The organism is Martinezella calliandrae, from assembly GCF_030272695.1.
In the GTDB taxonomy this organism is placed as follows: Bacteria; Pseudomonadota; Alphaproteobacteria; order Rhizobiales; family Rhizobiaceae; genus Rhizobium; species Rhizobium calliandrae.
The window spans coordinates 1-42,315 of sequence record NZ_JARFYN010000068.1 but is presented as its reverse complement, the minus strand read 5'-3'; the positions used below and the strand labels follow the sequence as shown (position 1 = coordinate 42,315).

38 protein-coding genes and 3 pseudogenes are annotated in these 42,315 nt (G+C 58.6%); 22 read left to right on the top strand and 19 right to left on the bottom strand.

What is annotated here, in order from left to right; translation table 11 throughout:
• Positions 1-293: 293 nt before the first annotated feature.
• Positions 294-881 carry a recombinase family protein gene (locus PY650_RS31715; RefSeq protein WP_285883849.1) on the top strand — a complete coding sequence of 196 codons (588 nt, stop codon included), beginning with the start codon at positions 294-296 and terminating at the stop codon, positions 879-881.
• 64 nt (positions 882-945) lie between these two features.
• A complete protein-coding gene (locus PY650_RS31710; protein WP_285883848.1) occupies positions 946-1,263 on the top strand; it encodes a hypothetical protein in 318 nt (105 codons plus the stop codon).
• Here the strand turns inward: PY650_RS31710 and cydB are convergent.
• Positions 1,260-2,267 carry a cytochrome d ubiquinol oxidase subunit II gene (cydB, locus tag PY650_RS31705; RefSeq protein WP_285883847.1) on the bottom strand — a complete coding sequence of 336 codons (1,008 nt, stop codon included), beginning with the start codon at positions 2,265-2,267 and terminating at the stop codon, positions 1,260-1,262. The two genes, PY650_RS31710 and cydB, sit on opposite strands and share 4 nt — an antisense overlap.
• Positions 2,264-3,622, bottom strand: coding sequence for a cytochrome ubiquinol oxidase subunit I (locus tag PY650_RS31700; protein WP_285883846.1), 1,359 nt, complete (start codon positions 3,620-3,622; stop codon positions 2,264-2,266). Before PY650_RS31700 ends, cydB begins: the two co-directional genes overlap by 4 nt.
• A gap of 368 nt (positions 3,623-3,990) precedes the next feature.
• Between PY650_RS31700 and PY650_RS31695 the strand changes: the two are divergent.
• Positions 3,991-4,979, top strand: a pseudogene (locus PY650_RS31695) (IS5 family transposase).
• A gap of 86 nt (positions 4,980-5,065) precedes the next feature.
• Here the strand turns inward: PY650_RS31695 and PY650_RS31690 are convergent.
• The 5 genes from PY650_RS31690 to PY650_RS31675 form a co-directional block, all read right to left on the bottom strand.
• A complete protein-coding gene (locus tag PY650_RS31690; RefSeq protein WP_285883845.1) occupies positions 5,066-6,247 on the bottom strand; it encodes an efflux RND transporter periplasmic adaptor subunit in 1,182 nt (393 codons plus the stop codon).
• 11 nt (positions 6,248-6,258) lie between these two features.
• A complete protein-coding gene (locus PY650_RS31685; RefSeq protein ID WP_285883844.1) occupies positions 6,259-6,462 on the bottom strand; it encodes a DUF1656 domain-containing protein in 204 nt (67 codons plus the stop codon).
• Positions 6,462-8,399 (bottom strand): FUSC family protein, encoded by a 1,938-nt coding sequence (locus PY650_RS31680; RefSeq protein ID WP_285883843.1) that lies wholly within the window; start codon positions 8,397-8,399, stop codon positions 6,462-6,464. Before PY650_RS31680 ends, PY650_RS31685 begins: the two co-directional genes overlap by 1 nt.
• Positions 8,400-8,442: 43 nt before the next feature.
• Positions 8,443-8,709 (bottom strand): winged helix-turn-helix domain-containing protein, encoded by a 267-nt coding sequence (locus PY650_RS37545; protein WP_432761608.1) that lies wholly within the window; start codon positions 8,707-8,709, stop codon positions 8,443-8,445.
• Between the two features lie 425 nt (positions 8,710-9,134).
• Positions 9,135-10,040 carry a LysR family transcriptional regulator gene (locus PY650_RS31675; protein ID WP_285883842.1) on the bottom strand — a complete coding sequence of 302 codons (906 nt, stop codon included), beginning with the start codon at positions 10,038-10,040 and terminating at the stop codon, positions 9,135-9,137.
• Positions 10,041-10,153: 113 nt separating this feature from the next.
• Between PY650_RS31675 and PY650_RS31670 the strand changes: the two genes are divergently transcribed.
• From PY650_RS31670 to PY650_RS31655, 4 genes are all read left to right on the top strand, one after another.
• Complete coding sequence (locus PY650_RS31670; protein ID WP_285883841.1) at positions 10,154-11,152, top strand: quinone oxidoreductase family protein; 999 nt, start codon at positions 10,154-10,156, stop codon at positions 11,150-11,152.
• A gap of 160 nt (positions 11,153-11,312) precedes the next feature.
• Entirely contained in the window at positions 11,313-11,765 is a 453-nt protein-coding gene (locus tag PY650_RS31665) for a nuclear transport factor 2 family protein (RefSeq protein WP_285883840.1), read from the top strand.
• A 123-nt stretch (positions 11,766-11,888) separates the two neighbouring features.
• The gene (locus tag PY650_RS31660; protein ID WP_285883839.1) at positions 11,889-12,275 is read left to right on the top strand and encodes a nuclear transport factor 2 family protein; all 387 of its coding nucleotides are present in this window, start codon (positions 11,889-11,891) and stop codon (positions 12,273-12,275) included.
• A gap of 14 nt (positions 12,276-12,289) precedes the next feature.
• Complete coding sequence (locus tag PY650_RS31655; RefSeq protein WP_285883837.1) at positions 12,290-13,099, top strand: alpha/beta fold hydrolase; 810 nt, start codon at positions 12,290-12,292, stop codon at positions 13,097-13,099.
• Positions 13,100-13,115: 16 nt separating this feature from the next.
• Here the strand turns inward: PY650_RS31655 and PY650_RS31650 are convergent, their stop codons facing one another.
• Positions 13,116-13,355, bottom strand: coding sequence for a DUF2274 domain-containing protein (locus PY650_RS31650; RefSeq protein WP_285883836.1), 240 nt, complete (start codon positions 13,353-13,355; stop codon positions 13,116-13,118).
• Between the two features lie 120 nt (positions 13,356-13,475).
• Between PY650_RS31650 and PY650_RS31645 the strand changes: the two genes are divergently transcribed.
• Positions 13,476-14,132 (top strand): helix-turn-helix domain-containing protein, encoded by a 657-nt coding sequence (locus PY650_RS31645; protein ID WP_285883835.1) that lies wholly within the window; start codon positions 13,476-13,478, stop codon positions 14,130-14,132.
• A gap of 68 nt (positions 14,133-14,200) precedes the next feature.
• Here the strand turns inward: PY650_RS31645 and PY650_RS31640 are convergent, their stop codons facing one another.
• Entirely contained in the window at positions 14,201-15,577 is a 1,377-nt protein-coding gene (locus PY650_RS31640; protein WP_285883834.1) for an NAD(P)/FAD-dependent oxidoreductase, read from the bottom strand.
• A 285-nt stretch (positions 15,578-15,862) separates the two neighbouring features.
• On the opposite strand from PY650_RS31640, the gene PY650_RS31635 reads away from it, so the two are divergent.
• From PY650_RS31635 to PY650_RS31605, 7 genes are all read left to right on the top strand, one after another.
• Positions 15,863-16,927, top strand: a complete 1,065-nt coding sequence (locus PY650_RS31635) for an NAD(P)-dependent alcohol dehydrogenase (protein WP_285883833.1) — start codon at positions 15,863-15,865, stop codon at positions 16,925-16,927.
• A 42-nt stretch (positions 16,928-16,969) separates the two neighbouring features.
• The gene (locus PY650_RS31630) at positions 16,970-17,419 is read left to right on the top strand and encodes a DUF6841 family protein (protein WP_285883832.1); all 450 of its coding nucleotides are present in this window, start codon (positions 16,970-16,972) and stop codon (positions 17,417-17,419) included.
• Positions 17,420-17,484: 65 nt separating this feature from the next.
• Positions 17,485-18,849 (top strand): Dyp-type peroxidase, encoded by a 1,365-nt coding sequence (locus PY650_RS31625; RefSeq protein WP_285883831.1) that lies wholly within the window; start codon positions 17,485-17,487, stop codon positions 18,847-18,849.
• A 91-nt stretch (positions 18,850-18,940) separates the two neighbouring features.
• Positions 18,941-19,417, top strand: a complete 477-nt coding sequence (locus PY650_RS31620) for a hypothetical protein (protein WP_285883830.1) — start codon at positions 18,941-18,943, stop codon at positions 19,415-19,417.
• 9 nt (positions 19,418-19,426) lie between these two features.
• Positions 19,427-20,467 carry a catalase family peroxidase gene (locus tag PY650_RS31615; protein ID WP_349644533.1) on the top strand — a complete coding sequence of 347 codons (1,041 nt, stop codon included), beginning with the start codon at positions 19,427-19,429 and terminating at the stop codon, positions 20,465-20,467.
• Positions 20,468-20,592: 125 nt separating this feature from the next.
• The gene (gene hemA / locus PY650_RS31610; protein WP_285883827.1) at positions 20,593-21,822 is read left to right on the top strand and encodes a 5-aminolevulinate synthase; all 1,230 of its coding nucleotides are present in this window, start codon (positions 20,593-20,595) and stop codon (positions 21,820-21,822) included.
• A 403-nt stretch (positions 21,823-22,225) separates the two neighbouring features.
• Positions 22,226-22,984, top strand: coding sequence for a DUF6538 domain-containing protein (locus tag PY650_RS31605; RefSeq protein ID WP_285883826.1), 759 nt, complete (start codon positions 22,226-22,228; stop codon positions 22,982-22,984).
• A gap of 105 nt (positions 22,985-23,089) precedes the next feature.
• Here PY650_RS31605 and PY650_RS31600 read toward each other — a convergent pair whose 3' ends face one another.
• The 6 genes from PY650_RS31600 to PY650_RS31575 form a co-directional block, all read right to left on the bottom strand.
• Complete coding sequence (locus PY650_RS31600; protein WP_285883825.1) at positions 23,090-23,665, bottom strand: 2'-5' RNA ligase family protein; 576 nt, start codon at positions 23,663-23,665, stop codon at positions 23,090-23,092.
• A 312-nt stretch (positions 23,666-23,977) separates the two neighbouring features.
• Positions 23,978-24,739 carry a hypothetical protein gene (locus PY650_RS31595; RefSeq protein ID WP_285883824.1) on the bottom strand — a complete coding sequence of 254 codons (762 nt, stop codon included), beginning with the start codon at positions 24,737-24,739 and terminating at the stop codon, positions 23,978-23,980.
• A gap of 100 nt (positions 24,740-24,839) precedes the next feature.
• Entirely contained in the window at positions 24,840-25,730 is an 891-nt protein-coding gene (locus tag PY650_RS31590) for a hypothetical protein (RefSeq protein ID WP_285883823.1), read from the bottom strand.
• 81 nt (positions 25,731-25,811) lie between these two features.
• On the bottom strand, positions 25,812-26,876 hold the full coding sequence (locus tag PY650_RS31585; protein ID WP_285883821.1) for an HAD family hydrolase: 1,065 nt from the start codon (positions 26,874-26,876) through the stop codon (positions 25,812-25,814).
• A 234-nt stretch (positions 26,877-27,110) separates the two neighbouring features.
• Positions 27,111-28,751 carry an arylsulfatase gene (locus tag PY650_RS31580; RefSeq protein ID WP_432761606.1) on the bottom strand — a complete coding sequence of 547 codons (1,641 nt, stop codon included), beginning with the start codon at positions 28,749-28,751 and terminating at the stop codon, positions 27,111-27,113.
• 84 nt (positions 28,752-28,835) lie between these two features.
• Positions 28,836-29,078 carry a hypothetical protein gene (locus tag PY650_RS31575; protein ID WP_285883820.1) on the bottom strand — a complete coding sequence of 81 codons (243 nt, stop codon included), beginning with the start codon at positions 29,076-29,078 and terminating at the stop codon, positions 28,836-28,838.
• Positions 29,079-29,418: 340 nt separating this feature from the next.
• On the opposite strand from PY650_RS31575, the gene PY650_RS31570 reads away from it, so the two are divergent.
• Positions 29,419-31,299, top strand: a complete 1,881-nt coding sequence (locus PY650_RS31570; RefSeq protein ID WP_285883819.1) for a hypothetical protein — start codon at positions 29,419-29,421, stop codon at positions 31,297-31,299.
• A gap of 77 nt (positions 31,300-31,376) precedes the next feature.
• Here the strand turns inward: PY650_RS31570 and PY650_RS37540 are convergent.
• The 3 genes and pseudogenes from PY650_RS37540 to PY650_RS31560 all read right to left on the bottom strand — a co-directional run.
• Positions 31,377-31,466: pseudogene (locus tag PY650_RS37540) on the bottom strand (LssY C-terminal domain-containing protein); the annotation flags it as partial.
• 72 nt (positions 31,467-31,538) lie between these two features.
• Complete coding sequence (locus tag PY650_RS31565; protein ID WP_285883818.1) at positions 31,539-32,342, bottom strand: hypothetical protein; 804 nt, start codon at positions 32,340-32,342, stop codon at positions 31,539-31,541.
• 59 nt (positions 32,343-32,401) lie between these two features.
• Complete coding sequence (locus PY650_RS31560; RefSeq protein WP_285883817.1) at positions 32,402-33,205, bottom strand: transporter family protein; 804 nt, start codon at positions 33,203-33,205, stop codon at positions 32,402-32,404.
• Between the two features lie 1,420 nt (positions 33,206-34,625).
• On the opposite strand from PY650_RS31560, the gene PY650_RS31555 reads away from it, so the two are divergent.
• Genes PY650_RS31555 through PY650_RS31540 form a run of 4 tightly spaced genes read left to right on the top strand, consistent with a single transcriptional unit; the run spans position 34,626 to position 40,184 of the window.
• Entirely contained in the window at positions 34,626-37,001 is a 2,376-nt protein-coding gene (locus PY650_RS31555; protein WP_432761607.1) for a DUF3604 domain-containing protein, read from the top strand.
• A 10-nt stretch (positions 37,002-37,011) separates the two neighbouring features.
• Positions 37,012-38,148 carry a hypothetical protein gene (locus tag PY650_RS31550; RefSeq protein WP_285883815.1) on the top strand — a complete coding sequence of 379 codons (1,137 nt, stop codon included), beginning with the start codon at positions 37,012-37,014 and terminating at the stop codon, positions 38,146-38,148.
• A gap of 27 nt (positions 38,149-38,175) precedes the next feature.
• Positions 38,176-39,156, top strand: coding sequence for a peptidyl-prolyl cis-trans isomerase (locus tag PY650_RS31545; protein WP_285883814.1), 981 nt, complete (start codon positions 38,176-38,178; stop codon positions 39,154-39,156).
• Complete coding sequence (locus PY650_RS31540) at positions 39,153-40,184, top strand: HupE/UreJ family protein (protein WP_285883813.1); 1,032 nt, start codon at positions 39,153-39,155, stop codon at positions 40,182-40,184. Before PY650_RS31545 ends, PY650_RS31540 begins: the two co-directional genes overlap by 4 nt.
• Before the next feature lie 238 nt (positions 40,185-40,422).
• Here the strand turns inward: PY650_RS31540 and PY650_RS31535 are convergent.
• Positions 40,423-40,557, bottom strand: a pseudogene (locus tag PY650_RS31535) (transposase); the annotation flags it as partial.
• Positions 40,558-41,493: 936 nt separating this feature from the next.
• Here PY650_RS31535 and PY650_RS31530 point away from each other — a divergent pair.
• Entirely contained in the window at positions 41,494-42,120 is a 627-nt protein-coding gene (locus PY650_RS31530; RefSeq protein WP_285883812.1) for an IS607 family transposase, read from the top strand.
• Positions 42,114-42,315, top strand: a 202-nt coding sequence (locus PY650_RS31525; RefSeq protein ID WP_285883811.1) for a helix-turn-helix domain-containing protein, incomplete at its 3' end; no start/stop codon positions are given. The genes PY650_RS31530 and PY650_RS31525, both read left to right, overlap by 7 nt.

The following is a 42,315-nucleotide window of genomic DNA, read 5'->3' as shown; positions in this document are numbered from 1 at the left end:
TGTCTCCTCCTTTGTTCAATAGCTTCAAGCATGTGCATTCGTCGTCAAAGTCGAAAAGGAAAAATCATGGCCAAAGGGCTTGAATACGAACATAAGAGACTGTAGCCGGTCGCAAAATTCCGGAATATTGTCACCACGATCCGGAATTCTCACTTTTTTAGAATGCCTAAGGCAAAGATTCCCAACACGTGACTCAATTGGCGACAGGTGCACTGTTGCCGGACACACACTCCCAGTGGCCCACACAATCTTGATATCTTGAGAAGCTCTGTCGGTGCGAAGCAATCCTGCGCTTGCGTCGCTTCCTCCACTTTCTATGCAGCCTTGTCATTGGCGTCGGCCAGGACTACGAGGGCCAGGTCGAACGATTGAAGAGGGCCGGGGCGACGAAAATCTTTCAGGAGAAGCGCTCTGGCGTGGATCTTGCTCGCGAAGAACTGAAAAAGTGTCTCGAGTATGTGCGGGAGGACGACACGCTTCTGGTGACCAAGCTGGACCGGCTAGCGCGCTCAACCGCGGACCTTTATGCCATCGTGACGAAGCTGGAAGGGAAGGGGGTGGCGTTCAAGGTGCTGGACGACGCGGCGGTGGATACGACAAGCCGCACCGGGAAGTTGGTGATGGAGATTTTGGCGCTGATTGCCGAGTTCGAGACAGCGATCCGCCGTGAACGTCAGATGGAAGGCATAGCGCGGGCCAAGGCCGAGGGCAGGACGGGTGGGCGGCCAAAATCAGTTACCGACGAAATCGCCAGGGACATTGAGGCGCGGCGGGCGGCGGGTGAAAGCTTCCGCTCGATCGCAAAGAGCGTCGGCTTCAGCGTGGCGACAGTGCAGAATGTCCTAAGGAACACGGTCAAGGCTGAGATTGCGAACAGGTGATGGTGGGTCGTTGGTATTTCGCAACGATCCGCAAGGAGGCGGCGACGGTTGAGCAGCTTTTGATATGGCGCAATTGGTGACGGATGCGATTTGTCAGGCGGATGCCATCGCATCTTTGTTTCCTGGACGATTTGCGGAGCGGTCGCGACGCGCCTACCGTCACGCTGATCAGGCAGGTGCTCGGCGGGTTTCCGAGTTCGAGGATGCCATGCTGGTCGAAAAGTTTCGCGGCGGCCGCGAACGCAAACGAAGGGAGACCGGCCGAAAGCACTACGCCGAGGTGGACGCGCTGGCGAAGAAGCCTCACCGCTATCCGGTGAATGGCAACAAATTTCGTCGTCATCACTTGACCCCACAAAGCGTTGGCAGGAGCGATCACTAATACCCGACGTCGGCCCGGACCTTTCCGCGGAACACCCAATAGGACCAGCTTGAATAGGTTAGAATGACCGGGAGCAGGAACAGCGTTCCGACCAGAAGGAAAGCCTGGGTGCGCGGCGAGGAGGCGGCCTCCCACAGCGTCAGTTGATAGGGCACAATCATCGGATACAGACTGATAATCATGCCGGCATATGCCAGCACGAAGAGGCCGATGGCGCCAAAAAAGGGTGTCGCTTCGGCCTTGCTGCCAAGAGACCGCCATGTCCCGAATGCGACCAAACCGGACAGCAGGGGCATCGGCGCGAAGAACCCGATGTTCGGCCATGCAAACCAGCGCGCCGCTACCGCGGAGCTCATGATGGGCGTCCAGATGCTCACGATCGCGATCGCCGTCACCACGCCAATAAGGCAGATGCGGCCTTGGCGGCGAGCTGCGGCCTGGAGATTGCCCTCGGTTTTCAGGATAAGCCAGCTCGCGCCGAGAAGGCCGTAGCCAAACATCAAGGCAACGCCGGTCAGAATGGAAAAGGGCGTGAGAAACCCAAAGGACGTTCCGGCGAATTGGCCGTCGCGAACCGGGAAGCCCTGAACAAATGCGCCAAGGACGACACCTTGGGCAAAGGTGGCGATTGCGGATCCACACGAGAATGCGTGGTCCCAGAATCCCTTATCTTCTAGCTCGTGCGAGCGGAACTCGAAAGCAACACCGCGGAACATCAGCGAAAGCAACATCACCAGGATGGGAAAATACACCGCCGGAATGATCACCGCGAAAGCGGTGGGGAACGCCGCGAGAAGGCCAAGGCCACCCAGCACGAGCCAGGTCTCATTGCCATCCCAGACGGGTGCGATCGAGTTCATGATGGTATTGCGGGAGCGCTTATCAGGCGCAAGGCCGTAAAGTATGCCTACGCCGAGATCGAAGCCGTCGAGCAGGACGTAGAAGAATACCGCCAGTCCCAGGATCATCGTCCAGATCGGGACTAAATCGAGCACCTGGGTCATTGCACTTCTCCTTTCATGATGTGGATTGCGGGTGCGAGAACCGGCGCGACAGATCTGCCGGCCACGATTGACGGCGTCGCTTCGCTGATCCCCTGCGGACCTTTGCGAACGAGCCGGAACAAGAGGATGAGTCCTGAGGGATGGATCAGCAGATAGACCGCTGTGTAAGCCAAGAGCGACAGCGTGACCGCCGAGCCTGTCAGAGACGGCGACACCGAGGCTGCCGTGCGCAAGAGCCCATAGATTGTCCACGGCTGCCGACCGACCTCGGTCACGAACCATCCCGCGACGACCGCGATAAAGCCTAGCGGAAGCGCACACTGACATGCCACCAGATAGAGTTGCGTGTCATAAAGACGCCCGCGCCACCGCAACCAGCCACCCAGAACCACGAGCGCAAGCATCGCAACAGCGCATCCGACCATTGCGCGGAAGGCGAAGAAGGGGATCGCGACCGGTGGACGCTGATCGGCGGGAAAGTCCTTCAGACCTTTCACCTCGCCATTGAGGTCGTGGGTCAGGATCAGGCTTCCGAGCACAGGAATTTCGACCGCGAACTTGTTTTGCTCGGCCTTATCGTCCGGAATTGCAAAAAGGGTCAGAGGCACGGCCTTGCCGGTTTCCCAACGGGCTTCAATAGCCGCGAGTTTTGCAGGCTGATATTTGCGGGTGTTAAGGCCGTGCATATCACCGACCACCATCTGCAGCGGCACCAGTGCAGTTAGAAACCACAGCGCCATCGACATCATGATGCGCGCTTCCTGTGGGGATCGATTACGCCGCAACAGGTAGGCGCCGACGCCGAGAACGACGAACCCGGTCGTCGTGAAAAATGCGATAGCCGTATGCGCGAGCCGGTAGGGAAATGACGGATTGAAAATCACCTCGATCCAGTCTTTCGGAACGAACTGGCCATTGATGATCTCGTAGCCGGCGGGCGTCTGCATCCAGCTATTGGCGGACAAGATCCAGAATGTCGAAAACAAGGTTCCGATCGCCACCATGAGAGCTGCGAAGAAATGCGCCCACGGTGGAACCCGCGTGCGCCCGAAAAGAAGGACACCGAGAAAACCGGCTTCCAGGAAGAAAGCCGTCAGCCCCTCATATGCAAACAGCGGCGAAAGCACGTTGCCCGCTGCCGAGGCATAGCGGCTCCAGTTGGTGCCGAACTGAAACGGCATGATTAGGCCTGTCACGACTCCCATGCCGAATGCAATGGCAAAGATCTTGGTCCAGAATATCGAGATTCTGACGTAGATCTCGCGTCCGGTCGCGAGACTGAGGCCCTCGACGACAGCGATGAAGGAAGCAGCTCCGACGGTGAACGCAGGCATCAGGATGTGCCACGCGATCACCCAGGCACCGGCTTGACGAAATGTACCGAACAGCTGATTGACCTTGGAGGAACGCGATACTCCCCTTCAAATCTTAGTTGGAACGTTCAAGGCTGTTGCCCGAGCTGAAATGATCGCGCCGAGTTTCAACGCGGCCTTGACGCAAATCGAGAAGAGATCGATTCATGGGCGCTTGCGATCTGCTAAATCACCAAAGGATTCTTGACGTGTCGACCGGAGAAGACCCTGCAGACTTGGCGCGAAGCCGAGCGTCAGAGCTGACAAAGCGGAACCAAGCCGAAGAGGCGCAGGAGCAAATTGCAGGTTCGGCCATCACCCGGGGGTAGGTGTAGGTGAGCGACCAGCGCAATAACTGGTCTTTCGCAACGATGCCTTTCAAACACAATGCTGCCCGCCGTCACCGCATTGGAGGATGAAGTTCGGGGTGACGAACTGGCGGGAATACGAGGCAGGCCTTTGCCGGCGTGGCAGCCTGACGCTATGGATGATCGCGGAGGCCTTATCGCAGTGGCAAGCGCCGAAGCGCACGACGCGCGGTGGCCAGCCGCGCTACTTCGACCTGGCGATCGAGACCGCTCTGACGCTGGGCGTAGTGTTCGGCCTGCGGCTGCGTCAGACGGAGGGCTTGCTGACATCCGTGCTGCAACTGATGGGATTGGACCTAGCCGTCCCCGATCACACCACACTTAGCCGCCGGGCACGCACATGGCGATTGCCTGATAGCCGACAAGGCTGCTCCGTTTCAGCGGAAGGGCCTGTTCACGTCCTTACGACAGCACTGGACTTGAGATTTACGGCGCTGGCCAATGGCTGGAGGAAAAGCATGGCGCCAGATCGCGTTGGAGATGGCGCAAATTGCATCTGGCACTGGATGCCGACAGCGGCGAGATCATCGCGTATGTCATGACCGATCAGGATACTGGCGATGCCTCGCAGGTGGAGCCGCTGCTAGACCAGATCGAAGCCCCAATCGGCCAGTTCACCGCCAATGGCGCCTATGACGGTAACCCGACCTACGCCGCCATCACCAGGCACAGCTGCGATGCTGCCGTTGTCATTCCGCCGCGCTCCAACGCGGTCGACCGCTCGGATACCGAGACCGCCTGCCAGCGCGATCGGCATATCGCGGCGATCAACACGGACGGGCGAATGAAATGGCAAGCTACGACCGGCTATGGCAAAGCGTTCTCTCGTCGAGACCACAATCGGTCGCTACCAATCGATCTTCGGACGCCGCTCACATGCGCGATCATATCGAGCGCAACAGGCCGAGATCGCCATCGGCTGCGCCGTCCTTAATCGTGTGCTCGAGTGCACACGCCCGAAATCCGTTCGGCGCATTGTAACCACCTCATAGACGACGGCATCAAGATCAGAGCCTGTCAGATTTTCGATCGCTGCACCAACGCCGATCGAAGTCCGAAAAAGAAACTGTTCCCACGGCTACGTAGACGAAGGGCCAGGAATGCAGCCTGGCCGCGCCGAAGCACCGCCGATCAATCCGAAGAAGCTCGTCTCGAGCTCGGCGCGAACTCTTTGCAAGAGCGTTCCGTTCTCGTCGTCCTTGCCGTCACGGAGCGTGATGGTTGTGGTCAAGCCGGACACCAGTGGGACACCAGGAGGCACATTGTCGATCGCGATCCTGACCGGCACTCTCTGCGCCAAGCGTACCCAGGTGTAGACCGGATCGACATTGGGCAGCCCCTGCGTGGCAGCTGTCGCATTGGAGACGCTGACGCCACGCGTTACTGTCGCGATGTGTCCCATAATGGGCGCCGAGTAGCCCATTAGCTTTGCCTCGGCACGGTCTCCCACGCACAGCCCTGCTAGCTTTGTTTCCTCGAAATAGCCGTCGACCCAATAGCTATCCGTATCGATGATCGAGACGTTCGTGGCGCCCGCATGCGCGTAATCGCCCTCTCGGAGCAGGAGATTGGTGATAATTCCATTTACTGGACTGCGCACCTCAGTGCGCTGCAAATTGATCTCCGCCTGTGCGACTTGCTCCTGAGCTGCGTCAACGGCAGCGTTCGCTTGAATCGCAGCCCCTTCGTAGATTTGTTTTTCCTCGACGCTGGTTGCCAGGTCTTGAGACAAGCGGCGGCGGCGCTCGAACTGCAATTCCTTCACGTCCCGATCGGCCGCCTTTTGTTGCAGGGCGGCTTTGTTGGTGCGTAGTGCGACCTCGAAATCGAACGGATCGATGACATACAAAAGGTCACCCTTGTGAACAAACTGGTTGTCGACGATTCGCAGTTCCTTGATTTGACCAGATACCTGAGGCGCGACACTCGCGACTTGAACTCGCACGCGCCCATCGCGCGTCCAGGGCGCGTAGTTATACACGTTCCAGGTCGTCAGTGCCGCGAACACCGCGACGATCGCGATGCCGATCGTCGCTAGTCTGCGCAATAGAAACCGCAGAGATCGCAAGGCGTCGCTTCGCCACCGCAATTGAGACTTTGCCGAGGACAAGGGGATCGGTCTATCCTGAGACGTTTGGGATGTTTTTTGTTCGATGCCGTCGAACTTTTGAGGCGACGATACCTTACCTGCGATTGGGGGGGTGCACGCGTCCGTCGTTTCGCCTTGTTGAATAACGTCATCACCAGCGATCGCTTCCATGGAGGCCTCCTCTAGAACAGTAACATCAAGAGACAAAGAATCGTCACGTAGAGGCTGAACTCAGCAACTGGGGAGGGGCCAAGGATCTTCGCAAATCCGACAAGATGAAGAATCGGGCGAAGGACGGCCACGACCACGAGAGCCGCCAGGAAATAGGTTACGAACGGCGCAACCAATACGCCTTCGATGACCAGCTCCGGAAAGGTGTGTGTCATCAGAGAGCCTTTCGAAAGGGTTCGACGGTGCTGCCGCGATCGATGATGTCGCTGGCTGTAATGAGTCGCGCAGCAACATCTGCCTCGACCGAGTCTTTCTGCGGAGTCTGTTCGCGCAACCCGTGTGCAATGGTGCGCAAGGTGGCCGTATCTCGCTTAGCAATCGCCTTGCGTGCTTCTTCCGCAAGTGATGCAAGTGGTCCATCGGCAAGCTGCATCAGCCTCGCATTGCAAAGCCGCACCATTGCCGATTGGTCGAAGCAAGAGAGCATTTCCGCAAGGGCGCGACTGTCCTGCGCTCCTCCAGCAGCGAGAAATTGCCCGATCCGCGAGGCGTCCCGGAACGTTGCTTCTTCGGGGGCTTCCCCATTCCGGTGGCCACGTTTGTGAAGCTCGCTGCGAGCCTCCGCCAGCAACCGCATCCTGCGCTTGTCGCCGGAGATGGGCGGAATCAGTGTTTGTGCCGCAAGCAGGAGCGCCGCGGCCGCGACAATGAACAGCGAGGTAAAGAGGAAGGCCTGGGGATTGTAGGTCTGCGGATTGCTCGGCGCGAGGATGATTATGATGAAAAGCAGATTGACGCGACCAAGGGACGACCAAAGAAGTCTTTTGGAGGTCATGAGGAGTGCTGAGCCGATCATAAAAGGAGCAAGACCGATAGCCAGCAGAGGAAAGGCGTCGGCGCCATTGAGGATGATGAATTCGAGTAGGCCGGTCAGGACAGCCGCGATCGGCGTACCAACAAGCGTGATGGTGGTGAAGCCGCGCGGGTTCGGTGTTGTGGCCCCCAATCCGGTAATCAGCGCGACGAAAGAGAGTGAAACGCTCGCAGCAGGCCACCCGGCCCAAATGTAGAACGCCGAAGCGATCGCAAACCATGCGACGGCGCGGACACCACTTTCGGCCGCGGTTCTATAGGATCGATACAAGGGGGTCCGCCAAATCCGCAGTGGCCATCTCGCCGACCTCAGGGCTAATAGATCCTGGCGAACCTCGTCATCCCGGTGCAGCAATTCTCTGGCTGCCCATGCCGAAGCTTCGGTCGCAACGTCACGTACACGTTTCTGTCCCGCCACAAGTTCCGGCAGCCCCTGCACCGCCAAGGCGGAACGGTCCGCTCGCTCGAGTGCAGCTCTTGCCTGATCGCAAGCCGTGTTGTCGACATCAACCGGACCGCTGTTCAAGATCCGGGCTACCTGCAATTCAGCAACCAAGCCGACCGCCGCGGTGCGGGCGGCAGCGCTCCTGACGGAGCCGCTGCTCGACTCCAAGGCTACGCTTGCGATCTCTGGCCGGAGCGTCACGATTTCCTGTAGTAGCGTCAGGAATGCAGTCGAGTTGCCTGGTTCGCCTTGGAAGGCCGCGCTTGCATATTCGTGAACGCGGCGATGAATCGTCGCTAGCTGCGCGAGCAGGCGCGGTTGACGATCAGCGGCAAACATCAGTGCATTTACCACTGCTATCGACAGAATGCCGACCGCGATCGCGGCGCCACGCGCCATGGCGGATTCAAACACGTGCTGCGGGTTGTCGATCTGCTGCGTCGCAATAAGTGCAACAGTGTAGCCGGACAGCACTGCTGCGTAAGCCCGGTAACCGTCCAGAAGCTTGGCTGCAAAGACACAAATTCCCAGCCACACTGCAAACGCCGCGAGGATCAGATCTCTCTCCTGCGAGAAGAGCCCGGTGATTGCGATTGATGCTGCCACACCCACAATTGTGCCGAGCAATCGAAAGCCGGCCTTGTCCAGCGCCTGACCGCGGGTCGGTTCGGCAAGAATTCCGACAGTAACCGCTGCCGAGGCCGGCGCTTCAAGCTGCAGCCAAAAGCTTACGAACAAGGCCAGGATCATGGCCAGCCAAACGCGGATGGCGAAGGACCACGAACTACCGGAATCGTCGCTACGGTACGGCGGCTCTGCTATCGTCGCTACCAACGTAATCGCTCCTCGAAATTTGCCGAAGCTTTGCCACCAGAACTCACCTCTTATCTCCCGACACCTCGACTGGGGCGACGAAGCAACAGCCACGTCCGGGGATGTTGACGATGAATCGATTCACGTTCTGGCCGTCACGCAGCGCGCGACGTAGCGCAGACATCTGGACCGTGAGGTTGGAGGGGTCGACACATAGATTAGGCCAAACGCGAGCGGTCAAGGCCCGGTTTCTGACCAGCACGCCGCGCCGTTCAAGCAAAGAAATGAGGATCTCCAGGGCACGGCTTCCGAGAGGCACCAAGTCAGGCATCAGGATGTGCCAGCCGATCACCCAGGCAACCGGCTTGACGAAATGTACCGAACAGCTGATTGACCTTGGAGGAACGCGATACTCCCCTTCAAATCTTAGTTGGAACGTTCAAGGCTGTTGCCCGAGCTTTAACTGACCGCGCCGAGTTTCAACGCGGCCTTGACGCCATAGAAGGATAGAGTCGTCCAATCCAGGAACATCAGCGACAGGTCAGTGAAGAGGTCGCGGCGCCGGTCATGGCCGCGCCTCCGCTAGGCTCGCAGTACGGACATTCACGACGGGTGCCGCCCGCTCTCGTCATTGAGAACTGTCCGAATTTATCTGCCTCAGTTTGGATATTGTGCCCGCGATCACCGGCGTCACCCGCGCCATATTGCTTCGCCAAATCGTCCATGGTTTGCGATGACGCTCTGCTGGGTTGACCCTTACGTATCCTTGTAGCCCAGCCGCTCCCTCAGTCGCGGAATCGAAAAATCTAAAAAGGCCCGCAATTTCAGCGGAACCTGGCGTTCGCTCGCGTAGACCAAGCTGACCGGCATGGGTGACGGCTCATACGCCTCCAGCAGCGTCACCACCGATCGCGATTTCACCAAATCATCGACCAGGTACGACAGTACGCGGGCGATTCCGGCGCCGTCGGCCGCGGCGGCAACTGCTGCCTCGCCCAAATCCACGGAGAGGCGAGACGGGACCTGAATCCTCTGCGTGGTCCCTTCGGTAGTGAACTCCCAATTGTATGAAATCGCATGGCCCTCATGGACCACACAGTCGTGCGCCACAAGATCAGCAGGCTTCTTGGGCACGCCTCGCCGCTCAATGTAGGCGGGGCTGGCGCACACGACCTTGCGAATCAACCCAACACGCGTCGCGATCAGGCTGCTGTCGGGCAGTTCGCCGATGCGGACGGCAAGGTCGACGTGCTCTTCCACTAAGTTCACGTATCGGTCTGTTAGCTGCAGCCGCATCTGGACCTCCGGAAAGGCACGCAAAAATTCCGTGACAATCGGTAGAACATGGCATCGGCCCATGACCGCGGGCGCGCTGACGATCAGTTCGCCCTGAGGCGCCCGGTATTCCCCCGAAGCCGTGCGCTCGATTTCGGTGATCTCTTCGATGATCCGACGGCAGGAGGCGACGTAGCTGCGCCCGGCGTCCGTCAAAACCAGTTTCCGGTTACCCCGGAAGAGCAGGCGGACGTTCAAATGCTCCTCCAGCTCCGACACCCGCCGGCTGACGGTCGCGAGAGGGATACGGAGATGCCGGCTAGCCGCTGAGAGACTTCCAGTATCCACTGCGGCCACTAGGATGATCATTGCATCAAGGCGATCCATAGCTTCTCACCAATGAAAGGATAATTCCCAAATTTACCAGCTACTATCTAAGTTTGGAAGGGAATATATCGTCGGTCAACGCGATCCGCGGCTACCGAACAGCGAGCAGTCCGATGAAGGCCATCCAGTACCGATCTTACGGCGACTACAGCGAAAACCGGCTGGTCGAGCTGCCGCGCCCGCAACTCCTGGAGGGCGAGGTTCTCGTCCAGATGCGCACAGTCGGCATCAATCCATTGGATAACACATTCCGTTCGGGGCACATCTACCTAGCCACGCCCCAGAATCTGCCGCGAATCGGCGGTCAGACCGGTGCGGGCGCCGTCGTGGAAACTAAGAGTGAAGCGTTCAAGGTCGGCGATCGCGTGTTCGTCCGGGCATCGGGTTTCGGCTTGGTCGCCGATGGCACCTGGCGCGAGTTCGTTCCTGTACCGGCGGCGACCCTTTCACGCATCCCTGATGCCGTCGATGACGATTACGCCGCGGCCTATCTCGCCGGTGCCGGATATCTGACGGGCTATCTGGCGCTCACGGAACTCGCGAGCTTCAAGCCCGGGCAGGCCGTGCTGGCGCCTGCCATCGGCAGCGCCGTGGGCATGGAGACCGTGCAGGTCGCACGCCGCCTTGGCGCGTCGTTGGTGATTTCCACTGCGGGTAATACGCAGAAGGCCAAACGGGCTCGTGCGGACGGGTATGAACATGTCATCGACCTCTCTACGGAGAGCCTCAAGGACGGCGTCCTGCGCATCACCGATGGCAGGGGCGTAGATGTCGTCGTCGACGGCGTCAGCGGAAGGGTGACCGGTCAAGCGCTGGCGTCGCTTGCCTTTGGCGGCACAGTGGTCATCGCCGGTTATGCCGGGGGACGCGATGCGGAAGTCAACGTCACCGACATTATCTGGAAGGCTGCGACAGTCCGCGGGTTCACCTTTCGACTCTTCGCCCCGGAGACGGTGGCGGCAGCCAATGCGGCGCTGCTTGCTTACCTGGAGGAAGGCAGGCTGCAGCCCACAATCAGCAAAGTCTTCCCCATGTCCGAGGCGGCCGAAGCAGTCCGCTACTTGATCGAGGACCGTCCCTTCGGGCGAGTGCTCATGCACGCGCAACACTAGGAGCTGTGGATACTTATCTGAGCCATCGAACGGTCGCGGCGATGGTGACGACCATTGGAATATTCCAGTCGCGACAATTTTGGCCCAAGTCACCGTACTGCCATTGTCTAACATCCAATGGCGGCACCAACAGTCATGCCGGATCTCTCGGAGTTAAATAATGTCTCTCATCAAAGCTCTCATTCTTGGTGCAAGCATCACGTTCGCCGCGGCAAATGCTCATGCGGACGAACCCACGCAAATCGAAAAGAACAAATCGATCGTCGTCACCTTCTATAACAAGGCGCTAAACGACAAGGACGCCGAAGCAGCGATCGCCTTGATGGGGCCGACCTACACGCAGCACAATGCCAATATCCCAGATGGTAAGGAAGGATTCCGCCAATTCTTCGCTGCTTTTAACCAAAAGTACCCACAGTCGCATAGCAGCATCGTGCGCGTATTCGCCGACGGTGATTACGTTATCTTGCACGTCCATTTGGTAAGAGAACCAGGTACGCGAGGGGAGGCCGTAATGGATATTTTCCGCTTGGATAAAGGCAAGATCGTCGAACACTGGGACGTTCTGCAGCCCATCCCGGAGAACATCGCTCACTCGAACACCATGTTCTGAACAAAAAGTATAAACGTTCAAATCTTTCCTGGCCGCGAGTTACTCCGACTGGGAGGGGTGTCGGCCATCAATCTCAACCCAAGGCTCTAATGGGCCATCATACTCAACCTAAGGAAGGTTCACATGTCGGATACGTCACAAATCACTCTCATCCGGAAGTTGTACGACGCCATGGGAGACGTGAATGTTTTCAAATCACTCCTGGCCGATGACGCCGAGTGGGATATTGCCGAAGGATTCCCCAACGGGGGCGTCTATCGGGGTATCGACACGGTTATCAATGATTTCTTCCCATTCTTGGCCGACTTCGACGAGTTCTACGCGAAAGGGGACGAGTACTTCGAGTCGGGCGATCACGTAATCGTTCTCGGACACTATTTCGGCCTTACGAAGCGGGGGCGGAGGGTCCAATCCCGATTCGCCCATATCTGGACGATCCGGGACGGCAAGATCAGGCGCCTGCAGCAGACCGCCGACACTCTTCTCATCGCACAAGCTCTGGGAAAATGACGGGAGCGCCACGAATGGAACGAGTACAGCTGAACGGTGCGGACGTCGAGTATGATGTCCGTGGGTCCGGGGCACCGGTGGTATTTGTCCACGGAGCGGTTCTGTCGGATGGGTTCGTGCCGGTGATCGAGCAGGCCGGAATCGTGGAGAATTTTCAGATCGTCCATTACCGGCGTCGCGGCTACGCCGGTAGCTCACGCGCTCCGGCGGGGATGACGATGCAAGGGTGGGCGGGTGACTGCGTCGCGCTGTTGAATCACCTGGGCATTGCGTCGGCGCACGTGGCCGGGCATTCCTTTGGCGCAGGCGTCGCATTGCAGATGGCGATCGATGCCCCGGGCAGAGTGCGGAAGCTGGCATTGCTGGAACCGCCGCTCCTGACGTTGGTGCCGTCCGGCGGGGCGTTCACGGAATGGGCGGCATCTGTCCTCGAGATCTACAACTCGGGAGACAAAAACGCGGCCACGGACACCTGCCTGGCAGGCGCGTTCGGACAAGACTACCGGCGATTCACCGACCGCGCCTTGCCTGCGGGTGCATTCGACCGCGCGGTATCCGAGATCGACACGTACTTTCAGGTCGAACTCGGAGCCATGCAACACTGGAATATCTCAACCGAAAGCCTGAAAGATCTTCGACACCCGGTGCTGTCGGTGCGCGGTAGCGATACATTGCCGGTATTTTCTGAGGGCGCCGATCTACTGCAGCAGTGGATCCCAAAAATCGAGAAAGTGTTGATACCGGGGGCGAACCACGACTTGCCGGGCAGGAATCCCGCCGCCGTCGCCACCACTCTCGTCGAGTTCTTCACCAAGAATGAATAGGATCTGTGGCGACACTTCAGATACCCGTTCGCGAATGGTTCGGTGGAAGTTTCTCCCGCCTCTCCCGCTTTGCAAAGCGTCGATCCGTCGCGATGAACCGCTCCACCATTGGAACAATTAGCCGGACGGGATCGGCAGCAGTCTGTCCTGACTCTCTGGCGAGTATCTCGGCATAAGCAACAAGATCACGGTGGAGCGCCGCCGTGATCTTTACCGGCTTCTCGTCGGCGATCGGGCCGAGTTTCAGCTTGGTCACGTCAGCCTTCGTAGGGGTCGAGGACGAGGTCGTGGGTCACGACGACACAGACCGGAAAGCCGGGCCTGATCGTCAGCGTCGGCGCGATATTGAGCCCACAGAGTGAAATGGAGCAAGGTCATGGACACAATCAACCCAATGCTTCGTGGCACTGGCTCTCGCTCCGAGGGCGATCCGATTCAATATATGCCGGATTCTGAAATGTTTTCTTCTCGTCTCGAGGGGCGATGTCTCCTTCCCAATCTTGCGAAGCTTCTTGAACGTGTTCACGAAGAGCTGGACTCCAATCGCGAGTTCGCGAAGTCTCTCTTGACTCGGGCTGTATCACTTCTGCACGTGGAAATCGACCGCCATGCTCTGCCGGCGACGACATTCAAGTCCGGTGGGCTTACAGGCTGGCAGACGCGACGGGTTCTTGCTTACATAGAAGAACAGTTGGATCAACCTGTTCACGTCAATGAATTGGCTGCCATCGCAAAACTAAGTAGGACCTATTTTTCCAGGGCATTCAAGCGCACTTTCGACATGACGCCACATGCTTACCTCATGCGTCGCCGCCTGGAGAGGGCCGAAACACTCATGATCACGAGCGATATCATACTTGTCGAGATTGCTTTACGCTGTGGCTTCTCGGATCAGGCCCATCTCTCCAGGCTTTTCGGCCGCGAATATGGCCAAAGCCCGGCTGCGTGGCGCCGGGAACGCACGGAGAGTTCGGGACAAAAGGCCACAGGCGGGCATGGGAAGCTCAGTCCCGACGATGACGGCGCCTGTTGAATGACTTCCGGGTCTCAAAGATCAGAGCACGACCGAGCGTAGCGATTCAAAAGGGGTCAAGACGACGTTCACAACCCATCAATTTGCTCCCTCACTCCCTCCGGGATCAGGCGCGAGCTTCGTTCGTCTGTGAAATACGACCAGAGCCACTGGCGCTGCACGCGCAGGCGATTCTGCACCTGCGGCAGGGAGAGTATGTGAATGAACGCCCACACCAGCCATGTCAGAAAGCCGCTTGTGCGCACCGCCCCTCGCTCAAGCACCGCGTAATTTTTGCCGACAACAGCCATGTTGCCCTTATCGAAATAGTGGAACGCGCGTTCGACCTTTCGCCCCTTCATCTCTGACGCGATCAGCTGTCCAACGTACGCCCCCTGCTGAATGGCAGCCTGCGCCACCCCGGGTACCGGATGTTCATTTTGCACGACGGATGCCGCGTCACCGACGACGAATACTCCGGGCGCGTCCGCGACTTTCAGGAACGGATCAACGAGCGCTCGCCCCGCGTGATCGGTTTTCGTGCCGAACATCTTTAGAATGGGCGAGGCCGCAACTCCCGCGGTCCACAGCACCGTCGCGCTCCGAATCCTGCTGCCGCCGGCAACCACGCCCTCGTTGTCGACGGTCTCGACCCTAACATCCGTCACCACCTCTACGCCAAGCGTCTCGAGACGCTTCGTGACCTTGCGCGACACCGACTCGGCAAACGTCGGTAGAACACGCTTGGCCCCTTCAAGCAGAATGATGCGGGCCTTTCCTGGATCAATGCGACGGAAATTGCCCCGCAGCGTGACCCTTGCCATCTGCGCCAGGGACGCCGCAAGCTCGACGCCAGTTGGACCTGCACCGACCAGCACGAACGTCGTCTGCCGTGTGCGTTCGTCCTCGTCCTCGGTCGTTTCAGCCAATTCGAACGCACCCAGGATTTTGGCGCGGATTGTCTCAGCATCGATGAGCGTCTTGAGACCCGGTGCATATCGCGCAAACTCATCGTGACCAAAGTAGCTCGGGTGCATGCCGATTGCGACCACCAGATAGTCGAACGTGATCTTGCGGGTGTACATACCTGGAGGGGACGCCTCGACTGTGCGTGAAGCAACATCGACGGCGGTGACCTCCGCCAGGATGACACTGAGGTTTGGCTGCTTCACTTCGAGCTGACGGATCGGCGCGGCGATGTCAGCGGGAGAGAGAACCGCCGTGGCAACCTGGTAGAGCAGCGGCTGAAATATATAGTGATTACGGCGGTCGATCAGAACGATTTCGGCACGCGCGTGGCGGAGCGCACGCGCGGCCGCGACTCCGGCAAAGCCGCCGCCAATGATGACGACTCGTGGCCTTTGCTGAGCATCGCGCGTAACCGCTCTCGCCCTCTGAGTGTCTTCAGACTCTCGCGATGGCTTGGTGGTTTTCGTAGCTCGGGCGAATGAAAAGGCATCCTCCATGATTAGCAACTCCTTGGATGACAGTGCTGCTTAACTGCACGGCGCCAAACCTAACTGAGGCGCTTTCGCACTTATTGGATGAGCGTTGCCACCTTGAAGAAAGCGACACGAAATGCGAGCCGCCGATATCACTGTCATCGGATCGGCGGCGACGATTGGTGCACAAGCCTTCAAATACGAGAAAAGCGCTCCAAACAATTTTCGGTCAGCGGGTCTATATCATCGTCACCAATTTCGATGCGACCACCGCGTCAGCGACCACCAATCAATTGCTGGAGACATCACATGCTCGCTTATCGCCTTTTGAAGCCTCAGCAGCCCCCCGAGCTTCAGGACATACCCAAACCGTCCCCGCAGTCAGGCCAGCTTTTGATCAAAGTTGGTGGTTGCGGACTCTGTCACACTGACATCGCGATAATGGGAAAAACCAAGGCGCAACTCGACGCATGGCATGCCAACTCCCCTCCCTTTACGTTGGGGCACGAGATTGCCGGCTGGGTTGAACAGATCGGTTCAGGAGTTGTTGGATTCAGGACCGGTGAGCCGGTGGCAGTGGTGCCGTTATGGGGCAGCTGCGGTCGTTGTGCGCCGTGCCGTAGTGGCAACGAGCACATCTGCCAGCACATGGCAGGCGAGTTTGGCGCCGGGCTTGGATTTGATGGCGGCCTTGCAGAATACATTGTGGTGCCGGCGCGCTTCGCTGTGCATATGGGTGAACTCGACCCAGTACTCGCTGCGCCCCTGACAGATGCGGGCCTGACAACCTACACCGCGATCAAGCCGGCGTTGCCGATGCTGATCCCAGGAAGCACGGCCGTGGTGATTGGAATTGGTGGACTAGGGCTGCTGGCTGTTCAATTCCTTCGCAATCTGTGCGCTGCGCGAGTGATCGCGGTGGATAGCAACGAAGCGCATCTGAAGCTCGCGCAAGAGCACGGCGCCGACAACATGCTTCGGAGTGACGGCACGACGGCCGAACAAATACGAGACATCACTTCAGGCGCCGGTGCGACCTTCGTTCTCGACTGTGTCGGTGCCGAGGCCACTCTGAAAACCGGCGTGGCCGCATTGGCCAGCCAAGGACGGCTAACCCTCGTCGGCGCCGCGCAGGGCACTACACCGTTTGGGTTGCACACAATGCCCCCGAGCGCACAGCTCTCGACCAGCTTCAATGGCGGCACGACCAACCTTCTTGAAGTCTTGGAGCTTGCGCGCCTCAAACGGATTCAGGTGATCGAGGAATGCTATCCGCTGAGCCGTGTTGTAGAGGCCTACAAGGACCTCGAGGCGGGAAAACTCAAAGGTCGTGCAGTGTGCATCCCGCCAGGAGCGTCAGCGAGCGCCCAATAACGAAGCGATTTTGAGGTTACTGAACCAGAAGGACCCATGCCGATGAACCAAGCTGCAAAAAGAACTTCATCGATCGCGGCAGAACCCAAGGTTGTCTCCGCAATTCGCGAATTGTTTAAATCCTATGGCCCCACTTTTGTCGATTTGGCTAACGGAAAGCGATCGGACGTCAGCGCGTTGCTCAATTTCTATGGTGCGCCGCTCAGGTTCATCGGTTCCGACTTTCACATGGTTATGAAGGACGACGATGAGATAACTGGCAAAGACGGCATCGGCGGCGAACTCGCTCGATTGCACAAAGTTCATTTCGCGGAATCAGAACTAGATAAGTGCGACATCAATGTTCTCAACCCGAGAGCGGCGCTCGTCAATGCCACGTGGTTGCGTCGCGATAGCGCTGGAGCGCTTATGGAGCGGTTTCAAGTGGTTTACCTCGTGGCGCAGACACAAGATGGATGGCGTATCACATCGGCTATTAATGCGACGGCGTGAGCCGCATGTCTCCTCGATATGGCGTTTTACAGCGCAGCAACCCAATCGGAATCGGAAACTAAATCATGACGCCAATGCCAAACGTATCTGTGTTGGAGGTAGACGACATACAGGCGACGGTCCTGCGTCCGCGGCCGCATCCGTACATGGGGCAATACATTTTGCTTCGTATAGACGATGCTGCGCAAGGTCGTGAAATGCTACGCCGCATCATTCCCCATGTTGCGCCGGCCGTTGATTGGTGGACTCCGACTCTTCCTGGATGGATGGGTATTGCTTTCTCCTATCACGGTCTCAAAGCGCTCGGCGTTCCTCAAGAGTTCCTGGACAGCTTTCCACGGGAATTCCGCGAAGGCATGGCGGCTCGAGCACCCATTCTGAATGACGTTGGCGAAAATGCTCCGGAGAACTGGGAGTATCCATTCGGCAATGCAGACATGCACATCGCATTGGCGATCTACGCCAAAGACGATGAAAGCCTGGCGGCGGTTTTAGAGTGGGCGCGGCAAAGTCACCACGAGCTACCGCAAATTACCGTCGTCTATCGGATGGATTTCAGTGAGCTTCCTGAAGGACGCAATCATTTCGGATTCAGGGACGGACTCCACAATCCAAGCGTCGAAGGCAGCGGCGTTCCAGTCCATCCCGGCTACGGATCGCCCATCAAGGCCGGCGAATTCGTCATGGGCTATCCGGATGAACGAGGCGAGATAACAGCGAGTCCAGAACCGGAAATTTTACGGCGCAATGGCACCTTCCTCGCCTTCCGTAAATTCCACATGCACGTCGCTGCGTTCCGGAAATACCTGCGCGAGCAAGCCTCAACACCAGAAGAGGAAGAGTTGATCGCTGCGAAGATGATCGGCAGATGGCGAAGCGGTGCACCCCTAGTGCTCGCCCCCGAGCTCGACGATCCTGAGTTGGGTGCCGATGCCGACCGCAACAATGCTTTTAGCTACGAAAGCGACATGAGTGGGCTAAAGTGTCCATTCAGCTCGCACATTCGCCGCGTCCACCCGCGGGATGCTTTGGACCATGATCTCGTGGCGACCAATTTGCATCACTTTCTGCGGCGGGGCACGAACTACGGCCCATCTTTGCCTAAAGGCATCATGGAGGACGACGGTGCGGAGCGTGGTGGCGTTTTCCTGCTGATAGGTGCGCATTTGAAGCAGCAATTCGAATTCGTGCAATCACAATGGATGACCGATGGCAACTTTATCGGTCATGGAACTGAGCAAGATCCGGTGGTGGGAAACAATGCTGGCAATGGGATTTTCACAATCCCCAAACGCCCCGTCCGCCGCCGACTTCATCGTCTGCCTCAGTTCGTATCCGTGCGCGGGGGTGAATATTGCTTCATGCCGGGTCTGCGAGCCTTGAAATGGATGGCAGGTGTGGAGGCCGAAACGGCCAGAAAACACGCATAGCAAAATCAATCTGAGAGGCAGACCCTACAATCACTGCGACAAGCGACACACCAGAGTCAACAACGCAACCCTCAACAAGAAAGAAACAAAGATGACGACGATTGAGAAAGCCACGACCCGACCTGGCGCAAAGGCAGGGCAATCTAACGAGTTCACACTGATCACTCCCCTTAAGCCAGGAGGCGCGGAACGGATGCGCAAGCTGCTGGCCGCTGGATTCACGGGTGACCGCCAGAAGAACACCGACCGCATCGGCACGGTCCACGACCTACGGTTTGTGATTTTCGACGACGACACCCGCGTCCTATTTGCTTCCACATATGATGGAGACTGGGATTCATACATGGATGATTTCGCCACGATCATCCCAGACGAGCTTGACCTGCTCTTTCATGAATGTGAGGGCTACCCCGGCGCGCGCAATCCCACCTTCAAGAATTGGCTTGTCAGCAGCCAAGTCGAGGCACTCGCCTTTTACAGCGCCTATCCGGACGCCTCGGTGAGGGATGTGTGGAAGGCTTTAAAGACCAAAAAGGCTTTAGACGCTCTGCTCGATGAGGCGGCGTAGCTTTCAAAAATGTCACGGCATGGCCGAAAAGAGCCACAGCACGGACGGTTGGAGGAGAAAATGGTTCACAGCCAATATCGGATATCGACGAAACTCGTAGAGGAGCTCCACCAGGTTTTCGGTGGTTTTCATCCCGGCTATCGCGATGTGCATGCGAATGGCCGATACTACGCGGGCACGTTTAGGGCCACACCCGAGGCCAAAAATCTCAGTCGAGCGGTTCATCTACAAGGGGACCCGGTGCCAGTCACCGTCCGACACTCGAACAGTCGATCGGGAAATCCAATGGGGCCAGCGACGACTGCATCGATGGCGGTAAGGTTTTATCTTCCAGACGGCACGACTACAGACTTGGTTTCTTTGCCAATTTCGCTTTTTTTTGCGCGAACTCCCGAAGAAACTCTTGGTTTTTTGCAGGCCGTCCGACCCGATCCTGCGACCGGTCAGCCAGATCCAGACAAGGTCACGCTATTCCTGGAGTCTCGTCCATGGATCGCGCACGCGGTCCAGCTTGCGAAGGGTTTGTCTGCAACTGTCAGCTTCGCTCAGACGGCGTTTCATATGCTGCATGCGTTTCGCTTCGTTAACGAGGATGGTCATGCAACGTATGCTCGCTACCACTGGGAGCCGGAGGCCGGGGTTGCGGGGCAAACCTTAGAAGAATTGCAGAAGCAACCGCCATCACATCTTTTTGACGAATACGAGTTGCGACTGCAGAAAGCGCCGGTGGTATTCAACCTTGTTCTGCAGCTCGCAGGAGACGGCGACAAGCTAGATGATCCGAACGCGCCTTGGCCGGACGATCGTCGGCGAGTTCATATCGGGCGGCTCGAGATCACCCGACCGACGACCAACGAAGAGATCGGCGATTCAGTAATGATGCACGATCCCACCCGCCTCACGGACGGCATTGAGCCCACCGACGATCCGATTCTTGCCGCCCGGCGCGGCATCTATGAGGTCTCGGTCGCCTATCGCACCGGCGGCTGGAAAGGGCGTCAGGCTGCGCTGGAACTCGGAGGATGTCCGTTCTTGGGCAATGCAAAGTAAGAACGGCAAATCTTGAGAACCAGAGCAGCACAATGGCAACAACAGCCAAGAGTATTCCGTGGACGTAGTGTTTCTGGATCGGCGATATTGCGCGTGATGTCAGGCAACGAGGATCGAGACAACCCATGGCCTATGATCAGTATTTTTCAGCGGCACTTGCAAAGCTGCGAGACGAACAGCGCTATCGGGTTTTCATTGAGCTCGAACGGATTGCCGGACGGTTTCCACGGGCGATTTGGCATTCGGGAGACGGCCCACGAGAGGTCGTGATCTGGTGCTCGAACGACTATCTCGGCATGGGCCGGCATCCCGATGTGATTGAGGCCATGGTCACGGCGGCTCGGCGCATGGGCACCGGGGCGGGTGGGACGCGCAATATTTCCGGCACCAACCATCCACTGGTCGAATTGGAGCGCGAACTTGCCGATCTGCATGGCAAGGAAGCGGCGCTGGTCTTTACCTCGGGATACGTGTCCAACGAGACCGGCATCGCGACAATCGCCAAGCTGCTTCCGAACTGCGTGATCCTGTCGGACGCGTCGAACCACAATTCGATGATCGAGGGCGTGCGGCGTGCCGGCGTGGAAAAGAAGATCTGGCGCCACAATGACATCGGTCATCTGGAAGAATTGCTGGCGGCAGAGGCACCCGAGCGACCTAAGCTGATCGTGTTCGAGGCTCTCTACTCGATGGATGGCGACCTAGCGCCGGTGAACCGCATCTGCGACCTTGCGGAGCGCTATGGCGCGATGACCTACATCGACGAAGTGCATTCTGCCGGTATGTACGGCTTGCGTGGTGCTGGCATCGCAGCACGTGAAGGCGCACTGCACCGCATTGACGTCATCGAAGGCACTCTCGCGAAGGCATTCGGCTGTGTCGGCGGCTATATCGCGGCGAATGCCGATATCATCGATGCCGTACGCTCTTATGCGCCGGGATTCACTTTCACCACCGCGCTGCCGCCGGCGGTCTGCGCCGCCGCCACCGCGGCGATCCGGCACCTCAAGGCTTCGCAATGGGAGCGCGACCGCCATCAGGAACGGGCGGTGCGGGTAAAGTCCGCGCTCAACGCAGCGGGCCTGCCGGTAATGCATAGCGAGACGCACATTGTGCCGGTGATGGTGGGTGACCCGGAGAAGTGCAAGGAAGCGACCGATCTCCTGCTCGCCGAATACGGTATCTATGTCCAGCCGATCAACTATCCGACCGTCCCGCGCGGCACCGAACGGCTGCGCATCACGCCGACGCCTTTCCATGATGACGCGTTGATCGACGCGCTCGCCGAAGCGCTAGTCGAAGTCTGGGGGCGTCTCGGTTTGCCGCTGCAATACTACACGCTCGCGGCAGAGTGACTTGAAATTTCAATGCGAAGGCGCCTCTAGGTGGGCGGCTTGCTCGGAATCTTTCACGCAACAAGCTTCGGTATTTGCCGTTCGATCAATCGCAAGAACCGGGTGTCGCGAACCCGGGCAACGCTGATTACAGCGCGCCCTTCAGCAGACTGCCAGAGCTCGTCTGCGAACTCGATCGCAAACCGCGTCAGAATGTTATGACTTGCGAGTATGCGCAAGCTACCGCCGCTACGTTTTACGCATTGCCCGGCAGGCCGACGGATTGGCGCTCTCGCAGCGGGCGGGCGAGAACTTGGGAAGGTGGATCGAACGGGACCAAGCGTGATGTTAGGCCCGTGGGCCCAATCGGAACAAGTCGAAAACAAATGGGGGAAAGGCCCAACAAGTATTCAACAAAAACAAGGTGGATGGCGTGCCCTCCGGGCCCACCATTTCGTTTAAAATCAATAATTTAGACGCCGGATTTTCTTCGGGAGACATCCAAGGGGAACATTGGTTTGTTCAATCCGGCCTATCTCGTGAAGTCGCATGCGGTGTTTTCTATCTGCGTTGGCTCCTACCGAAGCAGCTACATCCACAGAAAAAAGCATCCACGCTCAAGCTTTCCCTACAGACCCGTGACCCACGAAAAGCATTGCGTTTGTCTCGTTACCTGAGCCAGATAGGCGAACGATTGAATGAGTATGGAATTGCATGCGGGATGCGGCACGAGGAACTAAGAAGCGTACTGACTGAGCATTTTCGCCAGTGGTTGGACGAAATGAAGAGCCAGATGAACGATACTGGCCCGCTAAGTGAGCTGGACAGACAGACTTTCGAGACCAGCAAGCGTGTCGCCAAGCATGCACGGAAAACAGATACTCCGCTCTCCCTCATCAAATCTGACGATGATCTCTTGGCCCGCTTTATCCAGAAGTACGACCTAGACATACAGGAAGGTAGTTCGGAATACGGTTGGCTTGACCGGGAAATGAAGCTCTCCTTCCATGGCTTCGCGAAGGCGGTTCTTGCCTACGACAAATCACTGCAGCGGTATGATTTCGAAAACGTGCTGGCTTCACCTGCTGGTGACATACGCCAGACCGCTAAAACTCCCGGTATGAGCATTGCCGAAGTTGCTGCCGCATACCCCGTTGCAAAATTTTTGAGCCGCGCCCGTTAAGTTGATTCGCCACCCAAGCGTTTGCGGGTGGCCATCTCCCTTCCAAGAGCTAACATCCGCAGCGATCGCCCAATCGGGTGAGTGTGCAGACCCGCCGATCCCGCCTCAGGGCGCCGGGGTCAACGCCTTGAGCTCCTTGCGAGCCGTGCCGAAGGTACCGAGCTGATAGACCGACGCTCCGTTCGGGGAGAATGTGAACGACGGAAATGGCTCCGCCAGCATCTTGTTTAGATAGGCTTCCGTTCCGACGCCGGTGGTCACGTGCGGATTGAAACGCTTGCCCGCCGCATCTGTGACGAAATTGCCGACGTACTCGATCAGGAATTTTTGAATGTCGCGTCCGCCATCATCGCTGAAAAACGCCGCCGGAGTGCCGGTCTTCACGGTATAGGGCTTAACGGCGGCGATGAGTTCATCCTGCAGCCGATGAAGGTCTTTGCTAGGTTCGACCACGATCCCCGCAAGGCCAACTGGCGGAGACGGAATGTAATAGTATTTGAAAGCCTTCAACTTCCATGCGGTTGGCTTTTCTTTGACCATGACCGCGTTCGCCGCGGCATACACTTTGTCGAGATCATCGGTGCGGACGAATTGCTGCAACATAGTAACGTGTGGGTGGTGCGTCTCATCCAGGGCAAAGCCTTTCGGAAAATTCTTGAGCAGACGGGCGTTGGCGTCCATGGCGTGTTGAACCATTGTCGCGTCCGGTTCGAGCGCGATGTCGATCGCTGTGACCTCCTGCGCTACGGCCGTTTGGGCAAACACGAGCATGACGGCTAACCAGAGGCTGCTGCCAATGCCAATTGCTGCTGTGCTACGCCTTATTGTAGGTCTCATGTCTTGTTCCTCCCTTGAGAGGCCATCACAGGGATGGCCGGCCCGCATAGACGGCGAGTCAATCCACTTGGCGGGCTAATGGGCCTGGCACCATCCCGAGGCCATTACCCAGGTTTCGCCTGCAAATGCCGGCAAATCATCCGCACCATCGAACGCTCAGTAGCAGACCGCAAACGGCGTATCGACACACGTATTGTCGTAGCGGTCGGCATAATACGGTTCTTGCGGGGATATCGCTGCACCGGTTACGCCGGGCAAGGCGCTGCGGTACCAGGCGCCGTGGTAGACGGGAGCGTGCCAGTAGTGCGCGCTACGCGAGGCAGTCGTCCGGTTGTCGTGACCTTCCGCAGCGCCGAAGCTCCCGCTCGCAACGCCGGTGTAGTCCGAGCGTCCGATACCGCCGCCGCCATATTCGCCGCCAAAATTATCGATGAAGACGGCGGCAGGGCCGCTCACGCCATGAAGGCTTCCCTCGAGAACAGAAACATCGAATGTGAGAGAGTTGCCGTCCAACTTCGGCGATCTCAGCGTGATCACGGCGTCGGCCACTTTGGAACCGTCGCCTCCGAGCACTGACACGGTGGCATTCGGCGGATTCTTGGCGAAATTGTCCTTTCCCTCATCCCACTGCATGATGAACTGCTCAGTTGCCACATGACCCGCCGCCCGCACCGGGCGATCGGCGAAGACAATCGAGCTCGCCGAGACCCCCGTCAACGTCAGCTTGTCGCTGGTCAGCGTCGCGCCTGCCGAATTAATGACCGCAAGCGACGGGACTGGCCCGGTCGGCGTGACCACGCCAATTGTCTTCTGCAGGGGAACATGCGGCTTTACATCCGCCTCCTGGGCGGACGCGCCAGCGGCGCAACAGAATGCGCTGGCTACCACAACAAGACAGGAGAGAGGTCTGACAAGCATTGCTGGTCTCCATTCTTTGAGCGGCCGAAACACCGCTGCCGTTGAAGCCTATATCCCGCGCGCCAACCGCGCAGGCAGGCACGCCGTCCGAGCCGCATGACTAGCATGGCGGATACGGATAGTAGCCACACCGGTAACCGTCGTTGTAGGAGTACGGATAGTAGGGGCGTGCGACCGCGGCGCCTGCGACGACCCCGGCAGCTACGCCTGCCGCCACCGGGGCACCGGCATACCAGGCGCCGTGGTAGATGGGGGCGTGCCAGTAGTTGTTGCCGTGCCAGGCGTATGTATTTCCGGTCCGGTCGTTATGGTACACGCTGGTGTCTCCGACGCGCCCATAGCTCCCGGCGAAGTCTCCGCGGTCGCGATTGAAGCCGCCACCGCCGAAATCGCGGCCGCCAAAACCACCACCAAAGCCGCCACCGCCGAAATCGCGGCCGCCAAAACCACCACCAAAGCCGCCACCGCCAAAATCGTGGCCGCCGAAACCACCTCCGCCAAAGCCGCCGCCACGATCGATGAAGAGGGCCGCGGGTCCGCTGGATCCGGCTAGGCTCCCCTCAAGGACCGAGACGTCGAAGGTCAGATTGCCGCCATCGAGCTTAGGTGTCTTCAGCACCACCACGGCATCCGCGACCTTCGAGCCATCGCCGCCGAGGACCGATATGGTAGCATTCGGCGGATCGTTGATGAAATTGTCCTTATCCTTGTCCCACTGCATGATGAACTGTTCGGTCGTCACATGACCCGCCGCCCGCACAGGACGATCGGCGAAGACGATCGAATTGGCCGAGACACCGGTCATGGTCAGCTTGTCATCCTGCAAGATAGCGCCCGCGGAGTTGAGAACGAAAAGTGATGGCACAGGTCCTGATGACTTGACCGTGCCGATCGACTTCTGCGGCTGTTCCTGCCCGACGACGATTGCCGTGCTGCCGAGGAATGCGGATGCGGCCGATAAACCAACCGCTAAGCAAATTGAAGCCTTCATGTGAGTGGTCCTCCCAGTGGGAACCGCATCGAGACCGGTTTCGGCCGGGATGCCGGATCGGACGCGTCGCTCGTTCCCGGTTCATTGTCCGCTGGCCACGCCATCCGCGAAGATGCGTTTCCAGTCGTTCTTCATGCTGATGACGAGCCAGCCGTCGGCTTTTGCCTCGTCGTAGAGTTTCTGCGAGAACGTGCCGATCTTCGAGTCGGGCAGGCCTTGGGCCGGCCCGTAGGCATATTCGCGCACGGCATCGTCATGGAGCAGCAGCAGGGCGAGCCGCGGCCCGTCGCCGGTCTTGGTGTATTCCAGCATCTGCTCGTCGCCGATCGAGTTGCCGAAGGCAATCAGCGGCCGCCGCCCGATCATCAGGTGAATGCCCTCGGGCTTGCCGGCATTGTTGTCATTGAGAAGGAGCTTCGGCTGCTTGGTCAGGGTCGGCTTGCCGTTCTTGTCGTGGCCGTAGGTCGTTCCGCCGACGGTTCCCACCACCTGCTCGGGCGGAATTCCATAGGTTCCTTCCGCATAGACGCGCACGAAATCCTGACCGCCGCCCGTGACGATGTAGGTCTTGTAGCCGTTGGCACGCAGGTATTTCAGCACCTCCTGCATCGGCTGATATGTGAGATCGGTGTAGGGATGCTTCCAGCGCGGATCCTTGGCGTCCGCCAGCCATTTTTTCACCTCGGCCGTGAACTGGTCGGTGGTCATGCCGGTGAGCGTCGCCGCCAGCAGCTTTTCCAGCTCCTTCATCGGCAGCTTGGCAATTGCCTCGCGGTCTCCCGTCAGCACCGTCTTGAAGGGCTCCACCTTCTTGAGTTCGGGCTTTGCGGCCACGAGCGCCGGAACCCGATCCAGGCAGTATATGACCTGGCTGTAGATGGGATGCTCTACCCATAGCGTGCCGTCCTGGTCGAAGGTGGCAATCCTTTGCTCCGCCGGCACGAAGGTGGACTTGTTCTGGTCGGTCGTCGCCTTCACGAAGTCGACGATTGCCTGCTTGTTCGTCGAGTCATTCCAGGACGGCAGCGGATCGGCCGAACTGTCCTGCGCTCGCAGCGGTGACAATGTGGCGAGCAATCCGAGACTTAGGGCCATCGCTGCGAACAGAACGTGGCGTGTCCCGGGTTGGCTATCGAGGTAGCGCATCGCAATTCTCCATCTTCACCGAAACGGCATGCCGACCCCAGTGGGGCGTCCTCTCTTACGCGACCGCAAGATGGTCGCTAATGGCTCTGGTAAGGAACGGATATCGTGCTTCGCATAAACACCGCTCCAATCAGAAACAGTGCAGGGCGGCCTTCGCTCGGCTACCCGAATGGTCCTCAACGCCAAACCCCAGCGCGGGCGGCCTTGGCAGACCGCCCGCATTGAGGATGGCGATCAGTTGCTCGGACCTTTTGCCGCCGCCTCAGCCTGCGCCATGCGCTGCTGCATCTCGGCCTTGACGGCGTCGAGATTGAAGCTGGCGCCTCGCTGCATCGGCGGAAAATCGATGAAGGTCTGGAGTTCCTTTCCGACCAACTGCTGGACAAATACGAAGCGCCAGAATTGATACTTGAACCAGTCGAAGTATTGCTGGCCGCCCTCTTTCGTTCCGTTGTTGGGCCAGCCGGTCCGCTCGAATGGATCGAGGCGCAGGTTGGTGATGTATGGCACGTCGGGATGGGTCTTTTCGCCAAGCCAACCTTGAGGCTGATCGATGAAGCGGAATTTGTAATCGTCGATGCGAACCGCGCCGACCGTGCTTTCGCCGAGGTAGAAGATCTCGTGGCGTGTGGACGGGCCCTTGCCGGTGATAGCCGCTGTCTGGTCGTAGCCATCAAGATGGTTCCTATAGGTCCGGTCACCTATGGTCTTGCCTTGCAGCAGTTCGTTGGTGATGTTCGGATTGCCGGCCGCGGCAACAAAGGTCGGCAACCAGTCCAGGCCGGAGAAAATACCGTTTTGCACGGTGTCAGCCGGCACATGACCCGGCCAGCGCAGGATCGCAGGTACGCGGAAGCCGCCTTCAAGCACGGTGCCCTTTGACTGGGCGAACGGCGTCTGCCCTCCGTCGGGCCAGGTAAACACTTCCGTCCCGTTGTCGGTCGTGAACAGGACGATGGTGTTCTCGTCCTCGCCCAAATCCTTGATCTTTTTCATCACGAGCCCGACGTCGTCATCGAGCTGAGCCATGCCGGCTTCCTCTTCCGACCATCCGTTCTCAGCGTTTCGCATCGCCTCATATTTGGGAGAGAGATGCGTGACTATGTGCATGCGCGTCGGGTTCAACCAGACAAAGAAAGGCTTGTTGTCCTTCTTCGCCTTTTCAATAAAGCCCGTGGCGAAGTCGCGGATCTCGTCGTCGACCGTTTCCATGCGCTTGGGATAGAGCGGGCCGGCATCCTCGATCCTTTGCTTGCCGATTTTGCCCCAGCGCGGCATCTCGGTCGGGTCATCCTTGTCGGTCGCCCAGCTGTGGACCATGTTGCGCGGCCCAACCACGTTCAACAGATCCTGCGGATAGTTGGGATGGGCCGGGTCCTCCATCGCGTCGAGATGATAAAGGTAGCCGAAGAACTCATCGAAGCCGTGAACGGTCGGCAAAAATTCGTTCTTGTCACCCAGATGGTTCTTGCCAAACTGGCCGGTGCTGTAGCCCATCGACTTCAAGACGGTCGCGATGGTCACGGCTTCGGCGGGAAGGCCTACCGACGCGCCAGCCTGCCCAACCGTGGTCATGCCGGTTCGGATCGGCAGCTCGCCCGTGATGAAGTTGGCGCGACCCGCCGTGCAACTGGCCTCCGCATAATAGTCCGTGAAGAGCATGCCTTCCTTGGCCATCTGATCCAGGTTGGGGGTACGCCCCGCCATCAGTCCGCGACTATAGGCTCCAATGTTCCACATGCCGATATCATCGCCCATAATGACGAGGATATTGGGCTTCGGCTGTTCTTGAGCCTGCACGGGCGCATGGCCGGCAAGCAGGGGCGCGCTGCCACAAAGCAATGCGGCCATCAGAAGATTCTGTCTGATATTCATTGCGGCTTCCCTCCTCGTTGATAATTCATCGCGTGGCGGGCTCGGGCTCACCAAGCGACCGGCAGTGGTGCGTTCCCGCTGCGGCTATGGCTTCATTTCCGTGGAGAGGTCGAGCATCCGCAATATCTCCATCTCCAGTTCCGCTGCGAAGACGCGATACTCCTGCGCCTTCGCGTCGTAGTTGGCGGTTTCCCAATGTTGCAACGCTGCCAACGCTTCTTCGTAGTCTGCGCAGATCGCCCGAAACTCGGCGCTATGAGCAAAGAGCCTGCGTATCGACAGCTCGCGGTGCGGAAAACGGCTGATGAGGTGACCCATTGCTGACATGGCACTTGTCCCCGATATCGTGACAAAGACCCAGGGAGCGCCGAGCGTCGCGCGAGAAGCGGCTCGAATCAAGGTACGAACATGTTCGTACCCCTCCCTTACCTCCTCTGATGGACCGGCAAACTGCAACGGCCCGTAACTAGAGACGGGCCTGTCATAAGGCCGTCACGATGCCCAGTCTCAACTTAATGTATACCTAATATACGAGTGAGCGCATAATGGCGGCCGGTCGCCTTGGGTGGTGGCGGTCGTGGTGGACAGTTGGGCATCGCGGAGTATGACTATCTGGCGGCTCGGCCTGGTGCCTGGCGCTCAAACGCGCGAAATGGGGGGGTGTTCGATGGCATCGATCCAAAACCCGTCCGGTGCGAGCCCGGAGGCCGGTTCTGCGTATCCGTCGCCGGATGACAGCCGGCGCCAGCTGGAACGCATTCTGGCATCACCCTCGTTGCAAGCGAGCCCGCGCCGCAGGGCGCTCTTGCGCTACCTCGTGGAGGAGACGCTGACAAACCGGAGCGACCGGCTGAAGGGTTATTCCATCGCGCTCGCCGTCTTCGGTCGCAACGACACTTTCGATCCGCAGTCCGACCCCGTCGTCCGCCTGGAGGCCCGCCGTCTCAGGCGCGATCTCGACGGCTACTATGCGGGCGCGGGCAGTCACGACCGGCTGCGGATTTCGATCCCACGCGGTGGATATATCCCACTTTTCGAATGGGTGGACGGCAAGCCCGAGCTGCCTCCAATTCGCCTGGCTGATCCGGTCGCAGACCCCGCCGTCTCATCCTCCGCACCACCGGCGGGAGAGGCAGGTGGGGATGCGACGGTGGCACCCCTGGCTCCAGCGCCAGATCGTCGAAAGGCGCCCGGCAAATGGTCGATCGGACGATCGCTCGCCGCAGCAGGGCTCGCCACCGTCCTCTTTTCCGGCGCCTTCGGCGCATGGAAATGGCTCGAAACCAGCAATCGTGAGCCGGAAGCAACTGCGCGCGGCCCATCGGTGATTGTGCTGCCGTTCGAGGCGCTGAGCTTGGGAGAGGACGACCGCTTTCTCGCCGCCGGCTTGACGCAGGAACTCATCACCAATTTCATGAGGTTCTCCGCTTTTCGGCTCTATTCCCTACCTGCAACCTTCGGATTGGATGCGAAGGCCGACCCAGTGGACCTCGGGCGGAACATTCCAATCTCCTATGTGGTGAAGGGCAATCTTCGCTCGGCCAGCGGATCGGTTCACGTCGGCGTTCAGCTGGTCGACGCCGCCAGTGGCCTAGTCCTCTGGAGCGAAACCTATGATCGGCCGATGACGCCCAGTGCTCTGTTGAATGTTCAAAACGAACTCGCAAGCCGGATCGCCGGCGTGCTGGGCCAGCCCTACGGGGTGGTCAATAGCGACGCGGCGAGCCGGCTGCTGGAAAAAGGGGCAGCTCCCAGCATGCCCACCTATACCTGCATGCTGCGTGCCTATGCTTACCGGCGCACCTTTGCGGCAGACCTGTATACGCCCGTGCGCTCCTGCATCGAAGATTCCGTCCGCCGGGATCCCGGTTATGCCGCCGGATGGGCGATGCTCGGCTGGCTTCATCTCGATGCCGCGAGATTCGACATGGTGCCCAAGGCAGCGGTCGACGGCGAATTTGCGCAAGCCTATAGCGCCGCCGGTCATGCTGTCGAACTCGACGCAAGCAGTGTCCTGGCGTTGGAGGCTCTCGCGGCGATCAACTACTATGCGGGAAACTTCGACGAGTCCGAGCGGCTCCAGAACCGGGCTCTGGCGCTCAATCCGAACGATCCGGATATGCTTGCCCAATTCGGCTGGCGGCTTGCCGCCCGCGGAAAATGGGACGAAGGGCTGCCCTATCTGCAACGCGCGATCGACCGGACGATCAATCCCCCCGGCTGGTATTTCAATCTGATCACGATCCATCAGTATCTGCAGGGGGACTACCCGGCCGCCCTCGAAAGCGCTGAGCGGGGTACCTCCGACGGTTCGGCGATAAGCTGGTCCTTCGTTGCCATTGCGCAAGGTGCGCTTGGCAATCGCAAGGCCGCCCAACAGGCTCTCGCCGAGATGGCGGCGAGATCGCCGTCCATGGCTCGCGATCCCGCAGCGGCGTACCGACAGCATCAAGGCATCGACACGATTGTCGAAAGCCTGGTTGCCGGGTTGCGCAAAGCAGGCTGGACGGAGCCCCGTGTTGGCGAAGATTTGACTGTAAGGCAATGAAGCCGATAGCCGCGTTCACCGGCAATCGACTGACGCTGGGGGCGGCTGCCGCTCGGAGGTGGTTGCCACGGAACAGTGGGAGTGGAAAGCACGCCGATTTGGGCTTTCCTATCGGTGAAATAGAGGTCGCCGCCGCCGTTTCGGCCGGACTTGGTTGCCCCAGCACCCCGCGGACGCTCATCGCGTCGGCGACATCGTCGCGATTCCCGAGATTTGTAGTTGCGATTGATTGTGCCACCTTAGAAGTGGATCGTCAGGCCCACAATCGGCCCCTGCTCGACGACGTCGAAGAGGAAATTGTCCCGATCATAGTCAACGCCGAGGGCGCGGTAGCCGGCGACAGCCGAAATCGTGTTGTTAAATTTGTAACCAAGGCCGCCACCAACATCCCAATCGACATTTGCACCGCCTCCTCCGACCAGGCCCCAACCGGTCGCAAAGACCTCCGGCGTGAAGAAGTAGTTGCCCCTTAGCCCCGCCATGGCGTCGACCCAGGTCTGCGAGAGCCCGCCTTCGAAACCGCCCAGGACTTTGCCCACGATGCCGCCATTGAGGGAAAAGTTTGTGTCAACGTTCCAAATCCTCGCACCGCCGACAATATCGAGAGTGGCGTTTGGCTGGTCGATCAATGCGTATCCAACGCCAATGAGGCCGGCGAAGGACTTGGCGTCGACGTCGACGTTATTGGCCACGATGCCTCTTGGGGTCGATGCGTTCATGGAGAGTTTCGTATAAATGACATCGCCGAAAATGCTGTAGCGGTCATAACGCGCTTCGCCGGTCACCATCGCGGCGAAATCGAGATGGTCAAATAGATCGCCAAAATCCGCGTTGATATGCACCGGGGGGAAACGGCCGTGGCCGACATCGCCCGACAGGTCCGTTGCCCAGAAATATGGTGTGAGCGTGAACTTCCATCCCGAAGGAGTCTGCACGGCGGACGGGGCCGACGCGAGCGGCGTCAGATCGGCTGCCCGCGATTTCGATGACGGAAACACCGCTACTGCCAAAATAGTCCAGCATATGAGTGTGTTCACTCGCATCGGATCTTCCTCCCGGTGGCCAAATAAATCACGATTGCCCCCATCCGGCGCTCACGGAGCTAGAGCCCCTCCGTAGGAAGCAGGAAAGTCATACCCACGCGTGCACCCCATCCAGTTGGTCCGCCATCGGGCGAGTCGGCCCAATAGCGAGCAGCCGCAAATAGTTGCACGGGCAGCTTGCCGAACTTCACGATCTTGGCCACTTGGAGGTTGATCGGCACCGACCATTCACGGGCCTCCCAGTTATAGGTCGATTCAGTATTGAGCGAAAACGTCCAGGCGCTCTTGGTGGTATAGGCGACGAACGGCTGCATGAAGGTCGCATTGACATTGGGCCGGTCTCCCTCGCCCGCAAAGGACCAGAGGTGATTGGCCAAGGCGCCTACCGTCCAACCTTCGCCCTGCCAGAGTGCGACGCCTGTTGGACCGGCGCTCCATTTGCCGGAACCAAGAAGATCGCCGGTTGCAGTCGGAACGCCGAAGGCTGGGCCGACGCCCCAAACAAAACCGTTGACCGGCTTGGCCGGAGAGAAGAAGAAACTCTGCGTAACATCGCCAAGACCGAATTGGGTCCCGGAACCGGGGAAAATCTCATGCTGGTGGACGATCGGCAGGATCGTCCTAGAAATCAGGTTCCAGTCATCGTTGAGATGAAATGGAACGACCGGCTGGACGTTCAGATAAACCTGCGAACCGTCCTTTGCGGGACCGATGCCGTCATTATAGTTGAATTGGAAGGGGATGCTGATGAGGTCGGCGACCGGATTCGAGAGCTTCTTTGCCAGCTCTGTGGAGTCGTCCTCGCCGTGAGCGCTCGTAATCCAACAAAATGCCAACGCTCCCCCGATCAACCAGCGACGCATTAGAAAATCCTCCCCAAGCCTCCTGCCAGCAGAATATATCAGCTACTAAAATTAGCAGAACACGAAATATGTCGTCTACTCTGAGCAACGGTGGATTGTGGACTGGGTGTGCTCGCATGGCCACACAACAAGGGACTAACGCCAGCTCCTGGGCTCTCGTTGGCACAAGTCGGCAAGCGCTCGCAGGAATACACCGCGATGCATAGGATGATATTGGCCGTCATGTCCGAGGATTTGATGTCTGGAACGCAAGCCTTTTTTCAATCGGTCGACTGCAGCGAGGAGGTTCCCTTTCCCTTGCGGCTTCTACCGGCGCGCAACTGGCGGCGGCCGGCCGTGGAAGCTTCGGGTGCAGCGGGCTGGTCGCCGCAGAAGTATGCACCATCGCGATAGGAAGTCCGTCAACAAATGCTCCGCAGCGTTGTGTGCCCCTTGTCGTGCCCACTGCGCCTATGTTCATACGAGGGCAGGATCAAGAAGCATGTCGATTTCATCAAATACTTCAATATGGTGCGGACGACCTCCGGGCATACGGGTTCGACCCCCGTCTCCAAGAGCTGGAACTTCCCGAAGAAGAGTGGGGCGGCAGAATCCAAAAAAGCGCTGCGGAAATTGCATCGCGTTTCAAAATCCGCATAGGGCCCGGTGACCTTAATTGGCAGGCATTCGTAAATCTCGTGTACCGCGCCGAACAAGAAAGCGCGCTTCGCAATCTCGCCCGCGCTCAGCGAAAGAACGCCGGCAGGGCTTACGACATGATATTTTCCGATGTCGATATCAGTAGGCCTCCGCCCGCGATTGCAAACACTGATGGCGTGACGGTCGACCAAATCATCGCTCGCTTCCAGGCAGACCCCACACGAGCGGGTTTAGTCGCGGACCACATCTCCTTCGCGCCAATAGGAGACACCTGTTTTTGAGCCGGATGAGTGATCGTTTTGGGGCCGTTTGCCGACTGTCAGCTTCCAGGCGGCGATGGGCATGTTGTTGCCTCTCGTTGGCCTACACAATGTGACGCCATAAATGCAAAGTCGAAGTGGTTCAGAAGGTCGCCGAAATCGGCATCCATGTGCACCTCCGGCAATCCGAACTGCGCGGTGTCTTCGGAAATGCTTGCTGCCCCAAAATAGGGCCGGCCGTAAAAGTCGACCCGCATTAGCTTTCATCTGTTTCGCAAAGCTGAGGTCGACGGAGACGTTTCTCGTAATTCGGATGCTTCGGGCCCTCCTGTCCGATTGAAAATCTGAATTTTGAAGTGGAACCCACCGCGACGGTACATTAGATGGACATGATTCAAACACATTATGGGCGCATTTGTGCCTTGTTGATCAGAAGTTGCATTCTTAGACAGTCCAGTCTTCGAAAACGTCAGGCAATATTGTTCGCCCGGTTCTCCGGAGGGAGGTTCCGCATGACTCGAATGACGATTGTATCCGAGGGTTGCTTTTTGCTGCTGCTGAGCGTCTCATTTGCAGGCGCCCAAGAGGCTAATCCGCTTCGAGACGCCTATTTCGGCGAGACTCACGTTCATACCAGTTATTCGCTTGACGCCTGGCTATTCGGCAATCGGATGACCGATCCCGGAGATGCTTACAAGTATTTCAAGGGCGAGCCGATCAAGCACCCGCTCGGCTACGACATAAAGATCGATACTCCGCTCGATTTCGCAGGAGTAACCGACCACTCCGAATATGTTGGTGTCGTCAAGCTCGCCAATGATCCCGGCTCGGCCATCAACAAGATGTCCGCGGCAGAGCCCCTCATCCTCAAGAATGACAGCCAGGAAGAGGTTCAGCGAGTCTACCTTTATGCTCTCAAGCTTCTGGCGGGTGAAAGGATTAACGCGTTGTTAAGCCCCGAGATCGCGCACACGGTGTGGGAAGAGAACATCGATTTCGCGAACAAGGCCAACGAGCCCGGCAAGTTCACCGCCTTCTGCTCCTATGAGTGGACGTCCATGCCGAACAACATGAATCTCCACCGGAATATTTTCTTCAAGGATTGTGCGCACGTACCGGCTGCACCCTTCAGCGCGCTCGATTCGGACATTCCGTCAGACCTCTGGAAATGGATGGACGACCAGCGTAACCAGGGTAACGACCTCCTGGCGATCTCGCACAATGCCAATCTCTCGGACGGTCGCATGTATCCAACCGAGATCGACATCAACGGACGGCCGATCGACCGGGCATACGCGGAAGACCGGATGCGCAACGAGCCTCTGATCGAGATCAAGCAGATCAAGGGAGCCTCCGAGACCCATCCGTTGCTCTCACCCACCGACGAGTTCGCCAACTACGAGATCCTCACCTACCTCCTCAGCAATCCTGAAGGCCGCATTCCCCATGTTATTGGCAGCTATGCTCGTCAGGCTTTGAAGGATGGGCTGACCCTTGAAGACACCAAGGGTTTCAACCCCTACAAGTTCGGGTTCGGCGCCGCTTCCGACTCGCACAATACTGGCGTCCCTTATCGTCAGAACAACTTCTTCGGAGGCCATGCCAGTCTCGATGGAACCATCGAGAAGCGTATGTCAGGCACAATATTTGCCGGGATGGACCCGCGCCTCGAGAATCCAGGGGGGCTGACAGGGGTTTGGGCGGAGGAGAATACCCGCGCGTCGATCTTCAACGCAATGAAGCGCAAGGAGACTTTCGCGGTCAGCGGCCCTCACATTAAGGTTCGGTTCTTCGGTGGCTGGAACTATGCCGAAGGACAGACTGCCGACCAGCGGCACGATTTCTGGAAATCGACGCCGGACTGGATCAAGGACCGTGATTGGCTCAAGGCCGCCTATGCGCAGGGCGTTCCCATGGGCGGCGATCTCACTCCTCCGCCCGCCGGGGACAAGCCGCCGTCGTTCGCAGTATGGGCGGTCAAGGACCCCACGTCAGGCAACCTTGATCGTATTCAGATCGTCAAAGGTTGGACCAAGAGCGGCCAGAGCTTCGAGAAAGTCTTCGACGTCGCGTGGGCTGGGGACAGGACACCTGACAAATGGACCGGAGAGGTGCCTCCGATCGGCTCGACGGTCGACATGGAAAAGGGCACGTACACGAACAGCATTGGCGCCGTCGAACTGAAGTCCGTATGGACGGACCCTGAGTTCGATCAGAGCGGTCCGGCGTTCTACTACGCCCGCGTGCTCGAAATTCCGACGCCCCGCTGGACCACCATCCAGGCGGCCCAGCTTGGAATCGCGCCGCCCGATGTCGTGCCTGCCACCATCCAGGAGCGGGCGTGGAGCTCGCCGATCTGGTACACGCCCGCGCCCGAAACCCACAAACTCGCCAAGGTCGGGCCCACCGTCGATGATCTCAAGAAGGCTGGCGCAGTCGCTCTTGACGATGCTGAGTTGAAGGCGCTGGTTGTCGACAAGACTCCCTGGCTGCAGAACAACGTGACCGGCACGAGGTTCAGGATCACTTACAGCGCGTCGGGAATTGCCAACGCCACGCAAATGCTGACGCCGATCGACCCGCGCTATGTCACATCGAAACTGGATCAGAACCAGGGGCAAGCTCTGGCGGATAATGTCGGCCGTCAAGCATTGATGCCGAGCGCCACGGGCGATGCGGCAGCGGCGAGCTATTTCGGCACGCCTTCGCCGTACTATATCAACAACGGTAAGCTTGTGACGGTGCTGGCCGGCACGCCGATCGAAGTCACTGCATACAAGCTCGGGGACAAGGTCTACGGGGCGCGTAGCAACGAATTCGGCTACGTCAACTATGAGATCATTCCTGAAGTCAAGGAGTTGAACCCGCTATCGCCCGGCAACGAGGTGCTCCATTGAGGAGGCTTTGATGAACTCTGAACGGCAGGCGCCAATTCCTTCAGTGCGGTGGCTCAGGCCTGTACTAACCGCACTTATCTTCGTGAGTTCCGCGGCAACGGCGGTCGCGTGCCCTCTCTGCTATGAAGCGGCCAAGCAGATGGTGACGATCGGTCAGCAGCTCAACACGGCAGACCGGGTGGTGATTGCCCGGCCGGACGGGTCCACGAGCCACTTTCGGATTGCTTCGGCCATCAAGGGAGATGATGCGGATGGCGCAACAATCGTAGACCCGGTGCAGGGCCCCGACGGAACCGTTCCCTCGGGCTGCGACCCGTGTCTGCTCATCCACTATGCGCTAAATCCGCATTGGACCGCTTTGGGGACGATGCCGCCCGAATACGCGGCGTGGTTACGACAACTGATCGCGACGTACCGGACGAGCGGCGAGCTTCGTCGCGCGAGCTGGCCGCAGAGATTGCAGCCGTCGACGGTGCTGAACGATGCCGGGTCGCGGCAGTGTATTTCACTTGTTCTTCCGCGCCTTGAAAGTCCCGATGCGCTGGTCGCACAAATTGCCTGGCAAGAACTCGCCCACGCTCCTTACCAGGCTCTGGAAACGGTGCGGTCGCGCATCGATGCGGGAACGGTCGAGCGCTGGCTGAACGATCCGAAGCTTGCCTCGCGCCATGCGACCTATACCCTTGTACTCGGGTTCGTAGGCGGCTCGGCCGACGCGGAGCGCCTCGAACAGAAAATGGAAGCGGCCCGCACGTCGCATGACGCCACGAACCTCGCCGCGATGATAGGCGCGGACCTCGAATTGCGCGGGCCGTCGCGCATTGGTTGGGTCGAAGCGACGTATTTTGCCGACCATACACGGACGATGCCGGAAATCGAGGCTGCCTTGCTCGCTCTGAATGTCCATGGCGAGGCCAGCGGTACCATATCTCGCGAGCAGGTTATCGAAGCGTATCGCGTCTTCATTAGGGAACGCCCCGCGATGGCCGGTTTCGTGGCGCTGCAGCTCGCCGATTGGAACTATTGGGATGCCGCAACCGAATACGCCGCACTTCTCAAATCGGATGCGGTTAAAGACCCAGCATCCCAATTCGCAGTCGTCAACTATCTGCAGCGCGCCGCGGCCGCGAAGGCAGCCTTGCAGTAGAGCGTTTGATGCTGGAGGGGCGAGTTCATGTCAGAGCCGTTGAGGTACTCGCCTGAAGATGCCGCCAGCCCAAGGGTATCCGGCGAGAAGAGGCCCTCCCGCATTCGCCGCTGGTTGCGCGAACCGCTCTTCCATTTCCTTTTTGCCGGAGCGCTCCTCTTCGGCGTCTACCAAATTTTGAACCCGGCCAGCGGCCAAATCGACCGCACCAATCAGATCATGCTGACCGAGGACGATCTGCGTCAATTGGCCGTGAGCTGGCTTGCCCAGGGGCGCCCCCCACCGTCCACCGCCGAGATGCGCCAACTGGTTGACGAGAGGGTTAGCGAGGAAATCTTGTCCCGCGAAGCCGTGGCCCTCGGCCTCGACAAGGACGACGAGATCATCAAGCGGCGATTGGTGCAGAAGATGAATTTCCTCGCTCAGGACATTGCCGCATTGCAGGTGCCGAGCGACGACGAGCTTGCAAAATGGTATGCCCAGAATGCGGATCGTTTTGCGTTGCCTCCCCGAGCGACCTTTCGACACCTGTATTTCGCTTTGGATCGGGCAGGGGCGCGGGAGAGATCTGACGCGGCGCTTGCCAGGATTGCCGGAAAGGCGGCCAATACTCCGGAACTGGCGGGCCTGGCGGATCCGTTTATGTTTCAGGACTACTACGCCGAACGAACGCCCGAACAGGTGGCCAGGGAGTTCGGTCCGCCTTTCGCCAACGCGCTGTTTCAGTTGAAGCCGGGCACTTGGCAGGGACCTATCCAATCCGGCTATGGTTGGCATCTGGTCTTTATCGACGCCATTGAGCCGCGCCGGGTTCCCACGTTCGAAGAAGTTAAATCCGACGTCAAAACCGCTTGGCTTGATCAGAAGCAGAGCGAGCTCAAACGCACCACTTTCGACGCTTTGCGTGCACATTACACGGTCGTAGTTCCGCCACTCGAATCGGTCGACCTGCGAAGCCTGCGGGCACCGCAGACGCCGGTCGGCTCGATGGAGCCCGCCCCGGAATGAGCGCCCGGCCAAAGCATCGTCGTTGGATCCAGATCGCCATGGTTGCCGTCTTTGCAACTCTGGCGCTTCCGCCGGCGGCCGCCCGCGCTCACGAGGTCCGGCCCGCCTATCTGCAGATCGATGAGATCACTCCTGGCCGTTACCAATTGCTGTGGCGAACGCCGGTGCTCGCCGGCATGCGCCTTCCGGTCGTGCTGCGGCTTCCGGGTGACGTTCAGGACGTCGTTGAACCAAGCGCCGTGGAGCTCTCCGATTCCCTGATCGAGCGCCACGTTCTCGATGCGGATTCAAAGGGGCTGACGGGCGATCGCATCGAGTTCGTGGGCCTTCAAACTACAATCACGGACGTGCTGGTGCGCGTGCAATTGTCAGATGGCAGGCATTCCACGACGCTGGTCCACCCCTCCAAGCCGTGGGTCGACATCACGACGTCGCAAGGGGCGCTGGCGGTCGCGGCAGCCTATTTGTCGCACGGCGTCGAGCATATTCTGTTCGGCTTCGACCATCTGCTTTTTGTCCTTGCCCTGATATTGATCGTGCGCAACCGCAGGGTCCTTTTGTGGACCATTACTGCGTTTACGGTCGCTCATTCAATCACACTGAGCCTGGCGACTCTCGGAGTTGTGCACGTACCGGGACCGCCAGTCGAGGCCACGATCGCTCTGAGCATCATCCTGCTTGCCTGCGAGATTGTCCGGCAGCGGCGCGGCGAGCCAAGCTTGACTGCGCAAAAGCCATGGCTTGTCGCCTTTACCTTCGGCCTGCTGCACGGCTTCGGTTTCGCTAGCGCGCTGACCGATGTCGGTCTGCCACAGGCCGATATTCCCCTGGCGCTATTCAGCTTCAATGTCGGCGTCGAAGCCGGTCAACTCATGTTCATCGCCGCCGTTCTCGCGGTGGTGGCGATTGCCAGACGCGTCTATTTGCCGCCGACCGTCGAACAGCATGCGTTGCCAGTCGCCGCCTATGCCATCGGAACGATGGCCGCGTTCTGGTTCATCGTGCGAACGGCGGCCTTTTTCGCCTAAGCACGCGTGTTGAGCGCGGCTGCAACGACTAGTGTTGGCGCTTTCCAAACGAAGTTCGATGACGGCTTATGCGCAAGGCGGCAAATGCCAACGTCCGGACGCATCCTGGCACATGGGGACGCCTTGTTTGGCGCTCTGACATTCGAAGACGAATGCAGTCCGCGTCGCGGCGGGCGGGCGGTTTTCCAGTTGGCAATATATCCTCTGTCGTTGGCGGGAAGGTTTCAGGCCAGCGGCATTATCGGGCCGCAATGCGTATTCGGGCGTGGGCCTGGGCGAAGTCGTCGGCATAGGGACAGGCCGACGCCATTGCGATCTTGATACGGCGCACCGAGACGCGGACGGGGGCGCCGATCTTCAAGAGCTTTAGTTGGCTCCTATTGATGAGGTTGTCGTATTTCAATGAAGTGGCTGGATGCCAATGCCCGCCCTCGTAACACACGCAAAGCTGGCCAGCACGAATGCAGACCATCTATCTACCTCATGGTCACCAGCGCGTTGTCGTGAGGTACCTTGGAACCTTCCGAGTAAACAACTTCGATCTGAATCCTTCAGTTAGGGTCCGACGATGCACTTCAAGGTATGCGCCAGGCGAGCGAAGGTGCTTTGGAACTTTTTTGGAACCTTCCGTCTAGATTCCGTGCCCGTCAACGAAGCCAAATATCAGCTAAGCATTTGAAATTTAATGGTGCTGCTTACGTGACTCGAACACGTGACCCCATCGCTCTGAATGATCGGCTCAGATCGCTACAACAACTGCTCGATCATTTCGATCGTGGTCTGTGGGCACCGATTTGCTCGCGAACATAGTGATGCTTGCTTCTCAGATAGCGTTGCGTGCCCCCTGTCGTGCCCCCCGCGCCTATATTCATACGAGCGCGGGATCAAATTGTAGGTCAATTTCACAAGCATTTTCAATATGGTGCGGACGACGGGGGTCGAACCCGTATACCCGAAGGTGAGGGATTTTAAGTCACCGCTTGTATGGGGTGTTGCGAAACCAATCGAGCTTTTGCCCGATCAGCCGCGATAAGTCGGTGCCGGGCCTCCGAGGGTGGTTGTTGGGCCCAATCGGAACAAGTCGAAAACAATTCGCCGAGGGGCCCAACAACTATTCAATAAAAACAACGCGGATGGCGTGCCCTCCGGGCCCACCAAAACCATAAAGCGCTGAATTTCCATAGAATTTTGGGCACCCATTTTCTAGCGTACACATGGATGGTCACACGACCGTACACATCGCGGCCCATTCGAAAGGGTTAGAACATTTCGCTTGCAATCTTAGTGAATCTATGTATATCGATCCAAAATGGAGAGATTTGTGAGCATAGGCGAAGCGGCGAAAGTCTTAGGCGTGTCAATCACGACATTGCGCCGATGGGAAGCTGAAGGCCGTCTGGTGGCTGAACATACACCGGGCGGCCATCGCCGTTACGATCTTGCCAAGCTTCGTCCAGAGCAATTCCGCGCAGCTCAAGACGCCACCCGCAAAACCATTGCTTACGCCCGCGTATCCAGTCACGATCAGAAAGATGATTTGGAGCGCCAAAAGCAGGTGCTGGAGCTGTACTGCTCTCGACAGGGCTGGACATTCGAAGTCGTTGCCGATCTTGGATCTGGCATGCACGATCACAAGAAGGGTCTTAAAAAGCTTCTGTCGCAGATTATTGACGGTTCTGTCGGGCGTCTGGTGATATCGCACAAGGATCGTTTGCTACGGTTTGGCGCTGAACTGGTGTTTGCGATATGTGAAGCCAAAAACGTCGAAGTGGTGATATTGAACCAGGGCGAGGACACGACCTTCGAGGAAGACCTCGCCAAGGACGTGCTTGAGATTGTCACTGTGTTTTCGGCAAGGCTATATGGCGCTCGCTCGCATAAGAACCAAAAGCTTCTAGACGCGGTGAAGAAGGCGGTTGAGGATTCTCAATGCTGATTGCCCACCGTATCGCGCTCGACCCAAACAACAAGCAGCGGACCTATTTCGCCAAGGCGTTTGGCGTAGCGCGCTTTGCCTACAACTGGGCTCTAACGGAATGGCAACGCCAGTATACTGCGAGATCCGATGATCCGACACTCCCACAGCCGTCCGATGTAGGCTTGCGTCGTCAGTTGAACGGCGTCAAGCGTG

What these genes read in the sequence shown, in the direction of transcription:
- PY650_RS31595 (WP_285883824.1), bottom strand. Translation starts at nt 24,739, where the DNA reads ATGCTTGTCAGACCTCTCTCCTGTCTTGTTGTGGTAGCCAGCGCATTC.
- PY650_RS31580 (WP_432761606.1), bottom strand. Translation starts at nt 28,751, where the DNA reads ATGAATATCAGACAGAATCTTCTGATGGCCGCATTGCTTTGTGGCAGC.
- PY650_RS31620 (WP_285883830.1), top strand. Translation starts at nt 18,941, where the DNA reads ATGACGACGATTGAGAAAGCCACGACCCGACCTGGCGCAAAGGCAGGG.
- PY650_RS31675 (WP_285883842.1), bottom strand. Translation starts at nt 10,040, where the DNA reads ATGGATCGCCTTGATGCAATGATCATCCTAGTGGCCGCAGTGGATACT.
- PY650_RS31625 (WP_285883831.1), top strand. Translation starts at nt 17,485, where the DNA reads ATGACGCCAATGCCAAACGTATCTGTGTTGGAGGTAGACGACATACAG.
- PY650_RS31540 (WP_285883813.1), top strand. Translation starts at nt 39,153, where the DNA reads ATGAGCGCCCGGCCAAAGCATCGTCGTTGGATCCAGATCGCCATGGTT.
- PY650_RS31600 (WP_285883825.1), bottom strand. Translation starts at nt 23,665, where the DNA reads ATGGACGCCAACGCCCGTCTGCTCAAGAATTTTCCGAAAGGCTTTGCC.
- PY650_RS31640 (WP_285883834.1), bottom strand. Translation starts at nt 15,577, where the DNA reads ATGGAGGATGCCTTTTCATTCGCCCGAGCTACGAAAACCACCAAGCCA.
- PY650_RS31615 (WP_349644533.1), top strand. Translation starts at nt 19,427, where the DNA reads ATGTCACGGCATGGCCGAAAAGAGCCACAGCACGGACGGTTGGAGGAG.
- PY650_RS31585 (WP_285883821.1), bottom strand. Translation starts at nt 26,876, where the DNA reads ATGCGCTACCTCGATAGCCAACCCGGGACACGCCACGTTCTGTTCGCA.
- PY650_RS31690 (WP_285883845.1), bottom strand. Translation starts at nt 6,247, where the DNA reads ATGGAAGCGATCGCTGGTGATGACGTTATTCAACAAGGCGAAACGACG.
- PY650_RS31645 (WP_285883835.1), top strand. Translation starts at nt 13,476, where the DNA reads ATGGACACAATCAACCCAATGCTTCGTGGCACTGGCTCTCGCTCCGAG.
- PY650_RS31570 (WP_285883819.1), top strand. Translation starts at nt 29,419, where the DNA reads ATGGCATCGATCCAAAACCCGTCCGGTGCGAGCCCGGAGGCCGGTTCT.
- PY650_RS31660 (WP_285883839.1), top strand. Translation starts at nt 11,889, where the DNA reads ATGTCGGATACGTCACAAATCACTCTCATCCGGAAGTTGTACGACGCC.
- PY650_RS31630 (WP_285883832.1), top strand. Translation starts at nt 16,970, where the DNA reads ATGAACCAAGCTGCAAAAAGAACTTCATCGATCGCGGCAGAACCCAAG.
- PY650_RS31550 (WP_285883815.1), top strand. Translation starts at nt 37,012, where the DNA reads ATGAACTCTGAACGGCAGGCGCCAATTCCTTCAGTGCGGTGGCTCAGG.
- cydB (WP_285883847.1), bottom strand. Translation starts at nt 2,267, where the DNA reads ATGACCCAGGTGCTCGATTTAGTCCCGATCTGGACGATGATCCTGGGA.
- PY650_RS31530 (WP_285883812.1), top strand. Translation starts at nt 41,494, where the DNA reads ATGGAGAGATTTGTGAGCATAGGCGAAGCGGCGAAAGTCTTAGGCGTG.
- PY650_RS31555 (WP_432761607.1), top strand. Translation starts at nt 34,626, where the DNA reads ATGACGATTGTATCCGAGGGTTGCTTTTTGCTGCTGCTGAGCGTCTCA.
- PY650_RS31575 (WP_285883820.1), bottom strand. Translation starts at nt 29,078, where the DNA reads ATGTCAGCAATGGGTCACCTCATCAGCCGTTTTCCGCACCGCGAGCTG.
- PY650_RS31590 (WP_285883823.1), bottom strand. Translation starts at nt 25,730, where the DNA reads ATGAAGGCTTCAATTTGCTTAGCGGTTGGTTTATCGGCCGCATCCGCA.
- PY650_RS31710 (WP_285883848.1), top strand. Translation starts at nt 946, where the DNA reads ATGGCGCAATTGGTGACGGATGCGATTTGTCAGGCGGATGCCATCGCA.
- PY650_RS31560 (WP_285883817.1), bottom strand. Translation starts at nt 33,205, where the DNA reads ATGCGTCGCTGGTTGATCGGGGGAGCGTTGGCATTTTGTTGGATTACG.
- PY650_RS31635 (WP_285883833.1), top strand. Translation starts at nt 15,863, where the DNA reads ATGCTCGCTTATCGCCTTTTGAAGCCTCAGCAGCCCCCCGAGCTTCAG.
- hemA (WP_285883827.1), top strand. Translation starts at nt 20,593, where the DNA reads ATGGCCTATGATCAGTATTTTTCAGCGGCACTTGCAAAGCTGCGAGAC.
- PY650_RS31655 (WP_285883837.1), top strand. Translation starts at nt 12,290, where the DNA reads ATGGAACGAGTACAGCTGAACGGTGCGGACGTCGAGTATGATGTCCGT.
- PY650_RS31565 (WP_285883818.1), bottom strand. Translation starts at nt 32,342, where the DNA reads ATGCGAGTGAACACACTCATATGCTGGACTATTTTGGCAGTAGCGGTG.
- PY650_RS31665 (WP_285883840.1), top strand. Translation starts at nt 11,313, where the DNA reads ATGTCTCTCATCAAAGCTCTCATTCTTGGTGCAAGCATCACGTTCGCC.
- PY650_RS37545 (WP_432761608.1), bottom strand. Translation starts at nt 8,709, where the DNA reads ATGCCTGACTTGGTGCCTCTCGGAAGCCGTGCCCTGGAGATCCTCATT.
- PY650_RS31545 (WP_285883814.1), top strand. Translation starts at nt 38,176, where the DNA reads ATGTCAGAGCCGTTGAGGTACTCGCCTGAAGATGCCGCCAGCCCAAGG.
- PY650_RS31685 (WP_285883844.1), bottom strand. Translation starts at nt 6,462, where the DNA reads ATGACACACACCTTTCCGGAGCTGGTCATCGAAGGCGTATTGGTTGCG.
- PY650_RS31670 (WP_285883841.1), top strand. Translation starts at nt 10,154, where the DNA reads ATGAAGGCCATCCAGTACCGATCTTACGGCGACTACAGCGAAAACCGG.